Source organism: Aliarcobacter lanthieri (assembly GCF_013201625.1).
GTDB lineage: Bacteria > Campylobacterota > Campylobacteria > Campylobacterales > Arcobacteraceae > Aliarcobacter > Aliarcobacter lanthieri.
This window is the reverse complement of record NZ_CP053839.1, coordinates 57672-115342: the sequence shown is the minus strand read 5'-3', so window position 1 is coordinate 115342 and position 57671 is coordinate 57672. Positions and strand designations below refer to the sequence as shown.

General features: G+C 25.9%; 57 protein-coding genes, 1 tRNA gene and 1 pseudogene (1 of these 59 only partly in view). 25 read left to right on the top strand and 34 right to left on the bottom strand.

All coding sequences use genetic code 11. From position 1 onward, the window contains the following. Nucleotides 1–40 precede the first annotated feature (40 nt). From ALANTH_RS00520 to ALANTH_RS00505, 4 genes are all read right to left on the bottom strand, one after another. Nucleotides 41–2365, bottom strand: coding sequence for a TonB-dependent siderophore receptor (locus ALANTH_RS00520; RefSeq protein ID WP_026807154.1), 2325 nt, complete (start codon nt 2363–2365; stop codon nt 41–43). 94 nt (nt 2366–2459) lie between these two features. After that, nucleotides 2460–3422: a FecR family protein gene (locus tag ALANTH_RS00515; protein ID WP_026807153.1), complete on the bottom strand. Its 963-nt coding sequence runs from the start codon at nt 3420–3422 to the stop codon at nt 2460–2462. Between the two features lies 1 nt (nt 3423). After that, a complete protein-coding gene (locus ALANTH_RS00510; RefSeq protein ID WP_026802907.1) occupies nt 3424–3900 on the bottom strand; it encodes an RNA polymerase sigma factor in 477 nt (158 codons plus the stop codon). A 388-nt stretch (nt 3901–4288) separates the two neighbouring features. After that, complete coding sequence (locus ALANTH_RS00505; protein WP_026807152.1) at nt 4289–5182, bottom strand: replication initiation protein; 894 nt, start codon at nt 5180–5182, stop codon at nt 4289–4291. A gap of 503 nt (nt 5183–5685) precedes the next feature. On the opposite strand from ALANTH_RS00505, the gene ALANTH_RS00500 reads away from it, so the two are divergent. Genes ALANTH_RS00500 through ALANTH_RS00490 form a run of 3 tightly spaced genes read left to right on the top strand, consistent with a single transcriptional unit; the run spans nt 5686 to nt 8995 of the window. Continuing rightward, nucleotides 5686–6777 carry a DNA cytosine methyltransferase gene (locus tag ALANTH_RS00500; protein WP_029888265.1) on the top strand — a complete coding sequence of 364 codons (1092 nt, stop codon included), beginning with the start codon at nt 5686–5688 and terminating at the stop codon, nt 6775–6777. After that, on the top strand, nt 6764–7978 hold the full coding sequence (locus ALANTH_RS00495) for a DNA cytosine methyltransferase (RefSeq protein ID WP_026807151.1): 1215 nt from the start codon (nt 6764–6766) through the stop codon (nt 7976–7978). Before ALANTH_RS00500 ends, ALANTH_RS00495 begins: the two co-directional genes overlap by 14 nt. Nucleotides 7979–8017: 39 nt before the next feature. After that, nucleotides 8018–8995, top strand: coding sequence for a restriction endonuclease PLD domain-containing protein (locus ALANTH_RS00490; RefSeq protein WP_026807150.1), 978 nt, complete (start codon nt 8018–8020; stop codon nt 8993–8995). Between the two features lie 19 nt (nt 8996–9014). Here ALANTH_RS00490 and ALANTH_RS00485 read toward each other — a convergent pair whose 3' ends face one another. Next, nucleotides 9015–9629 carry a recombinase family protein gene (locus ALANTH_RS00485; protein ID WP_026807149.1) on the bottom strand — a complete coding sequence of 205 codons (615 nt, stop codon included), beginning with the start codon at nt 9627–9629 and terminating at the stop codon, nt 9015–9017. Nucleotides 9630–10279: 650 nt separating this feature from the next. Between ALANTH_RS00485 and ALANTH_RS00480 the strand changes: the two genes are divergently transcribed. The 3 genes from ALANTH_RS00480 (at nt 10280) to ALANTH_RS00470 (ending at nt 12840) form a co-directional block, all read left to right on the top strand. Next, nucleotides 10280–11173 (top strand): RNA-dependent RNA polymerase family protein, encoded by an 894-nt coding sequence (locus ALANTH_RS00480; RefSeq protein ID WP_026804107.1) that lies wholly within the window; start codon nt 10280–10282, stop codon nt 11171–11173. Between the two features lie 94 nt (nt 11174–11267). Next, a complete protein-coding gene (locus tag ALANTH_RS00475) occupies nt 11268–11855 on the top strand; it encodes a tyrosine-type recombinase/integrase (RefSeq protein WP_026804108.1) in 588 nt (195 codons plus the stop codon). Between the two features lie 439 nt (nt 11856–12294). Then, on the top strand, nt 12295–12840 hold the full coding sequence (locus tag ALANTH_RS00470) for a cytochrome b/b6 domain-containing protein (RefSeq protein ID WP_026804109.1): 546 nt from the start codon (nt 12295–12297) through the stop codon (nt 12838–12840). A gap of 75 nt (nt 12841–12915) precedes the next feature. On the opposite strand, the pseudogene ALANTH_RS00465 reads toward ALANTH_RS00470, so the two are convergent. From ALANTH_RS00465 to ALANTH_RS00435, 7 genes and pseudogenes are all read right to left on the bottom strand, one after another. Then, a pseudogene (locus tag ALANTH_RS00465) lies at nt 12916–13341 on the bottom strand (transposase); the annotation flags it as partial. Nucleotides 13342–13413: 72 nt separating this feature from the next. After that, nucleotides 13414–13698 carry a hypothetical protein gene (locus tag ALANTH_RS00460; RefSeq protein ID WP_026807148.1) on the bottom strand — a complete coding sequence of 95 codons (285 nt, stop codon included), beginning with the start codon at nt 13696–13698 and terminating at the stop codon, nt 13414–13416. Beyond that, nucleotides 13695–13898, bottom strand: a complete 204-nt coding sequence (locus ALANTH_RS00455) for a hypothetical protein (protein ID WP_026807147.1) — start codon at nt 13896–13898, stop codon at nt 13695–13697. Before ALANTH_RS00455 ends, ALANTH_RS00460 begins: the two co-directional genes overlap by 4 nt. Further along, nucleotides 13892–14428 carry a DMP19 family protein gene (locus tag ALANTH_RS00450; protein WP_026807146.1) on the bottom strand — a complete coding sequence of 179 codons (537 nt, stop codon included), beginning with the start codon at nt 14426–14428 and terminating at the stop codon, nt 13892–13894. The genes ALANTH_RS00455 and ALANTH_RS00450 overlap by 7 nt, the downstream gene beginning before the upstream one ends. Beyond that, entirely contained in the window at nt 14425–14730 is a 306-nt protein-coding gene (locus tag ALANTH_RS00445) for a DUF2958 domain-containing protein (protein WP_026807145.1), read from the bottom strand. The genes ALANTH_RS00450 and ALANTH_RS00445 overlap by 4 nt, the downstream gene beginning before the upstream one ends. Nucleotides 14731–14915: 185 nt before the next feature. Beyond that, a complete protein-coding gene (locus ALANTH_RS00440; RefSeq protein WP_026807144.1) occupies nt 14916–17726 on the bottom strand; it encodes a DUF5906 domain-containing protein in 2811 nt (936 codons plus the stop codon). Beyond that, nucleotides 17716–17910, bottom strand: coding sequence for a MerR family transcriptional regulator (locus ALANTH_RS00435; protein WP_026807143.1), 195 nt, complete (start codon nt 17908–17910; stop codon nt 17716–17718). The genes ALANTH_RS00440 and ALANTH_RS00435 overlap by 11 nt, the downstream gene beginning before the upstream one ends. A 187-nt stretch (nt 17911–18097) precedes the next feature. Here ALANTH_RS00435 and ALANTH_RS00430 point away from each other — a divergent pair, with 187 nt between their 5' ends. Continuing rightward, complete coding sequence (locus tag ALANTH_RS00430) at nt 18098–19429, top strand: hypothetical protein (protein WP_026807142.1); 1332 nt, start codon at nt 18098–18100, stop codon at nt 19427–19429. Between the two features lie 17 nt (nt 19430–19446). On the opposite strand, the gene ALANTH_RS00425 is transcribed toward ALANTH_RS00430, so the two are convergent. From ALANTH_RS00425 to mqnP, 3 genes are all read right to left on the bottom strand, one after another. Beyond that, nucleotides 19447–20685: a tyrosine-type recombinase/integrase gene (locus ALANTH_RS00425; RefSeq protein ID WP_026807141.1), complete on the bottom strand. Its 1239-nt coding sequence runs from the start codon at nt 20683–20685 to the stop codon at nt 19447–19449. 217 nt (nt 20686–20902) lie between these two features. Beyond that, nucleotides 20903–20979: transfer RNA gene (locus ALANTH_RS00420), tRNA-Arg, on the bottom strand. A 45-nt stretch (nt 20980–21024) separates the two neighbouring features. Next, a complete protein-coding gene (mqnP, locus tag ALANTH_RS00415; RefSeq protein WP_026802906.1) occupies nt 21025–21900 on the bottom strand; it encodes a menaquinone biosynthesis prenyltransferase MqnP in 876 nt (291 codons plus the stop codon). Between the two features lie 76 nt (nt 21901–21976). On the opposite strand from mqnP, the gene ALANTH_RS00410 reads away from it, so the two are divergent. From ALANTH_RS00410 to ALANTH_RS00375, 8 genes are all read left to right on the top strand, one after another. Then, nucleotides 21977–22174, top strand: coding sequence for a putative periplasmic lipoprotein (locus tag ALANTH_RS00410; protein WP_026807140.1), 198 nt, complete (start codon nt 21977–21979; stop codon nt 22172–22174). Continuing rightward, entirely contained in the window at nt 22171–23046 is an 876-nt protein-coding gene (gene miaA / locus ALANTH_RS00405) for a tRNA (adenosine(37)-N6)-dimethylallyltransferase MiaA (protein ID WP_026807139.1), read from the top strand. The genes ALANTH_RS00410 and miaA overlap by 4 nt, the downstream gene beginning before the upstream one ends. A 79-nt stretch (nt 23047–23125) precedes the next feature. After that, on the top strand, nt 23126–23329 hold the full coding sequence (gene rpmE, locus ALANTH_RS00400) for a 50S ribosomal protein L31 (RefSeq protein WP_026802903.1): 204 nt from the start codon (nt 23126–23128) through the stop codon (nt 23327–23329). A gap of 9 nt (nt 23330–23338) precedes the next feature. Further along, nucleotides 23339–24160: a 16S rRNA (cytidine(1402)-2'-O)-methyltransferase gene (gene rsmI, locus ALANTH_RS00395; RefSeq protein WP_026802902.1), complete on the top strand. Its 822-nt coding sequence runs from the start codon at nt 23339–23341 to the stop codon at nt 24158–24160. Further along, nucleotides 24157–24846, top strand: coding sequence for a 23S rRNA (guanosine(2251)-2'-O)-methyltransferase RlmB (rlmB, locus tag ALANTH_RS00390; RefSeq protein WP_026807138.1), 690 nt, complete (start codon nt 24157–24159; stop codon nt 24844–24846). The genes rsmI and rlmB overlap by 4 nt, the downstream gene beginning before the upstream one ends. A gap of 15 nt (nt 24847–24861) precedes the next feature. Then, on the top strand, nt 24862–25668 hold the full coding sequence (locus ALANTH_RS00385; RefSeq protein WP_167555479.1) for a hypothetical protein: 807 nt from the start codon (nt 24862–24864) through the stop codon (nt 25666–25668). Nucleotides 25669–25672: 4 nt separating this feature from the next. After that, nucleotides 25673–26881, top strand: coding sequence for an LL-diaminopimelate aminotransferase (locus tag ALANTH_RS00380; RefSeq protein ID WP_026802899.1), 1209 nt, complete (start codon nt 25673–25675; stop codon nt 26879–26881). 12 nt (nt 26882–26893) lie between these two features. Then, nucleotides 26894–28156: a homoserine dehydrogenase gene (locus ALANTH_RS00375; protein WP_026802898.1), complete on the top strand. Its 1263-nt coding sequence runs from the start codon at nt 26894–26896 to the stop codon at nt 28154–28156. Between the two features lie 4 nt (nt 28157–28160). Here the strand turns inward: ALANTH_RS00375 and ALANTH_RS00370 are convergent, their stop codons facing one another. Next, the gene (locus ALANTH_RS00370) at nt 28161–29231 is read right to left on the bottom strand and encodes an isochorismatase family protein (RefSeq protein WP_026807137.1); all 1071 of its coding nucleotides are present in this window, start codon (nt 29229–29231) and stop codon (nt 28161–28163) included. A 115-nt stretch (nt 29232–29346) separates the two neighbouring features. On the opposite strand from ALANTH_RS00370, the gene ALANTH_RS00365 reads away from it, so the two are divergent. Beyond that, nucleotides 29347–29655 carry a MerR family transcriptional regulator gene (locus tag ALANTH_RS00365; RefSeq protein WP_026802896.1) on the top strand — a complete coding sequence of 103 codons (309 nt, stop codon included), beginning with the start codon at nt 29347–29349 and terminating at the stop codon, nt 29653–29655. A 28-nt stretch (nt 29656–29683) separates the two neighbouring features. On the opposite strand, the gene ALANTH_RS00360 is transcribed toward ALANTH_RS00365, so the two are convergent. The 5 genes from ALANTH_RS00360 to ALANTH_RS00340 all read right to left on the bottom strand — a co-directional run bounded on the left by ALANTH_RS00360 (nt 29684) and on the right by ALANTH_RS00340 (nt 35982). After that, nucleotides 29684–30247: a YceI family protein gene (locus ALANTH_RS00360; protein WP_026807136.1), complete on the bottom strand. Its 564-nt coding sequence runs from the start codon at nt 30245–30247 to the stop codon at nt 29684–29686. Between the two features lie 61 nt (nt 30248–30308). Next, a complete protein-coding gene (locus tag ALANTH_RS00355) occupies nt 30309–33404 on the bottom strand; it encodes an efflux RND transporter permease subunit (RefSeq protein WP_026807135.1) in 3096 nt (1031 codons plus the stop codon). A 3-nt stretch (nt 33405–33407) separates the two neighbouring features. Next, on the bottom strand, nt 33408–34412 hold the full coding sequence (locus ALANTH_RS00350; RefSeq protein WP_026807134.1) for an efflux RND transporter periplasmic adaptor subunit: 1005 nt from the start codon (nt 34410–34412) through the stop codon (nt 33408–33410). Beyond that, complete coding sequence (locus tag ALANTH_RS00345; protein ID WP_026807133.1) at nt 34409–35599, bottom strand: TolC family protein; 1191 nt, start codon at nt 35597–35599, stop codon at nt 34409–34411. Before ALANTH_RS00345 ends, ALANTH_RS00350 begins: the two co-directional genes overlap by 4 nt. After that, nucleotides 35599–35982: a FixH family protein gene (locus ALANTH_RS00340; protein WP_026807132.1), complete on the bottom strand. Its 384-nt coding sequence runs from the start codon at nt 35980–35982 to the stop codon at nt 35599–35601. The genes ALANTH_RS00345 and ALANTH_RS00340 overlap by 1 nt, the downstream gene beginning before the upstream one ends. A gap of 166 nt (nt 35983–36148) precedes the next feature. On the opposite strand from ALANTH_RS00340, the gene ALANTH_RS00335 reads away from it, so the two are divergent. Continuing rightward, nucleotides 36149–37033 (top strand): DMT family transporter, encoded by an 885-nt coding sequence (locus ALANTH_RS00335; RefSeq protein ID WP_026802890.1) that lies wholly within the window; start codon nt 36149–36151, stop codon nt 37031–37033. 8 nt (nt 37034–37041) lie between these two features. Here ALANTH_RS00335 and ALANTH_RS00330 read toward each other — a convergent pair whose 3' ends face one another. From ALANTH_RS00330 to hisF, 9 genes are all read right to left on the bottom strand, one after another. Then, complete coding sequence (locus tag ALANTH_RS00330; RefSeq protein ID WP_026802889.1) at nt 37042–37815, bottom strand: AraC family transcriptional regulator; 774 nt, start codon at nt 37813–37815, stop codon at nt 37042–37044. 42 nt (nt 37816–37857) lie between these two features. Then, nucleotides 37858–38922: a sensor histidine kinase gene (locus ALANTH_RS00325; RefSeq protein WP_026807131.1), complete on the bottom strand. Its 1065-nt coding sequence runs from the start codon at nt 38920–38922 to the stop codon at nt 37858–37860. A gap of 58 nt (nt 38923–38980) precedes the next feature. Then, a complete protein-coding gene (locus tag ALANTH_RS00320; RefSeq protein WP_026807130.1) occupies nt 38981–39634 on the bottom strand; it encodes a response regulator transcription factor in 654 nt (217 codons plus the stop codon). A gap of 41 nt (nt 39635–39675) precedes the next feature. Then, nucleotides 39676–39942, bottom strand: coding sequence for an RNA recognition motif domain-containing protein (locus ALANTH_RS00315; protein WP_026802886.1), 267 nt, complete (start codon nt 39940–39942; stop codon nt 39676–39678). 52 nt (nt 39943–39994) lie between these two features. Next, nucleotides 39995–41404 carry a glutamate--tRNA ligase gene (gene gltX / locus ALANTH_RS00310; protein ID WP_026807129.1) on the bottom strand — a complete coding sequence of 470 codons (1410 nt, stop codon included), beginning with the start codon at nt 41402–41404 and terminating at the stop codon, nt 39995–39997. 88 nt (nt 41405–41492) lie between these two features. After that, entirely contained in the window at nt 41493–42575 is a 1083-nt protein-coding gene (gene rlmN, locus ALANTH_RS00305) for a dual-specificity RNA methyltransferase RlmN (protein ID WP_026807128.1), read from the bottom strand. After that, on the bottom strand, nt 42575–43126 hold the full coding sequence (locus ALANTH_RS00300; protein WP_026802883.1) for a phosphorylase family protein: 552 nt from the start codon (nt 43124–43126) through the stop codon (nt 42575–42577). Before ALANTH_RS00300 ends, rlmN begins: the two co-directional genes overlap by 1 nt. Further along, complete coding sequence (locus tag ALANTH_RS00295) at nt 43123–43821, bottom strand: SIMPL domain-containing protein (protein WP_026807127.1); 699 nt, start codon at nt 43819–43821, stop codon at nt 43123–43125. Before ALANTH_RS00295 ends, ALANTH_RS00300 begins: the two co-directional genes overlap by 4 nt. Before the next feature lie 2 nt (nt 43822–43823). Beyond that, nucleotides 43824–44585 (bottom strand): imidazole glycerol phosphate synthase subunit HisF, encoded by a 762-nt coding sequence (gene hisF / locus ALANTH_RS00290; protein WP_026807126.1) that lies wholly within the window; start codon nt 44583–44585, stop codon nt 43824–43826. A 73-nt stretch (nt 44586–44658) separates the two neighbouring features. On the opposite strand from hisF, the gene rsmA reads away from it, so the two are divergent. From rsmA to ALANTH_RS00250, 8 genes are read left to right on the top strand one after another with little or no spacing between them, the layout of a single operon-like run. Further along, the gene (gene rsmA / locus ALANTH_RS00285) at nt 44659–45462 is read left to right on the top strand and encodes a 16S rRNA (adenine(1518)-N(6)/adenine(1519)-N(6))-dimethyltransferase RsmA (RefSeq protein ID WP_026807125.1); all 804 of its coding nucleotides are present in this window, start codon (nt 44659–44661) and stop codon (nt 45460–45462) included. After that, nucleotides 45440–47359 (top strand): ribonuclease J, encoded by a 1920-nt coding sequence (locus tag ALANTH_RS00280; RefSeq protein ID WP_026802879.1) that lies wholly within the window; start codon nt 45440–45442, stop codon nt 47357–47359. Before rsmA ends, ALANTH_RS00280 begins: the two co-directional genes overlap by 23 nt. Nucleotides 47360–47367: 8 nt before the next feature. Beyond that, nucleotides 47368–48330 (top strand): KpsF/GutQ family sugar-phosphate isomerase, encoded by a 963-nt coding sequence (locus tag ALANTH_RS00275; protein ID WP_026807124.1) that lies wholly within the window; start codon nt 47368–47370, stop codon nt 48328–48330. A 38-nt stretch (nt 48331–48368) separates the two neighbouring features. Next, a complete protein-coding gene (locus tag ALANTH_RS00270) occupies nt 48369–49142 on the top strand; it encodes a pseudouridine synthase (protein ID WP_026802877.1) in 774 nt (257 codons plus the stop codon). Next, entirely contained in the window at nt 49123–50307 is a 1185-nt protein-coding gene (locus ALANTH_RS00265) for a replication-associated recombination protein A (protein WP_026807123.1), read from the top strand. Before ALANTH_RS00270 ends, ALANTH_RS00265 begins: the two co-directional genes overlap by 20 nt. Nucleotides 50308–50310: 3 nt before the next feature. Next, nucleotides 50311–50820 (top strand): protoporphyrinogen oxidase HemJ, encoded by a 510-nt coding sequence (gene hemJ, locus ALANTH_RS00260; protein WP_026802875.1) that lies wholly within the window; start codon nt 50311–50313, stop codon nt 50818–50820. Next, the gene (locus ALANTH_RS00255) at nt 50820–52223 is read left to right on the top strand and encodes a PhoH family protein (RefSeq protein ID WP_026807122.1); all 1404 of its coding nucleotides are present in this window, start codon (nt 50820–50822) and stop codon (nt 52221–52223) included. Before hemJ ends, ALANTH_RS00255 begins: the two co-directional genes overlap by 1 nt. A 46-nt stretch (nt 52224–52269) precedes the next feature. Further along, complete coding sequence (locus tag ALANTH_RS00250) at nt 52270–52677, top strand: hypothetical protein (RefSeq protein ID WP_026807121.1); 408 nt, start codon at nt 52270–52272, stop codon at nt 52675–52677. A 38-nt stretch (nt 52678–52715) separates the two neighbouring features. On the opposite strand, the gene asnB is transcribed toward ALANTH_RS00250, so the two are convergent. The 4 genes from asnB to ALANTH_RS00230 all read right to left on the bottom strand — a co-directional run. Next, the gene (gene asnB / locus ALANTH_RS00245) at nt 52716–54308 is read right to left on the bottom strand and encodes an asparagine synthase (glutamine-hydrolyzing) (protein ID WP_051583555.1); all 1593 of its coding nucleotides are present in this window, start codon (nt 54306–54308) and stop codon (nt 52716–52718) included. A 6-nt stretch (nt 54309–54314) separates the two neighbouring features. Then, complete coding sequence (locus ALANTH_RS00240; protein WP_228133177.1) at nt 54315–55220, bottom strand: AEC family transporter; 906 nt, start codon at nt 55218–55220, stop codon at nt 54315–54317. Nucleotides 55221–55268: 48 nt separating this feature from the next. Next, the gene (locus tag ALANTH_RS00235; protein WP_026807119.1) at nt 55269–56855 is read right to left on the bottom strand and encodes an inorganic phosphate transporter; all 1587 of its coding nucleotides are present in this window, start codon (nt 56853–56855) and stop codon (nt 55269–55271) included. Between the two features lie 210 nt (nt 56856–57065). Then, nucleotides 57066–57671: the 3' portion of a DEAD/DEAH box helicase gene (locus ALANTH_RS00230; protein WP_026807118.1), read on the bottom strand. Its footprint extends 903 nt past the window's final position; 606 of the gene's 1509 nt are visible here — the last part of the coding sequence; its start codon lies beyond the right edge, outside the window; it ends in the stop codon at nt 57066–57068.

The window sequence follows — 57671 nt, the reverse complement described above, 5'->3', positions numbered from 1 at the left end:
TAAATATACAAAGAGAAAAGATTCTCTTTATATATCTGTATTAAAACTCCATTTTCATAGAAAATGCAACACTTCTAGGATCTCCTAAATATCTACTACTTGCCCAATAATCTTTCCCAGTTAAGTTTGAAACATTTAATAAAAATGTAGTTGGGAATTTATCAAATTTTGTTTTATATCTTAAACCTGCATCATAAAGTGTATATGATGGAATTTTATCTTTATTATAAATATCTCCATATTTTTCACCAGTATAATATGCTCCACCAGTTACAGTTAAGCCTTGAATCATAGGAATATTATACTCTGCATACAATTTTGCCATTTTAGAAGCTGCATTTATTGGTTTTTTACCTTCTTGTAATTTATCATTTGATTTTTCTACCTCTATATCCATCAAAGTTCCACCACCAAACAATGTAAGATTATCAGTAACTTTTCCTGTAAATGTAAGTTCAATTCCTTGATGTATTTGTTCACCATCTTGAACATATTTTGGCATTGGAGTTGCATTATCAGAGTATTGATTTGCCTTTTCTATTCTAAATAGTGCTCCTGTTAATAATACACTATCATTTAAACTATATTTTGCTCCAACTTCATATTGTTTACTTACAAGTGGGTCTAATATTTCACCTCTATTCGAATAATTGTCTCCAACAATAGTTCCTTGTTCTAAGCTCTCTATATATGTTACATAAGTTGTTAAATCATCAAATGGTTTATACATTAAAGACAATGTAGGAGTTAATTCTGATTTATCATATTTTGAACTTTGAACTCCACTCCTATAAGATGTTTGAATTACAGTAGCATAATTTACTCCAACTAAAGCACTCCATTGTTCATTAAAGACTATATCATCACCTATTAATATATTTTTATATTGTGCTTTATTATCTGGTACTTTTAATCCATTTGGTGCAATTGCACTTGGAAGAGATGAATTTTTAATTTCATCTAATGTTTTTCCTTCTAAATATATATTAATTGCATAGCTACCCATCAAATATTTTTGATAATTTTCTGAGTAACCTATTGTTAAAAGATGATTTACATCAAAAGTCTCAAATTTACTATCTAAATATATATTAGCTGAATAATTTTTAGATTCTTGTCCTTGAGTTGGATATTTAAAGTTATAAGCATTATATAAACCATCTGGTCTAGTATATATTGATTGTGTAGCAATTAATTTTCTATCAGATTTCTCATAAAGAAATGAACTTCTAAGAGTAAAAATATCATTTATATCCCATTTTAAATTTGTCATCACTCTATCATTTTCTTCATCTGTTGATGTCCAATCTGAAGAATAACTTTTACTAACATCAAGATTTGGACGATATGTATTTACATAGAATATAGATTTCATATTTTCTTGTATTAATTTTCTATGAGCATAATTTAAATCCATAGTAAAGTTATCTGTTGGTTTATAGTCAAATGCTAAGCTTACATATTTTTGCTCTTTTCCTACATCTGCTACACTATCACCATCTTGGTAAAGAGCATTTATCCTATATCCAAAAATATTTTTATCATCTATTTGTCCACTTAAATCTATATGTCCATAGTATTGCTCACCTCCATAGTTTCCTATTTTTATGCTTCTTGTATCTTCCAAAGTTGGTTTTTTCATCACATAGTTAACTGCTCCTCCAACTCTTCCACCACCATATAAAAATCCAGTTGCACCACTAATTGTTTCAATTCTCTCTAAATCTTCCATAGTTGTAAAACTATGATAATAGGCTAAAGGCATACCATTTATAATTGGATTATTAGAAGAAAAACCTCTAATAACATTTTCTTGATTTCCAGCAAGTTGATATCCACCATCTTGAGTTAAAGGGTTCATTTTAAATATTTGTGCCATATCATTGGCTTGTACATTTTCAATAAGTTCTTGTGGTATTACTGTCATAGAGTAAGGTGTATCTTGTAAACTTCTTTTACCCCAAAGTCCAACACCTGTTATATTATCAGTTAAATATCCAGATTCAGCACTTCCACTTTTTCCACTTGTTACAGATACATCATCTAATATATATGTTTTATTTATAACTTTTACAGTGGGTACCTCTTTGATAATAATTGTATTATTATCAATAGTAGCTTCAAGTCCTGTACCTTCTAAAACTTTATCAAGAGCATTTTTTGTACCTTCAATATTTTCTAATTTTGGAGATGTTTTACCTTTTAAAAGTTTTCCATCTACTAAATATGGCATATTTGATTTACTTGCTATTTGTTTGATAGCTTCCTCAAGATTTTGTTTTTCTAAATTAAAACTCTCGTTTCCATAAAGGCTTAAAGATAGAGCAAAACTTAGAACAATCTTTTTACAATTTGAATATTTCATTCAATTTTCTCCTATTATTTATTATGAGAATTGGTTTCTCTAATTAGTAAGACGATTGAACTATCAAAAAGTGGACGTCTTTTTATAAGAAATTTTAAAATTTCTTATAAATATATGTAGAATCGTCCTTTTTATCAACTTTTAGAGGGTATATTTTTGTAAGAGCAAATATAAATTTATCCATATCATGTATAGAAAAAGAGCCACTTACTGTGTAATTCTTTATATCTTTTTGTATTAGTACATTTACATCTTGATATTTTTTGAACTCATCTATAGCTTTTTCTAAAGTATAATCTTGAAAAAATAAAACTCCATCTTTCCAAGAAGCAATACTTCTTACATCTATATCTTTTAATATCATTTTACCATTTAGCTTATCAAAGGATATATGCTTTCCATTTGTTAAAACTGCTAAGTCTCTAAATTCATCATTTTGATTTTGTCCAACTTTTACTTTTCCACTGATTACATCTACTGATATTTTCTCTGCATCATTTTTTACTTCAAAATTTGTACCTAAAACTTCCACTTTTATCATATTTGCATTTACAATAAATGGTTTAGTTGTATCTGGTGATACATCAAAGAGAGCTTTTCCATTTATAATATTTACTTCTCTTTTATCACTATAATATTTTATATCCAATACCGTTTTAGCATCAAGAATCACTTTTGAGCCATCAGGTAAATCTATCTCTTGTATTTGTGTGTTTGTAGCAAAATTATGTTTTATTCCAAAATTTATATATTCATTTACAGCAAAAAAACTAACTGCTACTATCAAAATAATAGAAGCTACTATTTTTAAAAAATTTGATTTCTTTAAACTATTTCTACTTTTTATATTTTGGTGAACTTCTTGTGATATTTTTGATTTTATATCTTTTGATAAAGAAGAATAAAGAGATTGCAATCTTTCAACTTTTTCAAAAGCCTTTTTATGTGCTACATTCTCTTCTGTCCAAGATTTGAACTCTAATTCTTGATTTTCTATAAAACCATCTTTTTTACAGGTAAAAAAATAAGCTGCTTTTTCTTCTATAGTTTCTTTCATCTTAATTCCAATCTTTATCTTCTATATATTTTGTAAGTTGTGTAGTCGCTCTTATAACATATTTTTGTACTGTGTTTACATTTATATTTAATATAACAGCAATCTTTTTTTTATCTAAACCATCAAAAAAGTGTAAAACAAAAACCTCTTTTAAATATGGAGGTAAAGATTCTAAAGCCTCTAAAAGTAACTCATCTTTTTTTGTCTCCATCAAAACCTCATCTGGTTCTTCTTCTTTAGAACAGAAATTTCTTTCATCATCATATTCAATAAATTGTTTATTTTTATTCTTTTTTGAGTAGTCAAAGGTTAGATTTCTAGCAACTTTATATAAAAAAGCTCTTTCATTTTCTATATTTATTTCTTTTTGTCGTTCTAAGGTTTTTGCATATGTTTCTTGTACTATTTCTAAAGATAGTTCTTTGTCTCCTGTCATTTTATGGACAAATAAAACTAATTCTTTGTAGTATTGCTGCATTTTATTTCTCTTGATTTTTTTTAATGAAGATTATCAAAACTAATTTTAACTCTAACTTATTTGGATATAAATTTCATAGAATTATTGAATATATATTATTTTCTGACACCAAATTGGAACTGAAAAAAATTTAATTGATTTGAAGATTATGAATAGCGAGTTCGATATTCGAATGGTACCCTGGTAGGAGTCGTAAAAATTTATATAAGTCCTGTATTATAATAGTTACAAGAATATAATATTTTTACAACGCCCTGATTTACGCCCTAATATCTTCACTTAAATGAATAATATTACAACAAAGTTTATTTATACTTTAATTTTATCACTTAATATCTAAATTTATCAAATAAAATAAATTTCTTTTTTTACTCATTCTACTTATATACTAAAAACTATTTAAAATTTCTCTCTTAAAATACCCATCACAATCCTCTAAACTATAAAACTTTAATTTACCTAGTAAATTTAACTCTTTTGATAAAACTGATGCAATTACATAACCATCTTGTATTTCGACAGTTTTAAGCGTGTATATGGCGTTATTTAACATGATATTTTTATTTTGATATTTTAAATTTAGAATTTCAATTGATAAAATCTCTTTTTTTGGTAGTTCAAACCTTTTAACAGTAAATTGAATATTTTTATCTTGTTTAGGGCTTTTTAATATTTTAAAACTTACATGTATATCAGTATATGAGTTAATTGAGATAATTGTATCTTTTAATTTTTTATGGAAGTTAAAAAAAGAATCAAATGATTTTTTATTAATTTCCATAACTGTTTTTAGATTATCAATAGATATAACAAATATTTCAAAGCTAATACTTTTTAGATATTCATATAGTTTAATTTCTTCTTTTCTTTTTAAATTTACTAGATTTTCTAATCTATACTTTGTAAATTTATCTTTTATATCAAGCAAGTAATCTTTTAAATCTTCTGATAATGGAACTTTATAAATACCATTTTTCTTATCATAGATTATTTTACCAACTAAAGAAACTTCAACTTCTTCTTTATCATCATTTTTAACTACTACAAAAACAGAGCTAAGTTTTCTAAGACTTCTTTTTATATAACTATGTATATTTCTCTCATTAAAATTAAAAGCTCTCACTTCATCTTTTGTAATATAGTAGTAATCTTCAAACTCTTTATTTGTAGCATTAACTTTAGAAACTAATAGTTTTAATATTTTTAAATCTCTTACTTCTAAAAAAGTAAACTCTCCTCTAATAAAACTATTCTTTTGAACAACAACTAACTCTTTTTTCATACTTTTTCCAAATTTGATAATAAATATGATTAAATATTAGAAATTTTTTTAATATTTTATACATCAAAATCCCAATTATTTAATCAAAAGTACGATGTAAAGCCACTTTCCATAATATATTGTCCCAATTTTGTAATAATTTATATAGAAATAATCATCTAAAGTACCCATTAAAAGTGTGCTTTAAAGCAAAAATTCAAATTCCAATAAAAATATATTAAAAAAAGATTTAGAAAAAAGGCAAATAGCCAATACATCGAACTTCTTGATAGGATTTTATGTTTGATTGACTGAAAGATATATTCAATTCAAGAAAGATTTTGTGATACTTAAATATAATCTTGATCTAAAAATATTACTAAATTTAATATTTTTATGATATTCAGTAAAAAATTTTAGAGATTGAAAGATATATAATTGAAAAAAATTAAAAATTATTTTAAAACATATAATTTAAATAAGTTTTTTAGTACAGGCACTATAAATAGAGGTATATTTATAAGATGAATATGAATGTAATAGATTTATTTTCTGGTTGCGGTGGATTTTCTTATGGTTTCCAAGATGCAGGGTTTCATATTATCGCAGGTGTTGATAATGAACAATCTGCATTAAATACTTTTAAATTAAATCATGAAAATTCAGAAATATTTAATTTAGATTTATTTAAAAATGAAAGTATTGAAGATCTTGCAAAATTTGGAATAGAAAGAGGTGGTGTTGATCTTATAATTGCAGGACCACCATGTCAAGGATTTTCTTTAACTGGTTCAAGAAATAAAGAAGATGAGAGAAATAAATTATTCTATTCTGTTTTTTCATTAGCCAAAAAACTTGGAGAACTAGGACATAAACCTAAAGCAATAATCATTGAAAATGTACCTGGATTAGCAACTCTATATGATGGTAAAGCAAAATTGGATATTGAAAAGCAATTTGAAATTCATGGTTATACACATAATTCTCAAATTTTATACGCTCCAGATTATGGGGTTCCACAAATAAGAAAAAGATTATTCTTTGTTGGATTATTAAAAGAATATGGAAAATATGAATTCCCAAAACCTATTTTAAAAGAAAGTGAATATATTGGTTGTGAAGATGCAATAGGAGATTTATCTCCTTTAGTAGATGAACTAGGAAGTGAAATTTCTGATTATATATCTAAACCAAAAAGTAATTATCAAAAATTAATGAGAAAAGGTTCACAAAAAGTTTATAATCATATAGGAACAAAACATACAGAGGATGTAATAAATGTTATTTCTCAAGTACCAGAAGGTGGCAATCATAAAGATCTTCCTCCAGGAGTTGGTACTAATAGAAAATTTAATGAGGCATGGACAAGATATCATAGTAAAAAACCTTCAAAAACTATAGATACTGGACATAGAAATCATTTCCATTACAAATGGCACAGGGTACCAAGCGTAAGAGAGAATGCAAGATTACAATCATTTCCAGATAGATTTAAAGTATTGGGAACAAAAACCCAACAATACAGACAAATTGGAAATGCCGTTCCTCCTTTATTGGGATATCATATTGCTCAAAAATTATATGCTACTTTGAAAGATTTTGATGAAAAAAAATAAATATACTGTTATTGATTTATTTTCAGGCTGTGGTGGATTATCAGAAGGATTTAAACAATCAAATAATTTTAATTTTTTAGCTTTTGTTGAATGGGAAAAGAAACCTTGTGAAACACTAATAAACAGATTAAAAACAAAATGGAACTATAAAAATGCTGAAGATATAGTTTTAAGATTTGATTTACAAAGAACAAATGAATTAATTAATGGTTGGGAAAATGATGAAAATTATGGTTCTAATCCTGGACTTAATAAACTTATAAATACTGATTTAGATATTGTAATAGGTGGTCCACCTTGTCAGGCTTATTCAATAGCGGGTAGAGTTCAAGATAAAAATGGAATGCAAGATGATTATAGAAATTATCTTTTTGAAAGTTATGTAAAAGTTGTTGATAAATATAAACCAAAAATATTCGTATTTGAAAATGTTCCTGGTATGCTAAGTGCTAAACCTGGTGATATACCAATTATAGAAAGAATTACAAATGCTTTCAATGAAATTGGTTATGAAATATCTAATGATTTAAAAAACAAAGCTCTTATAGATGCATCTGATTATGGTGTACCACAAGTAAGAAAAAGAGTAATTATTATTGGTATTCAAAAATCTTTATTTTCAGATAATTCACAAGAGATACTGAATGATTTTTATCAAAATATATTACCATCATTTAAAGTTAATAAAAAAATGACTGTAAAAGATGCATTATCAGATTTAACACCTATTTATCCTTTATTAGAACAAGATAATAGAAAGTCTCATGAAATAAATTGTAATAAATTTTGCAGTCATACTCCTAGATTTCATAGCTTAAGAGATCAAGGTATTTTTTATGAATTAGCATTAGATAAATTAAATGGAACTAATAAATATCCTGATACTAAATCTTTAATTGATTTGTATTACCAAAAAACAGGTAATCAATCAAATTTTCATAAATATAATGTTTTAGAATATGATAAACCTAGCAATACAATTCCTGCTCATTTATATAAAGATGGATTAAGGCATATTCATCCTGATCCAAAACAAGCAAGAAGTATAACTCCTAGAGAGGCAGCTAGATTACAAAGCTTCCCTGATGATTTCGAATTTATTGGAAGCATGGGAGATAAATATAAAATGATAGGAAATGCAGTTCCACCTAAGCTTTCAAAAGTTATTTCGGAAGCAATTTTAAAATTATTAAATAATTAATTATTGTGCTATACTAAACTAAAAATTTAAGGATTTTTAGTGTTTTATTCTAGCAATCTTGATAGCCTTATATTTAATATGCATCAACATTTATCTAATGTAGATGAACTAATTATTATTTCTGGATATGTAGGGCCTGTACCTGTTTCTAAATTATCTAGATTACCATTTAATACTAAAGTTTATTTTGGTATGTATGGAGAGGGTGGAATAGGTATAGCTTTACATAATAATTTACTTCATTCTCAAACAATTTATCAAAATATAGATATTGCTTATTCTTCTTCTGGGGTACATTCAAAATGTTATGTATGGAAATATCAAGGTAATATTATCCATGCATTAATTGGCTCTGCAAATTTTTCTACAAATGGTTTAACAACACCCAATAGAGAAGTTTTAACTGTTGCATCGAGAATGGCATACAATGATTTGAATTCATATATTAATTATGTTGATTCAATTTCAAATAATTGCACAAATATTACAGTAGGTCAACCACAAATTAGAACGAACTCATTAAGCACTAATATTCAAAATAATTTAAATATATGCAAAATGACTCTTTTAGATAGATCTGGAAATGTACCTCAAGCAAGTGGTATTAATTGGGGGCATGGAAATGGTCATGTTACGCCAAATGATGCTTATATTGCAATAAGAAAAGAATATATCAGAAATTATCAATTTTTATTTCCTCCAAAACAAATTGCTCCTAGAATAAATTTAAATCAAGGACGTCAACAAAGACATAATGATATTATAGAAATACTTTGGGATGATGGAATTGTAATGGAAGGATTATTAGAAGGTAACCAGATTGAGAATGGATTAATTTACCCAAAACAAATAAGCTCATTCCCTAATAAAAATATTATGGGTAATTATTTAAGACAAAGATTAAGATTACCACAAGGATCACTTGTATCATATCAAGATTTGCAAAATTATGGTAGATTTGATATAAGCGTATCCCTACAAGGTGCAGGTGTTTATAATTTTGATTTTTCTGTATAGAATTATAGTTATTTCAAATTTAAATAAATAAAGATAGTCGATTTATTATGTAATTCCTCAAAGATGGTTGAGTACCAACGCCAATATACTTAACTATCTTTTGAACTGATAATCCAAGTTTATATAATTCTTCAATTTTTTCTTTATGTTCATCATACATAGATTTTACAATTTGACCTTTTTGTCTTCCAAGAATTTTTCCTTTAGCTCTTGCAACAGCTAATCCTTGTTTTGTTCTCTCACTAATAATTTCTCTTTCAGTTTGTGCAAAATATCCATAAATTGAAATTAGTAAATTTGATAGAGCAGAGTTATCAGTTGATAGTTCAGGCTGATTTATAAAAATTAGTTTTATATTTTTAGAATTAAATTTTTCAATTAGATTTAAAATCTCTAACATATTTCTTCCAAGTCTTGAAAGCTCTGTTACAACTAAAGTATCATTTATTTCTAATTTTAAAAATAAATCATCTATTAATCTTTCTTTTTGATTTTTTCTACTTGATACTTCAACTTCAATAAAATCTTCAATTTGGATTTTTTTATTAAATGCAAATTCTAAGATTTTATGTTTTTGATTTTCTAAAGTTTGTTTGTCCGTAGATACTCTAATATAAGCATAATATTTACTCATTTTTACCTCTTATAAGTTTAATCCTAATGATTATATGTAGGCTTATCTTACTTATTCCTGTAGGTTGAGCATTTAGACAACTAAAATTTATTCATTTAGATGAACGGTTAGATGAATATAAAAATCTAAAAAATTTAAATACTTAGAATTAGAAATTTAATAAAAACATTACAAAATGCAATATTTTTATAAATAAATTTATTAGTATGCTATAATTTCAAAAGTTACACAAGAATAGGAGTTAAACTCCAGTATTTTACTAATTAAAGTAAAATCGGAATGTTAATAGCATTCAAGTTATTACAGGGCAGATGATAGATATATATTAAGATAATAAAGTATCAATAAAAAAAATCATCACTCTTAATGTGTCTACTTAGTTTACTAGTTCTAATATACTTACTTATACTAAAAGTGGCACTTAAAAACCGTTAATAGTACCAAAAAACTTACAAAAGAATGTGTGGCACGACTTGTTTTACAAGTGATTTTTTTGATAGGAGGTATTCGATATGAAATTTAAATATAAGTCAAAAAAGACTAAATTTAAATTACAATTAGGGATAATAGATTATATTTATATATCCTCAGGTGCTACAGCAGTAGCAACAGTTATTAACGGTTTATTTTATAAAAAAAGAAATTAAAATTTGAATCCTTATAGTTGTACCTTATATAATTGCAAATCATTAAACAAACTAAAATCTTATTTAAATATTGAAGATGATAAATATTTTAAATCTTTAAAAACTGATTTATCAGAAAATTCTTTTAAGTTCTTCAGAAAATTTGAAAAAAATGAAAGAGAATTATTTAGATGCAATACAAAAATAACTCAAATACATGAAAGACTTATAAAGCTTTTCAATATAGAAAAAAGTGAATATTTGAAATCTGGAGTAAAAAAAGAATCACATATTACAAATGCTTTAGCACATAAAGATAGTAATTTTTTTCTTTTAGTTGATATAAAAGGTTTTTATCCTTCAACAACAAAATCAAAAATTAAAAAACAGTTAATTATGACTTATCAACAATCTAGTAATGTTGCTGAATTTATATCAAATGCAGTTACCGTACCTCAAAAAAAAGCTAATGATAATAGAGCATTAGTAACAGGAAGTGTATTAAGTCAATATTTTGCATATGTAATAAATAAAAAGATGTTTGATGAATTATATGAATTATCAAAACTCAATGATGTGATTTTTACTGTTTATGTTGATGATATTTCATTTTCTTCAAAAAAAGTTTTAACATATAAATTTCATCAGCAAGTATATAATATTATAAAGAGATATGGCTATACAGTTCATAATGGAAAGGTATATAGAGGTAAGATTAATAATAAATCTAAAATAACTGGCGTTCATATTACTAAATATGGATTTAGACTTTTAAAAAAGCATAAAGAAAAAATTAAAGAATTGAAAAATAAAACAGATATAAAATCTAAAAAAAGTTTATTAGGAATGCTAAACTTTGCAATTCAAGTTAATCCAAAATATAGAAGATATAAAAAATTATTTAACCACATAATTTAGGGTAGTTCATCAGCTTTAAAGTCATAATGTCAGTCATTTGTGATTTTAAAGCACCTAAAATAACCTTATAAAAGACAAATTATGAGGTAACATTATGAAAAAGAAAAAATTCACTAAAATTAGAGAAAATATTACAGAAGTTGAGTACCAAAAACTATTAACTTATTTAAATGGGAAAGAAGATTTAACAACTAATACAAAAAACAATCTAAGAAGAACTTTTATTCTATTATATTTTACAGGTATGAGAGTTAATGAAGTAAAACAATTAAAAGTTAAAGATATAAATACTATCTTTGAAAAAGAAGAACTAATTATAGTTACTCATAAAACTAGAAAAGAAAGAAAACTATTCTTTTCAAAAGAAGCAATTAAACAAATTAAAAAACATTTTGTATTTAATGTTGATTCAAAAGATGATGATTTTATAATTACTACAAAAGGAAATACTTCAAAAACTCCAAATAGTTCAACATTTATTGCTAAAGTAAATAGTTTTATTCAAGAAGTTTTAGGACATAGATATTCATCTCACTCTTTTAGAGCAGGAATAATAACAGATATGTCAAAATCTATTAACCCAAAATTTATAAAAGAGTTCATAGGTCATAGTGACATAAAAACCACTATGAGGTATATTAGACCTACAGACGAAGATTTAAAGAAGTGTTTGATAAGGTAAAACCAACTTTTTATTTTAAAAGCTTATTTTTTATTCCATAACCCCTAAAGGTTTGTGGAATTTTGTAGTTTTTACTTTTTGAACACTTTATGGTACAGGAAATACTAATATAAGTATTTAGTGTTCTAAAAACTAGAAGTTAATGAACGGTCTGAGCGGAGTTTTATGTCCTATTTTTTGTTGACAGATTATCTGTATCTTCTATTATATCTACTCTATATAAATCCCCTACTTTTTTAACTTTTCTGAATATTCTTTTTTATTTAAATTTTTTCACTTCACATAGTTATATCAAAGTGATACAATTGATTATCAACAACCATTTTACTCCTTCTTTTTACTTTTGTTGGGATTATATCTAAAAACAACTATTGAAAAAAAATAATGTTTATTAAATTTTTATATTATTTGTGATACATTTACAAAAAAAAGGTTATATATGTACTCGGGATTATTTAAAGTCTGGCATTGGTTAAATGCAATTGTTATATCACTATTGGTATTTACTGTTCTTTTGAGGGAGACATTTTTTGATAAATATGACAATGCAAAAATAATTATCTCAAAGCTTAGTGAATTTTCTATAAATTTAACAAATGATCAAGCAATTTTAATTGCAAAAGCGATTAGACACCCATTATGGGAATGGCATATTATTTTAGGATATGTCTTATGTGCACTTCTGATTTATCGTTTTTTATTAATTTTTGATAAAAAAACTGTTGTAGATAAAGCTGAAGATTTACATATGAAATTAGTTAAAATATCTTATAAAATACTTTATCTTTTTATTTTTGCTGAAGCTGTCACAGGTTTACTTCTAGTATTTAGAAGAGATTTAGGTATAGAAAAAGATATTATTAATTTTGCAAAAGATATACATGAAATATCATATTATGCAATTTTGATTTTTATTCCTTTACATATAATAGGTGTAATAATTAAAAATAGAAAAGATAGGAATCTATTAAATAAAATGGTTTAAATTGAATAGATAACATAATAAGAAAATTGATGAGAGCGTTTAAAATTCCGTGTCAGTCACCTTTAGTTACATAAACTACATTTTTAAATGCTTATCTAATCTCCCTTCAAAAAATATTGCCAGTTGAGATAAGGTTAAGCTCCAATTCCAAACTGGCATAGTCCATTTTTTTGAGGCATTTTGAATTCCCATATACAATAATTTCATAAGTGAATTTTCATTAGGAAATGCACCTTTAGTTTTAGTAAGTTTTCTAAATTGTCTATGTACTGATTCAATAATATTAGTTGTATAGATAACTTTTCTAATCTCTTGTGGGTATTTAAAGTAATGAGATAAGTTTTCCCATTTATTATTCCAAGATTGTAGAACAATAGAATATTTTTTACCCCATTTATCATCAAGTTTAATAAGCTCCTCTTCTGCTATATCTTTAGTAGTAATTTTTGGAGCATATTCCAAAAGTAAGGTTTTTAAATTACATAACTCAACGTACTTTATTTTCTCTAAAGATGTTTAAACAATATAATTTAATATATTTTGTATGTTTAAAAAGATGGTAATACCATCTTCTTAATACATAAGTGAAATATGTTCCTCCATCATTTTGAAGAATCTTTTTGAATCTTCAATAAGTCTTGTTTTATCACTTACATATGATATTTGTTCAAATTCAATATCATTTTTTCCTGCTATTGTATTCCAAGTATCTTCTTTTAGTATATCGGCTTTAAATCTGTAATCAAAGCCTAGTGGTGTGCCATTTCTATTATCATAGGTTAGTTTGAACTTTTTATTATTATGTTCAATAAACCTTATAATGGCTGTATTATTAGTTACTTCTTTTATTGTTTTCATGGTAATTTTATTCCTTCTTCTTTAATTTGTATAATCAATAACTCTGGTACTTCAAACACTTTTGAAAGTGTTTGAATATCTCCTTTACTGTTAAATATATTTCTATATAAAGTTTTAGGGTTTAAGTTATATGGGTCATCTTCACAAATATCAATTATCTGTTTTTGTAAAGATATTTCTAATTCCTCAAAATCTAACATTTTGATTCTCCTATAATTTTATGTTTTATGTAATCATTTATTAACTCCATAAATTCATTACATAATTTGTAATATTCACTATCTAATGCTCTTAGATAATCATAATTTAGAATTTCATCATCTTCTTCTTCAATTTCAAACTTTTTAAGTATCTTCAAAACTTTTAATGATAATTCATCTTCTTTAAGTTCAGTTTTTTCAAAAAGTTTAATTAATTCATTGTGTAATGGTATTGATGAGGAGTGTTTGTAAAAACACCCTCCATCTCCATTTGCATATCCATTATCAAAATATTGGATATGTCCTCCGTTACAAACTTGTTGATTGTATTTTCCAATCAACACAGCAAATTTTGCAAATGAATCATAAGTATCTTCAAACCAATCTAGAATCTCTTTATATGTATAGCCAATATAATTAGTTTGCCACTCTTGGTACATTATATTTAATGTAGCTTGGTGGAAATCATTATCATCAACTTCCATATAAAGTAATTTATCTATTAATTTTTTACTTGGTACTATATTCATTGTAATTCCTTTATTTGCCCAAAAGGTTGTTCTTTGAAATGTATATCTCTTTCAATATGTAATCCAAAATGACCTTTTGTTTGTTCTAATTCTTCTAAGCTAAAATATCCCCATTCAGGATAATGTCCATTTACATAACCAAAGAATATTTTTTCATCTTTATCATACTCTACAGCATACCAAGACCAACTACTATCAGGGGTAAAGAACTTAATCTTTACTATCTTATCTTTTGTAGCAATATTCTCAGTTGCATAAAGTGGTGGTAAATTTTTTGCTTGCTCGTCAGTGAGTAATCTCATTCAATCTCCTTTAATTTAAATTCAATTAAATAATATCTATGGAAAAGAGGTTACTATAGTAAATTAATTTGATAGAAATATACTTATTATTTATCTTTATAACTATATAAGTAAAATGTCTAAAATTTAATTTTTAAAATATTTACAAATGTAATATATTTAATTTTTATGACTACCAATAAGGATTACCTTATTGGTATTCCTTGTGGTAAGTTTTGTTGTTTATTAATACTATTATTAATTAAAATATTTCCATTATAGATATCCTTTATATTATGTTGTATGTCTGTTTTATATATCCAATTAATTGATAACTTATCTACTTGAAATTCCAAATGATAATTTTTTGTAAAATAATCTCTTAATTTATCTAAAGTAGCATATACTTTCGCATTTTTACCATTATATTTAGTATTATCATTTATAATTAAGCTTTCATTAAATAAATTTTTATGTATCTCTTTGCCAAATTGCACATTTCCTTTAGGATATCTATGGTTATGTTGTTTGCAGTAATCTAAATAACTTTCGTGCAATGATGAATTACTAATTAATAAAGTCCCATCTGGTAAAATATGCTGATCTGCATTTGTTATATATCCTTCTGTTAAGCAATTAAACCACCAACTCTCAACAGGAGATAAACTCTCAAGTATTTGATCTTTTTTTGTTTTAGTCATAATGGCTTTTCTCAACATATATTCATATTCAGAATAATCAAACGTCATAAAAAAATACATCAAAGATTCTTTAAACTCTTTTGAAGAAGTAATCTTATACATGTCACTAAAGAATTTTAAATCTCCAACTCTTTTACTTGAAGCTTCTGTATATACATATCTACGATCCCAACGTTCAGTATGTTGTATATACAAATCGTTGGTATCCAACATAATTCTACTATAATTAAAACCATCAAATGCAGGAATTCCTTTTTGTTCAATTGGCATTTTTATTTCAGTAATAATACTTTTTAGTTTTGAAGAATCTGACCGATTACCTGAAAAAAATGATTCATTTGGATAAAGTAAAATTACAGGCAATAAATGTGAATTGAATTTTCCAAATATAAGATTAGGATCAGAAGTTGCAAAAAAATGAATTCCCATTAATGACCCAATAGTATTAACAAAAAATGATTTTCCAGCTCCTTGTGGACCATTTATAAAAAGTGCCGTACCCATTTTTTCAAATGGTTTTTGAAACATATGTGCTATAAAAGCTATAATGTAGTTATAAACATCTTGATTATCATTTGCAATTATTTCCCTTATAAAATTTAAGAAAAAATCTACATCTACAGATTTTTTGGCTTTATATTCCCAACCTTTAAAAATATTATATTCAAACTTTTTAACATCTTTAAAATCTTTAAATACTATTTGATCATAAGTTACTCTTTTATTACTTTTCAAATACAAATCTACTGGTTCATAATATTTACCTTCAAAAAAACTTTTTATATGCTTATTTAATAACTGATTTTTTAATGTTGCAACTTTTATTATATAAAGTTTATCTTTTGAAATATCAAGCATAAAAAAATTAGGTTCTATTACAATACAAGCGTAATTTTTCATTAATTTTAACATCTTATTATTTACGTACATTACATCAAAAATCTTTTGAAATTTATCTTGTAAATCTTTATCTTCGTTTAGTATATTTGAAATAGCTAATATATCATTTGAAGATAGATTTTTTCTAATAATATATCTTGATAATGAATTTAAAACTTTATCTATTGTAGCTGGATAATATTTATTTTGGTGTTTTAGAATTATTCCTATTTGTTCTATTGTAAAATCTATTTGATATGATATACCTCCTCTAACTCTTGAAGAAATTATACAATCAAAAATATAATTAGTATAAAAAACAGCTTTAGATTGACCCTTCTGTGCGTCGAGTGGATCAGCACAATTAATTTCGCAATTAGGCTTTACTATTAAATCCCAAATATATTTACTTCCACTTTTATCAGTATAAATAATATCGTTTACATTTAATTCACTAGTTTCAATTTGATTTTTTATTATTCTTTGAGCCTCTATTTCAGAGCATTTATAATTTACAATTGTAGGGCCTATTTTAGATTCTATATATTTATTTCTGATTTTTTCTATTTCATCTTTTTTTTCTAACTTTGCCTTTTCTATTTTTAAACTAGGGTCGGGTAATGAATTTATATCAAATTTTGATAGATCTAAAGCTCTTTTTGAACCTTGATTTTTATAAATATACTTTTTTTCTAATAATATTAAAGGAGAAGCTACAGTGGGAATTGTTTCAAATTTTAATCCACTTTGCGTTAATTTTAATGGCATCTCATCATAAATATAAACAGCTCTTGATGAACCATTTTTATCTATTTTAATAGCAAATTTATCAAGTTCTATGGCTTGTCTTTTCAAATATTCAATGAAGTTTTTTAAATTTCCAATAGTTACCATACAAGCTATAAAATATAAATGAAAACCATTATATTTTTTTAATGGTAATTGTGTTTCACTATCAAATACTAATGAGGAGCTAGATTGAGTTATTAAACATTCACAATGTTCTAGTTCTGGAACTAATTCAATCATTTTTTTATATAAGTCTTCTCCTGAATCAACTACTAATCCTAAATTTTCATCAGGATCATGGTCTATACAAATTAAATTTCCTTCTTCATTTAACTCAAGATATTCATTCGATCTAGATATAATCTTATTATCTAAATTTTCATTCCCTTTATATGTAATTTTTGCTTCAATAATTTCATTAATAGGTTTACCACATATCAAAGCTTCATTTATTTGAAGTTTTTTTATTTCTTCAGCTAATCCTTCTATAGAATCTTTTACATAAACTTTTAGGTCACCTGTTGCTGAATTAGCACTTGAAGTTTTAATTATTTGTCCATCACATTTTACATAATTCTTATTCGTTGGACAAGATAATGAAACTATACTAAATTTAAAATCTTTAAATATTGTTGTTCTATTTTCCATTAAAAAACTCCACTACTTCTTTTGTATCAAACATTGTGCAACCTTTTGAAATTTTTGTAGCCTTAAGCTTATTTTGTTTTGCGTATAACCACACAGTCGAAAGTCCAATATTAAAGTTTTTTGATACATCCTTGGCTTTTAATTTCATAGGCAAGTAATCATATATATTAATTTCTTTTTTCATAAAAGAATCCTTTATTTTAATGTTTTATAAAAGTTTAATTTCTGTAGATATCTATTAAAAAATAAACCTTCAAGATATGTGAAGAAGCTCTATTTGACTTCTCTGATGAAACTTTATATAATTTAATCAAGTAGGTGGGTGTAGTAAAGTTCCATGTTTTAAAAAAACATTTATAAAGAATAATAAAATGAACGAAATAGTAGAAATTAGCTATATTAATATATATAGATATAAATTTTTAAAAAGAAAACTTAGATATTTTTATGCTAAAGAAAATGTTTTTTTTGATTATTATAAAAATAATGTTATAAATGATTGTATAATGGATAATTCTTCTGACAATATTAAGCATTACCAATTAATCGAATTATTTTTCAAATTAATGATTTTTGATAAAAATCCTTCGAAGCCTAAATTGTCTGAACACAATATTATTGAAATTGAATACTTTCGAAATATAATTATTTTAGAATTTGTTTTAAATGAAATCAAATACAATAAATTTAATAAACAAGCTATTATTGATATTTCTTTACCTAAAGTATTATATGTGTTAAAGAATAAAAATTTATATTATGAAATGACTACAAGTATTTATTATGATATTTATAAATATCTATTACAATTTGTTAGCTCCGAACATTTATATTTAAAAGAAAAAAATGAAAAACATTTTTATATATATGATAAATACTTAAACAACTCATTTGAAAGAACGAAAGATATTTTTATAAGAAAAGATTTTAAATTAGAAAGTTTTGTAGATATTTTATATGAAAATTTTAATATTAAATTTGACGATATAATACAAAAATGTAATGATAAATTGGAAAAATTTGAATATGCTTTTATAAATTATTTTACAACTGTAAAAACAGCTAGTAATATTGATAAAAATACATATTTACAATTAAAAATAAATTTACTTAAAAAAAATCGACATTTTTTTTCTTTTTTTGAAGATTTTGATATTGATACTGTAATCATTAATCAAGAAAAAAAAGAAGTATTTCCTCTTTTTGTAATTTCATTAAGAAATGCATTACTTAGAAGTTCTTTGATAGAAGCTATAAGAGACAAAAATCATTTAAAAATACTTAAAAGACTTTTAGAAAAATTTATAAAAAATAAATATGAACCTTTAAATAATCGTGTAGAAGCATATATATATTTAATTATAATTTTAAATCGAGATATAAGGTTTAAAAATTTAGATACTGTTTTTCTTTGTCATTATTTATGTTTATCATGCAAGCAGACTGAAAGATTTATAAAAACAAAGATATATTTAGAAAACATTGATTCATATAATAAAATCAGTGATGTTTCAATGGATGTAAAAGCTGTAAGGAAATTTTATTATTTATTAGATAAAACCTATTTTGAAGACAATGATATAAAATTTTTTTTAGAGAAACATATAAAAGAAGACTATAAATATTTTAACTTTGTTTTACGTGAAGATCTTAAGGAATTACTAGAAAAAGAGAGAATTATAGAATCATATTATTATCTTTAGAATTTTAGATTTATTATTTAATCTTTATTTCTTAGACTTAAAATAAAATCACTCCAAAAATAAACTATTGGTTTTATATGTTCTAAATAATTACTTTTATTGGTATAAGCTCTTACTGTTTTTGAATTATTATGATGATCAAGAAGTTTTTCTTTTACTTCAAAACTAAATTTATTTTCAGTATCTAAAGTATCTAACAAACTTCTACATGTACCTCTAAATCCATGAAGCGTAATTTTTTTACCTATTGACTCATCATTAAAACCCATTATTTTCAATGCTTTATTAGGGCTTTCATTATTTATTGGACTTCTATTATTTGTTCCTAAGAATACCCATTTTTGGTGACCACTAAATTGAAATTGCTCTTTTAGAATTTCAATAACTTCTTTACTCATAGGTAACCTAAAATCTTCAAGATTTATATCTTTTATTTTCATCTCACTTCTTGGAATTGTTATAATCTCTTTTTCAAAATTTATATATTCCCATTTCATCTTACAAATATTTTCAGCTCTAAACGGAAGATGAAGAACTAACTTTAAAGCACCTCTTATTGAATACGAACCCCTATACATATATATGGCATTGACTAATTCTTTAAAATTGTCTATATCTGTAATTTTTGGGAAGTGTCTAGTTTTTCTAGAAGGAATAATATCTCCTTTTTTTATATCATTTAGAATATTTCTATCACAAAACCCTTTATATACTGCATATCTAAATAAACTATCTAAATATGAAAAGATTTTTGAACTCACATCATAGCTTTGTAGAAGTTTAGCTTCAAGTACTTTTACAACATCTTGGATTGCTATCTCTCTAATATGCTTATCTTTTAAAAAAGGATAAATATCATTCTCGAATGTTCTTACTTTATTTATATGAGTAGTTGATGCTGTTTTTTTTTCTTCTTTTTTTAACCATTCACTAACAATATTTAAAAAATTTCCTTCTTCTTCTAAAATATTTTCTTTTTTTAAATTTTTATAATATTCTATTGGGTCAAGATTAATATTTATTAGCTTTTGGAATTCTTCTCTTTTATTTCTTGCTTCTTTTAAACTAACTGTAGGATATGTTTTAAAAGTAGTTTTTCTAGTTTTACCATTTAATGTAAATCTAAATTCCCAAATTTTACTACCTGTAGTATCTACTTTTAATCGTAATCCACCACCATCATTTAAGTAATATACTTTATCTTTAGCTTTTGCATTTTTAACTTGTATATCTTTTATTATATCTAGCTGTGCCACATGATTCCTCTAAAACATATTTATTATCAGACTTCTAAGATTTTATTAGGGCGTAAATTTTAGCTATTTTTATCATTTTTAAATTACGCCCTATTCTACGCCCTAATTTTCAATAGATTTGATTATATTATTTTAGACTAATTTAGATTAACATTTGTTTTAAAATTCGATTTTAAAGGGTTAATTAGATTGATTTAGATTGATTAAGATTAGTTAGTGGCACGCCTGGTAGGAGTCGAACCCACAACCCCTCGGGTCGAAACCGAGTATTCTATCCAGTTGAACTACAGACGCACTAAAAATTAGGATTGAAGTCTATCCTAATTTTGCTTAAAAATTTTAGAAGAAAATATTGTCTAAAACTATTAAAAATAAAAAAACTATACCTAAATATCCATTTACTGTAAAAAATGCTTTATCTATTTTTCTAAAATCTTTTGAAACTAAATAGTGTTCATAAGATAACATTATAGCACTTACTAATACCGCTAAATATGCTAAATATGAACTTTGTGAATAAATCACAAATAAAAGCCAAAAAATCACTGTTAGAAAGTGAAATAATTTTGATAAAAGCATAGTTCTCTCTGCACCAAAAATAGATGGAATTGAGTGAAGTCCAAGTTTTTTATCTACATCAATATCTTGTAAAGAGTATAGTAAATCAAATCCAGCAACCCAAAATACAATTCCAACACTTAGTAGAATAACCCAAAAAGGTACAGTTTCACTCACAGCAACTACTCCTGCAATAGGTGCTAAGGCTAAAGATATCCCCAAAATAATATGTGCAAGATATGAAAATCTTTTAAAATAAGAGTATGAACCAATAATTATTAAAATTGGTAGTGATAAAATCAAAGCTAGTTCATTTACAAAATATGCAACTAAAATAAATGCAAAAGCATTTACTAAACAGAAGATAAACATAGCTCTTGGAGATATTCTACCATCTACATTTGGACGATTTTTTGTTCGTGGATTTAGTCCATCTATATCTCTATCCATAAAACGATTGAAGCCCATAGCAAAGTTTCTAGCTGTAACAGCTGCTAAAATACCTAATACAAAAAGTTTAAATCCAAACCAAGGAGTTCCATTTACTTGAGAAGAAGATACAACCATCGCAATAAAGATAAATGGCAATGCAAAAACAGAGTGTTGAAACACTACAAGTTCACTGAAGTCTTTTATTTTTTTTATTATTTTTTCCATAGGCGAAATTTTATCGAAGATTAATTAAATTAAAGCTTTTTGGGTTATAATCAATTAATCCAAAAAAAGAGTTATTATGAAAAACTATATATTTATTATTTTTTTAACTGTTTTTTTATCTGCTTGTTCTACAAAGATTGACAGATCTATCGAACAGTCAAATGTTCAAGATGTTTCAGAGCTTATTTTACAATTAGCAGAAAAAGAAAAAGAGATAAATGATATTATAAAAGAGCTTGAACAGTGCAATGCAACTAAAAAAAGAGAACAATGAAAGAAATAGCAATCATTGGAACAACAGCTTCTGGAAAAACATCTTTATCTCTTGAAATTGCTTCAAAAACAAACTCAATTATCTTATCTTTAGATTCTCTTTGTGTTTATAAAGAAATAGATATTGTGAGTGCGAAACCGACAAAAGAAGAAATAGGGGATATTGTACATTTTGGAATAGATGAAGTTTATCCAAGTCAGACTTTTGATGTAGTTGAATTTTTAAATTTATATAAAAAAGCAAAGAACTTTGCACTTGAGAATGAAAAAAATATCATCATTGTAGGTGGTACAGGATTTTATTTAAAAGCACTTATTGATGGGCTTAGTATCGGAGTTGATACAAAAATAAATCTTGATAAAAGTATAGATGAAGCTTATGATTTTCTTTATAATATAGATAAAGAGTATATGCAAAAAATAGAAAAAAATGATAAATATAGAGTTGAAAAAGCTTATGCAATATATAAACAAACAAACTTAACTCCAACAGAATTTTTTAAACAAAATCCAAAAACTCCTCTAGCAAAAGATTTAAAAATTTTTGAAATATTATGGGAAAAAGAAGAACTTAAAAATAGAATAGCTTTAAGAACTAATCAGATGCTAAGAGCAGGACTAATAGACGAAATAATATATTTAGAAAAAACATATAATAGAAGTCCAAATTGTATGTCTAGTATTGGTATAGTAGAAACATTAGATTATTTAGATGGAAAAATATCAAAAAAAGAACTAGAAGAAAAAATCGTTTTAAATACTACAAAATTGGCAAAAAGACAAAATACTTTTAATAAAGGTCAATTTGAAAATAAAATTTCAAATATAATTCCTAGCTTAAATTCAGAGATTATTAAGTATTTCTCGATATAATCGCAAGTTCAAAAGTTTGATAAAGGACTTGCAAAGACTTGCTCTTTTGTCATTCGTTAATTAAAAAAAGGAAATTGGAATGAAAAAAGATATTCATCCAGATTACAAAGTTTGCACAATTACTTGTTCTTGTGGAAATAGTTTTGAGACAAAATCAAATGTTGAAACAATGAAAATTGACATTTGTTCTTCTTGTCACCCATTCTTCACAGGAGAGCAAAAACTTGTTGATGCTGCTGGAAGAGTTGAGAAATTCAAAGCTAAATATAACATGGCAAAATAGTACAATCTTATGTTGTGCTTAGTTCCAACACCAATAGGTAATCTTGAAGATATTTCTCAAAGGTCTCTTAAAGTCCTATTGGAAGCGGAACTAATCTTTTGTGAAGATACAAGAGTTACAAAAAAACTTTTAAATCTTTTAGCTGAGAAATATAACTTAGATTTTTCAAATAAGGATTTTAAATCTTTTCACTCTCACAATGAAAATCAAATTTTACAAAGTTTAGATAAAAATACTTTTTCTAAAAATGTTGTTTATGTAAGTGATGCAGGAATGCCTTGTATTAGTGATCCTGGTGCGACTTTGGTAGATTTTTGTATAAAAAATGATATTCCTTATGATGTAATTCCTGGAGCAAATGCAGTTTTAACAGCCTTTGCTATGAGTGGATTTAAAAATACAGAATTTACTTTTTATGGTTTTTTAGATCATAAAGGTGCAAGTAGAAATGCAAAACTTGAAGAAATTTTAAGTAGTAATAAATTGGGTATTTTATATGAATCACCACATAGACTTTTAAAGCTTCTTGAAGAGCTTAAAAATAAAGATGAAAATAGAACAATATTTTTAGCAAAAGAGATATCAAAACTTCATCAAAAAACATATAAAGACAATGCAAAAAATCTTTATGAACTTTTTTTGAATATTGATATAAAAGGTGAGTGGGTTGTTGTGATTGAAGCAAAAAAACAAATTGGCTTCAATCTTGAATTAGATGATATTCTACCTTTAGATTTAGCTCCCAAAGTTAAAGCAAAGCTTATTGCAAAGCTTACAGGTGCTAGTGTAAAAGAGGTTTATCAAGAAATATTGGATAAAATCGCAAAATGATAATATACGGAAAACAGATAGTTTTATATGTCCTAGACAAACACCCAAATTTAGTAGAAGAGGTTTTTTTATCAAAAGAAGTAGATAGTAAACTTTTCTCAAGATTTGTAAAATTAGGTAAAAAAATTCATAGAGTTGATAATCAAAAAGCTCAAGCTTTAGCAAAAGGTGGAAATCATCAAGGACTTATTGTAAAGCTTAGTGAATATGAATATACTTCATTAAAAGAGATAAAAAATATGAATTTTATCTTAGTTTTAGATGGAGTTACAGATGTTGGTAATATTGGTGCTATTAGTAGAACTGCTTATTCTTTAGGTGTTCAAGGACTTATAGCTTCAAATATAAAAACTATAAATAATTCTGGATGTGTTAGAACAAGTGCAGGAGCATTACTTGATTTACCATTTTGTATTCATCCAAGAAGTGTAGATTTAGCAAGTGAATTAATAGACGCTGGATTTACTTTAATTGGTGCAACTATGGATGGAATTGATTTAAAGAAATATGGAAAAATTGAGAATACAGATAAAGTTGCTCTATTTTTAGGAAGTGAAGGAGAAGGAATATCTCCAAAAGTTGCTAAAAAACTAGATTTAAAAGTATCAATTAAAATGGAACATGAATTTGACTCATTAAATGTATCTGTTGCAGCAGGAATATTAATCTATAATCTAAAAAAATAAAAAGTGGAGAGTATTATGAAAAAAATATTATTAAGTATTGCTTTATGTTTAAGTTTAAATGCAGATATTAATCAAGCAGTACAAGGAATATTAGGTAATTCAGAATATAATACTCATAGAAATTTAGTAAATCGTCTTTTTCAAAATCAAAATGAATTTTATACTAATGGAAGATTAGACTATACAAAAGTATCTCAAACTTTACAAAATAATAACCTTCTGAAATTAAATTTAGGTAATACACAAGATATTGATGTAACTTTTATTTTTAATTCAAGTCCTAAAAAATCTTTTAGAAATATAAATGACATTTTAAAAGCTATTGGTCAACAAAATTTTATAACAACAAATCAAGTTTCGTTAGATAATCAACTAAAATGGAGTATAAAAGTACAAACTGCAGCCGCCATTAACCCTCTTCGATTATCTAGAGAGTTACAATCTGTTAATTGTCAAATCATAGATATAAAAAAAGAGGGAAATAATAAATGGAGTTACTATATAGACTCTAGTAAATCTTCAATATATAAAGCTGAAGATTTGGTTACAAAGGCTTCAACAACACTTAGAAAGCCAATAAAACCATATATTTTAGAAATATCAAATACGGATAGATTATCTATTAGTTCAAATAATGGAAGCAATTGGTATCCAAGTATTACTTTCTATGATAATGATTTTAGTGTAATTGAAGTTTTTGAAGATAGTACTTTGCATAAAAACTTACAAGTTGATGTGCCAAATGATACAAAATTTGTAAAAATTGATGATTTTTATGCCCTAACAAATATAAGAAATGGGCTTACAGTTACTAAGGAGTAATAAAATGTTTCCAGAAATTGAATTTGAAAGAATGAAAAGGCTTCCAAACTATGTATTTGCAGAAGTAAATGCTATAAAAATGGAAGCTAGAAGAGCAGGTGTTGATGTAATAGATTTTTCAATGGGTAATCCAGATGGTCCTACACCAAAACATATCGTTGATAAATTAAAAGATGCTTCAAGTAAACCAAAAAACTATGGTTATAGTGCAAGTATTGGTATTTATAAATTAAGATTAGCTATTTGTAATTGGTATAAAAGAAAATATGGAGTTGATTTCTTAGATCCTGATAAACATGCTTGTGCAACAATGGGTTCAAAAGAAGGTTATGTACATTTAGTTCAAGCAATAGTAAATGTTGGAGATGTAGCAGTAGTTCCAGATCCAACTTATCCAATTCACTCTTATGCTTTTATGCTAAATGGTGCTGCAATACATAAGTTTGAATTAGTTTTTGATAAAGAATTTAAAGTAGATGAAGATTTATTCTTTAAAAGTTTACAAAAAACAATAGATGAATCTATTCCTAAAGTAAAATATGTAGTTGTAAACTTCCCACACAATCCAAGTTGTGCAACTGTAACACCAGAGTTTTATACAAAACTTGTAGCTATGGCAAAAAAAGAGAGATTTTATATTATTTCTGATATTGCTTATGCTGATATTACTTTTGATGGATATAAAACTCCTTCTATTTTCCAAGCAGAAGGTGCTTTAGATGTTGCTGTTGAATGTTTTACTTTAAGTAAATCATACAATATGGCTGGATGGAGAGTAGGGTTTATAGTTGGAAATGAAAAACTTGTAGGTGCTTTAAAAAGAATTAAATCATGGCTTGATTATGGTATGTTTGCACCTATTCAAATAGCAGCAACTGTTGCTTTAGATGGTCCACAAGATTGTGTAGATGAAATAGTTTCTAAATATGAAAAAAGAAGAGATATTATGCTTAAAACATTTGCAGAAGCTGGTTGGATTATGGATAAACCAAATGCTTCTATGTTTATTTGGGCAAAAATACCTGAAAAAGCTCAACATTTAGGAAGTTTAGAATTTTCTAAACAACTTTTAAGAGAAGCTCAAGTTGCTGTAAGTCCTGGTATTGGATTTGGACATTATGGTGATCAATATGTAAGAATTGCTTTAATTGAAAATGAAAAAAGAATTAGACAAGCTGCAAAAAATATCAAGAGATATTTAAAAACATTATAATAGGATTTAAGAATGCTTAGAGTTGGAATTATTGGAGTAGGAACAGTTGGAACAAGTGTTGCAAATATTTTAAGAGATAATAAAAATATTATTACTGCACGAGCAGGTATTGAAATTGTTCCTACTATTGGAGTAGTTTCAAATTTAAACAAAAAAAGAGATGTAGAAATAGAACTTACAGATGATGTTTCAAGAGTTTTAGAAGATGATAATATTGATATTGTTGTTGAACTAATGGGCGGAATTGAAAAGCCTTATGAAATTGTAAAAAAAGCTTTAGAAAATGGTAAAGCAGTTGTTACAGCAAATAAGGCTTTATTAGCATACCATAGATATGAACTTCAAGAACTTGCAAGTGATACACCTTTTGAATTTGAAGCAGCAGTTGCAGGTGGAATACCTATAATAAATGCTTTGAGAGATGGACTTAGTGCAAATAATATAAAATCTATTCAAGGTATTATGAATGGAACTTGTAATTTTATGCTTACAAAAATGATAAATGAAGGTGTAGCCTATGATGTTATACTAAAAGAAGCTCAAGAATTAGGTTATGCAGAAGCTGATCCAACTTTTGATGTTGGTGGATTTGATACAGCTCATAAACTTTTAATTCTTGGTTCTATTGCTTATGGTATAGATGTAAAACCTGAAGATATATTAATAGAAGGTATTCAAAATATATCTAGAACAGATATAGAGTTTGCAAAAGAGTTTGAGTACAATATAAAACTTTTAGGAATTGCAAAAAAAGTAGAAAATCAAATAGAACTTAGAGTTCATCCAGTTTTAATTCCTCAAGATAAGATGATAGCAAAAGTTGATGGAGTTATGAATGGCGTATCTGTAATCGGAGATAAAGTTGGTGAAACTATGTATTATGGAGCTGGAGCTGGTGGAGATGCAACTGCTAGTGCAGTTATAGCAAATATCATAGATATTGCTAGAAAAGGTAAAGGTTCTCCAATGCTTGGTTTTGAGAAACAAGTTGGTGAGAAACCAACTCTAATGTCAAAAGATGAAATAAGAACAAAATACTATCTAAGACTTGAAGTTGCTGATAAATCAGGAACTTTAGCAAAAGTTGCAAAAGTTTTTGGTGATAATGATATATCTATTGAAAATATGATGCAAAAAGCTAAAAAAGATGCAAAAGCAAACTTACTTCTTACAACTCATACTTGTGTAGAAAAAGATATTATAAAAGCTATAAATGAATTAGAAAACTCTGGTGTAGTTCTTAAAAAACCTGTTATGATAAGAATAGAAGACTAATCTTCTACTCTTTTTTATATAAATACTCTAAAAGTGCAGTATCTTTAAAAAATTGATATTTTTTAATCAAATTATCTTCAATATATATCAAAGCCATAAAATCTGTTTCATAAATCTCTTTATTTTTTAATATCTCATATTTTAAATATCCTTTCACAAATATACTATTTTCATTTTCTCCAATACTTTCAATACTAAAATCTAAAGTTTTGTAGTATTCATTTAAATGGGTAAAAAACTCTAATAACTCTTTTTTGTTACTATATTTTCCATATAAATCAGGAAAAATAGGGCTAGTTTCTTTTACAGCTATGTACTCTATATTTTCATCAACTAAAGATAAAGCTTTATTTATATCTTTTTTACCTAAGGCTTTATAAAAACTACTTACAATATATTTTTTATCCATAGATATTTTTAAATTTATAAACTCTTTTGTAGAAATATTTGCTCCAAAATGATGAACAATATTTTTGATAAAAAACTCTTTCTCTTCTTTTGTAAAACTACTTGTTGCATCATCTATTACTATAGAGTTATATCCTTTATCATGTGCTTCTCTAAAAGTTGATTCAACACAAACATTTGTAGCATAACCTGTCATATACAAAGTTTTTATACCATTATTTCTTAAAATTACATCTAAATTTGAACCAGCAAATCCACTAGCACCCAATCTTCCACTTACTACAAATTCATTTTCTTTTGGGGCAAAATCTTTATGAAAATCTTTACTTTTTCCTTGCCAAGTCTTAACTTGTGGAATAACTACCCTTAATCCATATTGCCCATTTCCAAACTCTTTATAGTCATCACTTAAAATTAAAGGAATATGAATTACTTTCATACCAATTTTTCTTGCATATTCTAAAGCAATTTTTGAGTTTTTTATAGACTCTTCAAACTGCTTTTTATCTTTCATAAGTTTATATAATTTAGAATTTTTATCTAACCACTCATTTTGGTACTCTATTAGCACCAAGGCAGAACTTTTTAGATCTAAGTCTTGCATTTTACTATCCTTCGAATATAGATTTACTACAAAAAGTAGTGTTACTAAAATTATTCTTGTCATATATTTTCCTTTTTTGTAGATTAGTTACAATCATTGTTGAAAATTTAAGATAATTTCCCTTAATTGTAGATTAATTACAAAACAAGTACAATATATTACAATTTAAGGAGATAAAATGTTTGAAGATTTATTTGACCCAAATTTAGTATCAAAACTACTTGTAACTATTGGTGATGTATCAGAAGTTACAGGAATACCACAAAGAAAACTTAGATATTGGGAAGATAAAGGGATTATTCAATCTTCTTGTCAAAAAGATGGAACGACTAGAAAATTTGATTATTTAAATATAAAAAAGATACTTTTGATAAAAGAGCTACTTGATGAAGGTTTTACTTTAGAAGCTTCAGTTAAAAAAGTAGAAGATAGAGTTGAAAAACTTCAAAGTGCATTTGATAAATTAAAGCAAATAAATGAAAACTAAGGCAAAGCCTTAGTTTACTATTTTGAAACTATTTCTTTTCAGCTTCAACATCAACTTTAATTTTTACTTCTTCACCAACAGCAACTCCACCTAATTCAATAGCTTTGTTCCATTTTAAATCAAAATCTGTTCTATTGATTTTACCTTCGAGTGCAAAACCAACTTTATTTCCTAAAACAGAAATATCTTCAACTTCTAAAGTAACAGGTTTTGTAATTCCTCTAATTGTAAGATTTCCTTTCATTTTACCTTCATCACCATCTGCTTTATATGAAGTCATTTCAAAAGTCATTTTTGGGAATTTATCACTAGCAAAAAAGTCATCACTTCTTAAGTGGTCATCTCTTTTTTCAATCCCTGTATCAATAGATTTTGTTTCTACTGTTGCACTAAATTTTTTGAAAGTTTTTGTTGCTTCATCAAAATCAATATCTGCATCATAAGCTTTAAAACTACCATGAACATTTGTAATCATCATATGTTTTACAGTAAAACCAACATTTGAGTGAGCTTTATCAACTCCATATTGTGAAGCACTCAATAATCCAGCAGTTAATACTATCGAACTTGCAATTTTTGAAATCATATTCATATTTACCCCTTAAAATTAATTTGTATTCAATGATATAATTTTAGAATTAATCAAGAATTAATCATTTGATTTTCTCTTTTTTCTTAATAACTATGTAAAAGATTGCTGGAATTACAACAAGTGTTAAGATAGTTGAACTTATCATTCCCCCAATCATAGGAGCTGCAACTTTTTGCATAATTTCACTACCAATTGAACTAATATACATAATTGGAATTAAGCCTCCAAATATTGCAAAAAGAGTCATAAGTTTTGGTCGAAGTCTTAAAACTGCTCCATGATAAATAGCTTCTTTTAAATCGTTATCAGTATATTCTTTTATTTTTAGTTTCAACTCTTTTAGTGATTCATCAAGATATAAAATCATAACTATTGAAGTTTCAGCAGCAACTCCTAAAAGTGCTAAAAACCCAACAATAACTGCTATTGATATATTAAATCCTAAAAACTCAAGATAAAAAATACCTCCACTTATTGCAAAAGGAAGAGTAAAAAATATTATCAAAGTGTATGTCAAATTTTTTAATGCTAAATATATTAAAACAAAAATAAATAGTAAAACTATTGGAATAATTAATTCTAACTTCTTCATAGCAAGTTCTAAAAATTCACTCTGTCCTGACCACTCAAAATAGTAACCAGTTGGTAACCTTAAATTTTCTAAAAGTTGATTTGCTTTATCTTTGTACTCTTTTATAGAATAGTCTGTTTTAGGACTTATATAAACATAAGCAACTTTCAATGCTTTTTCAGATTGAATAATAGAAGCAGATTCTTCATAATTTAAAGTAGCAAATAGTTCTAAAGGCTTAAATCCTAGTTTTGTTTTAATTTGAAGATTTTGTAAAGCTTCAATATTTTCTCTTTGGCTTGCTTCATATCTTAAGCTTATTGGATATCTTTCTAATTTATCTAAAAATAATGATATTTGTTCTGCTCCAACTCCTAAAGATAAAGTTTGTAAAACATCATCTTTTGATATTTCATATCTTGATATTGCTTCTTCATCTAAAACTATGTTTAGATAGTATCCTTGATTTATCTTATCTGCACTTACGCTCATAGTTCCTTCATGATTTTTAAGAATACTCTCTATTTTAGAACTCTCTTCTTGTAAAACTTGTAAATCATTTCCATATAGTTTTATTCCTAATGGAGTACGAATTCCTGTAAGTAACATATCTATCCGACCTTTTATAGGATATGTCCAAGAGTTTACAAGTCCAGGGATTTGGAGTTTTTTATCCATTTCATCTATTAACTTTTTATATGTCATTCCTTCTCTCCACTCATTTTGTGGTTTAAAAGTTATTATTGTTTCAAGCATTGCAAGTGGTGCAGGATCTGTTGCTGTTACTGCTCGTCCAGCCTTTGCAAACGAATTTTCTACTTCTGGAAAAGATTTTATAACCATATTTGTTTTTTGTGCTAACTCACGTGCTAAATCAACACCTATTCCATAAGGAGTTACAGGCATATACATAAAAGTTGCTTCATTTAAAGTTGGCATAAACTCCCATTTTTGTTTTGAATATGTGTAGATAGAAGTTAGAAAAATAGCTAAAAAGATTGTCAAAATAAAATATCTGAATTTCAAAGCAAATCTTAATATTGGAGAGTACAGTTTAATAAAAAATCTATTTAAGATATTTTTATCTTCACTTATAATTTTACCTTTTATAAAATATATCATCAAAATAGGTACCACTGTAATAGATAATATTGCTCCACTAAACATAGCAAAAGTTTTTGTAAAAGCTAATGGTGAAAATAGTTTACCTTCTTGACCACTGAGTGCAAAAATAGGTAAAAAAGATACTACAACCAAAAGTAGGGCAAAGAAAATAGGGCGTCCAACTTGTTTTGCTGATTTTAATATTATCTCTATTTTTTCATCTTTTTTTAGATTTTCTTTATTTTGTAGATGTTTATGTGCATTTTCTACCATAACAATAGTAGCATCAACCATAGCTCCTATTGCAATAGCTATCCCACCTAAACTCATAATATTTGAACCAATACCAAATAGTTTCATAAGTAAAAAACTCAAAATAACAGTCAATGGTAGAGTTATGATAATAATCAATGCACTTCTAAAATGGAATAAAAATAGAGCAACTATAAGCATAACTATCAAAGATTCTTCAATCAAAGTTCTTTTTAATGTATCTATAGCATTAGAAATCAAAGAAGTTCTATCATAAACTTCTACTATTTCTACATCATCTATTTTTAAAGTTTCTAATTTAGCTTTAACTCTTTGTATTACATCGTAAACATCTGCACCATATCTTGTTACAACTATTCCACCAACTGTTTCACCTTCTCCATTTAATTCAGCAATTCCTCTTCTATCTGTAGAAGTAAGATTAACTTCAGCAATATCTTTAATTTTTAATGGAATATTATTTAGAGTTTTTATAGTTATATCTTCAATATCTTTTTTAGATTTTAAATATGCTCTAGCACTGATTATTCTCTCATAACCATTTTCTAGTAAAATTCTTGCTCCACTATCATTATTGTTTTTTTCAAGAGCTTCTTTTATTTCTAATATACTTAAATCATATTGCACAACTTTATCTTGATTTAAAGTTATCTCATAGTTTCGTACAAATCCACCAACTGATGCTACTTCACTAACACCATCAACACCTAAAAGACCATATTTAAAAAAGTAATCTTGCAAAGTTCTAAGTTCATCTAAACTTCTATTATTTGATTTTAAAGCATATTCATAAGCCCAACCAACTCCAGAAGCATCTGGTCCTAGTTTGACTTTTGCTAATGATGGAAATGTTCCTTGTAAAGTAGAAAGTTGTTCTAATATTCTACTTCTTGCATCATATAAATCATATCCATCTTTAAAAATCACATATATCATAGATGTTGAGAAAGAACTCATAGCTCTTATAGTTTCAATATTTGGTAAACTCATAAGATTTGAGATAAGAGGATATGATATTTGTTCTTCTATCGTTTTGGCACTTTGATTTGCCCACTCAACTTCTATTATCACTTGATTTGCAGATAAATCTGGAATTGCATCTAAACTTGTATTTTTTATAGCCCATATTGAAGAGAAAGCTAATAAAAATGTTATAAATAATACAATAAAACGATTTTTTACACTTAAATCTATAATTCTTTCAACCATATTTTACCACTCATCAGGAGATTTTATATCATACAATCTATTTGTCATAGCATCTGCATCATATAAGAATAAAGTATTGTTAATAACCTCATCACCTTGATTAAGACCAGAAAGAACCTTATATTTATCGCTAGATATTCTTTTTGCTTCTATAATCTTTGGTTCAAACTCTCCATTTTCTTTTGGAATAAAAACATAAAAATTATCTTCTTTTTTTATAACTGCAGTTTTAGGAAGTGTTAAAACTTCTAATTCATCTTTATAGATTTCAACTTTTCCAAACATAGATGGTAAAAGATTCAAATCTTTATTTGGTACGATAAATCGAATATCAACTGTTTTAGTATCTTCATTGAAAACTGGATATATAAAATCAATTCTTGATGATATAGAATTTTGTATTCCATCAAATCTAATATTTGCATTCATTCCTATTTTTAGGAAAGCCAAGTCTTCTTGATAAACAGATGCTATAAACCAAAGCTCATCTAAAGAAGCTATTTTAAATAGTACTTCACCTCTTTGTATATAACTATTGTTGTTTATATTTTTTTCAATAATTATTCCATTTATTGGTGAAGATACTAATATACCATTATTTGTTACCTTTCCATTTATAATTTTAGCTTGTTCATTTTTTGCTATTGCAAAATTATCTAATTTTGTAATAGCACTTTTATAAATATTATTATTCAATTCTTTAGCTATTTGTATCTCTTGCTGAATAGAATTTATTTCTGATGAATAAATACTATATAAAGTTTCACTCTTTTTTATATTTAGATAGTTTTTATTCGCATTTAAATACGTAATATATCCATCAAATCTACTTACAATATCTACTGTTTTACTTTCATCTATTTTTGTAATCCCGTAAAAAATTTTTGATTCTTTTACAAATTCTTTTTTTACTTTTACTCTTTCTATATTAAATAATTGCTTCGCATCTATTGGGTTTGCACTTAAACCAATAGCTATAAAAGAAATAAAAAATATCAATTTTTTCATAGTACACCTTTATTTGAATAGTATATAAGTTCGCTATAATTTTCAAAATATTTTGCTAACTCTTCATTTGCTTTTATTTCATAATCTAATAATTCATTCAAATTCTTTACACTCTCTTCTAAATTTGCCTTTTCAAAAATAGTACTATTTTCTAGAACCTTTTGAAGTTTCTGTTTTAAAGGGATAATTTGTTTTTGAATAATCTTATAATTTTGTTTACTTTTTTCTAAATTATTTAAATATATCTTTGTTTGTAATTTTAAATTATGTATTTGGCTTTTCTGTTTATCATTTGTTTCATTCGCATTTAAATTCGCTTTTAATTTATTAATATTCTCTGTTTTATATATGGGTAATGGCATACCAATACTAATATTTGCATAATCTTGATCTTTATTTTGCATATACTCTACACTCAAAGTAATTGATGAGAATTTTTTTGCTTCTTCTAACTTTGCATAATCTTTGTATCGTTGATTTGTAAGTTCTAAAATCTTTATTTGGGGGTGAGTATAAAAACTATCTTCAATAATGTTATTATCAATACTCTTAAACTCTAGATTTCCACTTAGATTGTCAATATTTACATAAGTTATTATCTCTAAATTTATGTATAAATTTTCTATTGTTGTTTTAAGTTCATTTATTTGTATATCTATATCATATTTAGATATTTGTGTATTTAAAATCTCATTAAAATTTGCTTTTTCATACTTATATAATTTTGAATATAAATTTTCTAATTTATCTTGATTTCTTTTGTATTGTTCTAAAAATTTTAATCTATTTTCTAAGATTAGAATATTGTATGAATATGAATATATCTTTGATTCTAGTTCAAGTTTTTTATCATCTAAGACTATCTCTTGTATATTTCTATCTTTTTTAGCAATACTTTCTTCAATATCAAGTTTATATCCTATAGGGATAGCTTGACTTATCTCCACTCCATACTCTTTTTGATCTCTTATGTAGTTTTTGTTTAGCATTATCATATTTGTTTTAAACTCTAGCATAGGGTTTTCCCAATTTTTTGCTAGTTTTATTTGATGATTTGCAACTTCAATAGATTTTTCAAGCCCTTTTAAGTCATAATTTTTGGAGAAACTACTATTTACTAACTCTTCTATTGTAGTTGCACTCAAAGAACTTATGATTATGCTTAAAACAAAAACTACCTTTTTCATTAGAAACTTACACTACTTTTTATAGAGTGAACTTTATCATCTGATGTTTTAAATCTCAGATTATATTGCCAAGTTCCATCCATACAAAAATTAATCATAAATTTATATTGATTTGATTCAAAAACACCTTCTCCATCATGATCCATATATGGCATTCCTGGCATTTCAGGCATAAAAAATTTCACTCTTAATTGTGCATCTTCTACTATCTTTCCATCTTTTGTTATTTTAGTAAAGAAGTCATTACTTCCAACACTTAAATCTCTTTTACTAACTAACTCTACACTATAACCATCTACTTCAAACTTCTCATTTAGAGAATTAGCATTTAAAAAAGTAGCTGCTAAAAATAGTGATATGAACACTTTAAATATATTTCTCATATTTATCCTTTATTTTTAATATTTGAAAATCTATCTAAAAAAGTGTGGAGTTTGTGTGGAGTTTATAAATATAAAGAAATTCATTATATTTATCTGCAATATTATTCTATGCAAAAGAATTTCTAAACAATATAATTTCACTTAATAAATTAAAAAAGGATAATATATGTCTAAATATATACCATTTATTCTATTTTGGACTCTTGGGATAATTTGGGGAACAAATTTTATATATATGAAATGGTCTAGTGAGCTTTTGAGTGAAATTCAAGTTGTTTTGATAAGAGTTTTATTTGGGTTTATTCCAGTGTTTTTATATGCTTTATATCTAAAAGTTATAAAACTAGAACATTTAAAATATAGTTTTCATTTTTTTGTAATGTCACTGTTAGGAACTTCAATATACTACTTCTTCTATATAAAAGGTGCTGCTCTTCTTTTATCTGGTGTTGCAGGAGCAGTAAGTGGAACAATACCTCTATTTACTTTTATCTTGGCTACTATTTTTATTAAAGAACAAAAAGTAACTCTTTCTTTAGTTTTAGGTATATTAATAGGATTTTCAGGAGTTGTACTTATATCAAAACCTTATGATAGTAATTTATTCGAATCAAATTTTGAAGGAATATTTTATATCCTTTTAGGTTCATTTATATTAGCTTGTTCTTTTGTATATGCAAAAAGATTTTTATCTCCTTTAAATATACATTTTGCAGCTCTTACAACTTATCAATTAGGTTTTGCAGTTGTAATACTTGCTTTATTTACAGATTATACAGGTATTGAAAATATTTTATCAGATAATCATAAATTTTATGGACTTATAATAGGACTAGGACTTTTAGGAACAGGAATAACAACTATTCTTTACTACTATTTAATACAAATAATTGGTCCAGTTAGAGCATCTTCATCAACTTATATACCTCCTGCTATAGCACTTTTTATAGCATATTTTTTAGTAGATGAAAATATAACTTTTATCGATTTAGTAGGAACTATTTTAATATTCTCAGGAGTATTCTTAATAAATAAAAAAAAGAAGCCTTAGGCTTTTTTTTATTTATTTATAGAATTGATATATTCAAAAGGTGTTGTTCCATAAACTCTTTTGAAAAGCCTATTAAAATGAGAAAGGTCAGAAAAACCAAATTCTACAACTGCACCATATAAATCTTTTGTTGAATCAAGGTAGCTTTTAGCATGATTTAACTTTGTATTTAAAAAATATTGATATGGAGTTATTCCAGTATTTTCTTTAAACCTTCTAATAAATTGAAACTTTGATAAATTAAACTCTTGAGATATTTGATCAAGATTTAAAATATCTTCAAGCTCATAATATATCATCTCTTTTGATTTTTTTATAAAATCTTTCTCTTTATTATAAGAAAAAACATAATCTTTCTTAGTAAAATTATCAACTACTTTTAAAAACTGTTCACTAAAAAATAGTTCATCTTGTTGAGTTAATACTGCATTTGAAAGTTTTAATAAATCTTCTTTTAATTTTTCATTATAAATTAATGATGAAGAGAACTTTATTATATCTTTTTGTTCCATTGCTTCTAAAAGAAGTTGAGGTTTAATAAGTAATAAAATATATTCATAATTTCCATATAAGCTTTCATGTATTTGCTCTGGATTAAAGATAGTTATACCATTTTCATAAGAATTTATAGGCTTTCCATCTAATATATACTTTTGCTCACCTTTTAAAGTGATTGCAAAGTGATATTCTTCATGAGAATGCTTTTTTAAAATCATATTATTTACATCTGCTTTTAATACAGTAATTCCTAATCTATTTTTATATATTAATTTATCTTTCAATAGCTATCTCTTTTAAATTTTTTGAATTATACATTTTGAAAGTTAAAAAATAAGTTTAAATATAGTTCCTTTATTCTCAACAGAATTAACTTCTATTTTTATATCATATTTTTTACATATCATATTTACGATATTTAAACCTAAACCAAAACCACCACTTTGATTTGTAGCACGATAATATCTATTAAAAATATCTTTAATCTTATCTTTTGGTATCCCAATACCACTATCTTTTATAATAAGTGAATTATTTTTTAAAATAAGTTCTATTTTCCCATCTTGTTTATTATATTTTATTGCATTTGAGAAAAGATTATTAAAAAGCCTTATAAAATCATCTTTGTTTATTTCATAAAAAAACTCATCTAAATCCAATGTAATAGTTAGCTTTTTTCTTGTAATCATTGGTTCAAAATTTGCTATTTCATCTTTTATAACTTTAGAAATTTTAAGATTCTCCATACTTTTTTTATCAATATTCTCTAAAAAAACATATGTTAAATCTTTGTATATTTCACTTATCCTTTTTGCACTAAATTTTATTCTCTCCAACTGCTTTTGTGTTATATTTTCACTATTACTAGACATTATTAAAGCAGTTATGGGAGTATTTAATTCGTGTGTTGTATCTTTTATAAAATTATTTAATCTTTCTCTTTCATCTTTTATTGGTTTTAAAAATAGTTTTGCAAGATACCAGCCAACAAGAGTAATGATTGAATAAAACATTAAAAATATAAACACAATATTTAATTTTAATTTAGATATTTTCCCCTTTAAACTTTTATCTTTTAAAACAATATACCAAACTCCTAAATGTCCTACCGCTGAACTATCCACAATAATTAACTTATTTTTATCTTGATAAAAATTTAAAGAGAAATCAAAATTATCTTTTAAATTTCCAAATAAGAGATTTTGATGCATATCATAAAATGATATTTCATATTCATTTAGATATTTGTTTTTATCAAAGTCTCCATTTGTCATATGTGAAATAATGATTTCATTAGAAGCTTTTGAAACTATATTTTGCATATTAGATTTTGCTAAATCTATATATAATATTTTTTCATTTTGATAATAAAAAAATGTTGCAAGTATCATTAGAATAAAGGATGATCCTAAATAAAGACCTAAAAAACTAAAAAAACTCTTTTTTTCACTAGATGTTAAATCTATATCCAACTCCTCTAATATTTAATATTCTTTCTTCACCTAAAACTTTTCGTAAATTTTTTATATAAGTTCTTATAGTTGAACTATCAATACTATCCTCATAGCTATAAATATTTGTTATAAGTTCATCTATACTTATTGTTTTAGTAGAGTTTGTAACTAAATATTGTAAAACTTCACTCTCTTTTTTAGAGATATTATATACCTTTTCATCTTTTATAATATTATAATTTTCTAAATCTATATATACATTTTCATCTATTTGTATTTTCAAATCTATATTAAAAAGCCTTTTTATATTATTGATTCGTAAATCAAGTTCCTTTAACTCAAAAGGTTTTCTAATATAATCATCGCATCCACTTTCAAAACCTTTTTGCATATCTTCTACCATACTAAGAGAGGTTATAAATATTGCTGGAGTTTTTATATTATGATTTCTAAGTTCTTTTAGTAAATCAAATCCATTTAAATCTGGAACATTAACATCAAGTATAAGTAAATCAAATTTTTGTGAATATAAATAATCCTGTGCTTCATTTGCACTAAAAGTCGTAAAAACTATATGATTTTGTGTGATTAGGTGTTCTTGTAAGATTTCATTTAAGATCAAATCATCTTCAAGTAGTAGGATTTTCATTTTAGAAAGTTTAGTGATGTAAAAACATCACTAAATCATTTTTAGAATCTTCTTCTTGGTTTTTCTTCTCTTGGTTGAGCTTCATTAACTCTTAGAGTTCTACCTTCAGTTTCTTTTCCATTTAAAGCTTCAATTGCCTCTTGTCCAGCAGATTGTTCAGCCATTTCAACAAATGCAAAACCTTTAGATCTTCCTGTTTCTCTATCCATTATAACTTTTGCACTTTTAACTGCACCAAACTTAGCAAAAATTGCTTCAACATCATTATCATTCATTCTGTATGATAAATTACCTACGTAAATATTCATAATTCTTATCCTTTGAAAAAGTTAGATATTATGCCTTAATATTTTTCAATAATCAAGAGTTTTGAAAATTTTTTTCCAAAGCTTTTGAAATTCTTGAAAATACTTCATCAAATCCTAAGATAAAAATTATGTCATAAACTGATGGTGCTTGCGTTCCACCCGTGATTGCTATTCTTATTGGCTGAAAAAGTTGTGGAAATTTCAAACTATATTCTTCAATAAAAGGTTTTGTGAAATTTTCTATTTTTTCAACACTATTTAAAAAATTTTTATTCTCTTTTAATAAATTTAGATATTTTTCTAATATATTTTTTGTATCTTCTTTAACAAATTTTTTAACTCCAGCTTCATCATAAGAGTTTGGAATATTTAAAATATCTTCAATTGATTTCTTTAAATCTAATAAAGTATTTGCTCTTTGTTTTGCTAAATTTAATAAATCATCTTTTTTATCTAACTTTGATAAATCTAGATCAAAAAACTTTAGTTCTTTTTCTAATCTATCATTTGAAGCTTTTTTAATATATTCACTATTTAACCATAATAGCTTTTCAGCATTATATGCTGATGCTGATTTATTGATATTTGAAGGATCAAAAAGTTTCAACATCTCTTCCATACTAAAAATCTCTTGATCTCCATTTGACCATCCAAGTCTTACTAAAAAATTTAAGAGTGCTTCTGGTAAATATCCTAATCTTTTATAATCCATAACATCCATTGCTCCATCTCTTTTTGATAGTTTTTTGCCTTCTGGATTATTTATCATAGGAACATGATAAAACTTTGGAATTTTAAAACCTAAAGCTTCATAAATAACTATCTGTTTTGGAGTATTTGATAAATGGTCATCTCCTCTTATAACATCTGTCATCTCCATCAAAGCATCATCTACTGTTACAACAAAGTTATATGTTGGCATTCCATTACTTCTTGCAATTACAAAATCATCTACAAAAGAAGAATCAAACTTCATATCACCTTTTACACCATCAACAAATCTAATCTCGCCATTTTTTGGTGCTTTAATTCTAATTACAGGATTAACTCCAGCTGGAATAGGTGGTAAAGTTTTACCATCTTCAGGTCTCCAAGTTCCATCATACCTTGGAGTCTGTTTTGCTGCTTCTTGTGCTGATCTTAAAATATCAAGTTCTTCTTTACTCATATAACACTTATAAGCTTTTCCGTTATCTAATAATTTATTTATATATTCTTTATATATATCTGTTCTTTTTGATTGATACTCAACTTCTCCATCATAACTTAATCCAACCCAATCAAAAGCTTCAATTATAGCTTTTAAAGCATCTTCACTATTTCTTTCTAAATCTGTATCCTCAATTCTAAGTCTAAAAATACCACCATTCTTTCTTGCCCATAAATAACTATATAATGAAGTTCTTAATCCACCAATATGTAAATATCCAGTTGGGCTTGGAGCAAATCTTGTAACTGTCATAATCTATTCCTCATCTTTTTTATTATAAATATAAAATCCTACACCTGCAATAATCACAAAAACCAATAAAAATATTAGTAGTCCTATTTCAATTATTCCCATTTGCATCCTTCTCTTTTAATTGTCCACATGCAGCACTAATATCTAAACCTTTTGATTCTCTAATTGTGCAGATTACTCCCTTAGAGTTTAAAAAATCTTTGAATTTTAGCATATCTTTTTCTTGTGGTCTTTTATATGAAGTCCCTGGATATGGATTAAAATATATTAAGTTCACTTTTGCTTGTATTCCATTTAGTAAACTAACCAGTTTTTTTGCAGCATCAATACTATCATTTTTATCTTTTATAACCAAATATTCAAACATAACTTTTTTTCTAGTATCAACAGGGAAAGCCTTTACCGCTTCTATAATAGAAGCAATATTATAAGCTTTATTCATAGGAATAAGTTCACTTCTTAGTTCATCATCAACAGCATGAAGAGAAATAGCAAGTTGAATTTGTAAATCTTTTTCACCTAACTTTTTTATCTTACTTGCTATTCCAGAAGTTGAAACAGTTTGTCTTCTTCTACTAATAGCTAAACCATCAAGTTCTGAAAAAATCTCAACCGCTTTTATAAAATTATCAAAATTATCAAGTGGTTCACCCATTCCCATATAAACGATATTTAAAGCTTTATTTTCAGCTATTTGATTATCTCTTTTTATGTGCACAATTTGAGCTATATACTCTCCAACTGTAAGGTTTCTTACAAAGCCACCTTTTGCAGTTAAACAGAAACTACAGCCAACTTTACAGCCAACTTGAGAAGATATACAAACAGTATATTTTTCACTTCTTACTATTTGTCCATCTTCATCTATTTTTTTATCTTTCATTAAAAGTAATACTGCTTCAATAGTATGATTATCTCTTAATTTAAAAAGATATTTAATACTTCCATCAATACTTTGTTCTTTTTTTACAACATGCATAATATCTATTGGATAATTTGTTTTTAAATCTTCTATCAACTCTTTTGGTAAATTTTTCATTTCATCATATGAATTTGCATATTTTTTATAAAGCCAATTATAAACTTGTTTTGCTCTAAATGATGGTTTTAATCTATTTTTTAATTCATCTAATGTGAAATCATAAATAGATATTAATTGCTCTTTTGCCATTACTTTTCCATTTTTATTTTAATTATATCTTTTTGTACTAGATAGTTTGTTAGTTTATCCATAGCATTTTTATGATTCTTTAAAAAATCTTCATGTGCATTTTCATTTGTATAATTTGTTACTACAAATATTCCTGCTACTGGTATTTGAAACTCTTTTGCTACACTTAGAACTGAAAAGAATTCCATATTTTCAACACCAATTCCATAATCTAAAAATTCTTTTGTAATATCTTCATTTGTTGAAATATAATTTGAACTATTTACTATTGTGTCATTTTTTACAAAGTTATTATCACTTTCTATCACATTATCTAGTGGAGTATAAGCACTTTGTGTTAAAAATCCCAATTCAATGTTTGAAGCTTTCTTAGATTCAATAATATCAAATATTTTGAAATCTCCATAACTTCCAGCACTTCCAATAAAAAGTAAATATTCTGGCTTATTAAAAAGACATATTCGTGTAAGATTTATAGAAGTTTCTATTAACCCTACACCAATTGAAGTAGAAAAAGGAAAAGTTTCATTTCTTCCAGCACTTATAATCACTTACAATCCAATACAAAATTTGTATTTATTTTAATATTTTGTTCATCATTTAATGGTGTAATATCATTTGATTCACTAATTTGTACACTATCTAACATTGAACTACTCATCATTTTTGCTCTTGGCATTATATATCCATATTCTTCATTTATGTTTACATTTTTTACTTCACACTTTTTTGTGATTTTAGATGATAGTTCTTTTGAATAATCTTCTATCCAAATTAAAGTTTCAAATCTAAGTTCATCTGTAACTTTAGTTTGTAATTTATTACTTAATTCCCAAGATAAATTTGAAACATTAACTTTTAAATCATTTGATTTTATACTATCTTTTAGTGCGAATAAATCATTGAGAAAAGCATTTACTAGACTTGCTTCTTGCGATTTTGCATTAAATCTCAAATCTCCACTATAACCTTTAAAAACTGATTTATTATTTATATATTCATATTTTGGGCTCAAATTATAATTTGTATTTTCTAACGTAATATTCTTTGTATTCTTTAAAAAATTATTAAACTTTTCTATTTCATTGTTTACAGATTTTTCATCTTTTTTTTCTACTGTAATATTTACATTTGTTACTAAAGTATCTGCGTTAACATTTTTTGAAAAACTTTTACTAAAATTTAATTCATAAGAAAATGCAGAAACTCCTAAAAGTAGGGTAGTTACTAATATATTCTTTTTCATTTTTATATCCTTACACTTATTCCATTTTGTTCTAAATATCTTTTTAAATCCATAATATCAATCTCTTTAAAGTGGAAAATAGAGGCAGCTAAAGCTGCACTTGCTCCAACTTGATAAGCTTCTTTAAAATGTTGCATGTTTCCTGCTCCTCCACTTGCAATTACAGGAATATCTACAAGTTTTGATATTTGTTCAGTAATTTTTAAATCAAAACCTTGTTTTACACCATCAGTATCCATAGAAGTTAAAAGTATTTCTCCTGCACCTCTACTATACACTTCTTTTGCCCATATTAAAGCATCAAGTCCAGTATCTTCTCTTCCACCTTTTACAAAAACATGATAAGAACCATCATTAACTCTTTTTACATCGATGGCAACAACTATACATTGACTACCAAATCTTTTTGCACCATCATCTATTAAATTTGGTGTTGAAACTGCACTTGAATTTATAGATATTTTGTCACAACCAACATTTAATAAAGTATAAATATCATCTAATTTTCTAATACCACCACCAACAGTTAAAGGAATAAAAACTTCTTTTGCTACATTTTTAACAATATCAACAATAGTTCCTCTGTTCTCATAACTTGCAGTAATATCTAAAAATGTTAATTCATCTGCACCTTCATCATTATATCTTTTTGCTATTTCAACTGGATCTCCAGCATCTTTTAATCCAATAAAATTAACACCTTTTACAACTCTACCATTATTCACATCTAAACAAGGTATAATTCTTTTTGCTAAACTATTCAATATTAAATTCCTTAAAAATAAGTAAAAAATATTATCTAATTGTAAGTTAAAAACAGATATACTCCTTGCTATAATGGAAAGAATAAAAGCAAAAAAACAATACGGACAAAACTTTTTAAAAGATAGTTCTATTTTAAATAAAATCATCGAGTCGATGCCCCATAACGATAATCACATTGTAGAAATTGGGCCTGGATTAGGTGATTTGACTAAAAACTTAGTCAAATACAAAGATGTAACAGCTTATGAGGTTGATACCGATTTAATTGGTATTTTAAAGTCAAAGTTTGCAATTAATTTGGATAAGGGAAATCTAGAAATCATTCACGCTGATGTTTTAGATGCTTGGGATAAGCAAAAAACCTTATATAATGGTAATTATGATTTAATAGCAAATCTACCATATTATATTGCAACAAATATTATATTAAAAGCTTTTGAAGATAGCTTTTGTGAACATATCATTGTTATGGTTCAAAAAGAGGTTGCTTTAAAATTTACAGCAAATGTAAATGATAAAGAATACTCATCTTTAGGTATTATTACTGAATTATTATCAAATGATTCTAAGATACTTTTTGATGTTCCTCCTGAAGCTTTTGATCCAATTCCAAAAGTTATATCTTCAATTCTTTATATAAAAAAGGATTTGTCAAAAGAAATAGATAAGGATTTTAATAGATTTTTAAAAGCATGTTTTATTCAACCACGCAAGAAACTATCAAAAAACCTATCTACTTTATTGGATAAAAATCAAATTCTTGAATTATTTAAAGAGCTTGAAATTGACGATAATTTACGACCTCACGAAGTTTGTTCATCTTTGTATAGCCAAATGTATACAAAGGTAAAAAATGGAAGAAATAAACGAAACTAAAGAACAAATAACACAAACTAATAATACACAAATACCAGTTGCTGAATCATCAGCAGAAAATCCACAAAAGCGTATTCCTTATAATAAAAAAAGAAAACCAAAACCAAAATATGCAGTAAAAGATGCACAAACTAGTGGAGAAGGTTGGACAAATGACTTAAAGAAAGCATATATTGTAAATGAAAAAATTCATAAAGATAGATTAAATCCACATTATAAATTAAATTTAAATACAAATGCCAAAATAAGAATAACTCCACTTGGTGGATTAAATGAAATTGGTGGAAATATGATGGTTGTTGAAACTGAAAATGAAGCAATTATCGTTGATGTTGGTATGAGCTTTCCAGATGGAGAAATGCATGGAGTTGATATTTTAATTCCTGATTTTTCATATCTTAGAGAGATAAAAGATAAAATTGTGGCTGTTGTTATTACTCATGGTCACGAAGATCATATAGGTGCAATGCCTTATTTATATAAAGAGATGCAATTCCCTATTTATGGAACATCATTACCTCTTGAAATGATTGGTTCAAAATTTGATGAACATAAAATGAGAGAACATAGAGGACTTTTTAGAGCAATTTCAAAAAGAACTCCAATTAAAATTGGTAATGATTTTGAAGTAGAATGGATGCATATAACGCACTCTATCATTGATTCATCTGCTGTAGCTATAAAAACTGCTGCTGGGACTATGATACATACAGGTGATTTTAAAATAGACCATACTCCAATAGATGGTTTTCCAACAGATTTACATAGACTTGCACACTATGGAGAAGAGGGGGTTTTAGTTTTAACTTCTGACTCAACTAACTCTCACTCTCCAGGTTTTACTAAAACAGAAAAGGCTGTTGCTCCTACATTTGAAAGAATATTCTCAACTTCTAAAGGTAGAGTTATAATGAGTACATTCTCATCAAATATACATAGAGTTGCTCAAGCAATTGAAAAAGCTTTAAAATATGGTAGAAAAATTTGTGTTATTGGTCGTTCAATGGAGAAAAACTTGGAAATTGCTATGAACTTGGGTTATATAAAATTTCCTAGAGATCAATTTATTGAAGCTCATGAAGTAAATAAATACAATGATAATGAAGTTTTAATAGTAACAACAGGAAGTCAAGGTGAGTCTATGAGCGCATTATATAGAATGGCAATACATGAACATAGACATATCAAAATAAAACCTGAAGATCAGATTATACTATCTTCAAAAGCAATTCCTGGGAATGAAGGGAGTGTTTCTGAAATTATAAATCATCTTTTAAAAGCTGGGGCAAAAGTTGCTTATCAAGATTATGCAGATATTCATGTATCAGGACATGCTGCGCAAGAAGAGCAAAAACTTATGCTAAGACTAATTAAACCTAAATTCTTTTTACCAGTTCATGGTGAATATAATCATGCTTTAAAACATGGAGAAACTGGTGTTGATTGTGGAGTATTAGAAAGAAATGTTTATGTAATGGCTGATGGAGAACAAATAGAAGTTAGCCCAAAATATCTTAAAAAAGTAAAAACTGTTAAGAGTGGAAAAGTTTATATAGATAATCAACTAAATAATAAAATATCTGATGATGTAGTTATTGATAGACAAACTATGGCTAAAGAAGGTGTTGTTATGATTGTTGCACAAATTAATGAAAGTGATAGAACACTTGTTGGGAAACCTAAAGTGGCATCATTTGGTTTAATATCAGATAAACAGGATAAATTCTTTACAAAGGATATAGAAGATATTTTAGGTGTATTCTTAGAAAATGCAAAGCCTGGAATTTTCAAAAATAGTAGAATTTTAGAAGATGAATTAAGAAAAGTTGTAAGAAAACACTGTATTAGAAAATATAAAAAATATCCAATGATTGTTCCTACAATATTTGTACAATAGGAATAAGTATGGACTACAAAAATATAATAAAAGAGGTTTTACTAACTGAAGCAAAAGAGTTAGAAAAGAGTGCAGACTCTATCTCTTTTGATATTGAAGAAATTATTAATCTAATTATAAATTCAAAAGGTAAACTTATTGTTACAGGCGTTGGAAAATCTGGGCTTGTTGGAGCAAAAATAGCTGCTACATTAGCAAGTACTGGAACAAGTTCTTTCTTTCTTCATCCTACAGAAGCAATGCATGGTGATCTAGGTATGATTGGTAAAGATGATATTGTTTTAGGTATATCTTATAGTGGAGAAAGTGAAGAACTTATTCAAATATTACCACATTTAAAACGATTAAATATACCTCTAATATCTATGGCAAAAAGTGAGAAATCAACTTTAGCTAAATATTCAAATTATTTTATAAATATTGCAGTTGATAAGGAGGCATGTCCATTAGATACTGCACCAACTTCTTCTACAACTTTAACTATGGCAATGGGAGATGCTCTTGCTATTTGTTTAATGAAAAAAAGAGATTTTAAAAAAGAAGATTTTGCCTCTTTTCACCCTGGTGGAAGTTTAGGTAAAAAACTATTTATAAAAATATCTGATTTACTTAGAAAAGAAAATTTACCTATTGTTTCACGTGAAACAAAACTAAAAGATGCAATTATTGTAATGAGCGAAGGAAGAGTTGGTTCTGTTATTATAGAAGATAAAAATCAAAAAGTTGTTGGAATATTAAGTGATGGAGATTTAAGAAGAGCTTTAATGAAGCAAAATTTTTCTATTGATTGTAATGTTGAAGATATAGCAACGATGAATCCAAAAACTTTTGATGATGAAAATTTACTAGCTAGTGATGCTCTTCAGATAATAGAAAACTATAAAATACAACTACTAATTGTAACAGATAAAAATAAAAAATTAGTCGGATTACTTCATATTCATGATTTAATTGAGGCAGGAATAAAATGAAAAAAGAGATAAAAAATAGTACTGAGCAATATGAAATAATGAGATTAAATAAGTTTTTATCTCATAATAGTAACTATTCAAGAAGAGAAGCAGATAAATTAATTTCTGATGGACTTGTAAGAGTAAATAATAAGGTTATTACAGATTTAGCTACAAAAGTAAAAACTATAGATAAAGTTGAAATAGGTAAAAAGATTATCAAAGAAGATAAGAATAGAATGTATACTGTAATAGTTTATAATAAACCAAAAGGTGAAATTGTATCTAAAAATGATCCTCAAGGTAGAAAGACTATTTATGATAGCTTAGGAGCTAAATACAAGCACTTTATGAGTGTAGGGCGATTAGACTACTCTAGTGAGGGTTTATTGCTCTTAAGTGATAGTGTGGACATTGTAAATAAGCTTATGCACTCTGATTTAGAAAGAGTTTATAAAATTAAAGTAAATGGCATTATAACTCCAAAAGTTGAAGAAGCTATGCAAAAAGGTATTACTATTGAAGATGCAACAAAAGGTGCATATAGTAAAACAAAAATAAAATCTATGAGTTTTGCTCCTTTTCTAGCTTATGATATTCAATCAAATGGAGAAAAATTTTCTAAAATAAAAGTTGTAATAAATGAGGGTAAAAATAGAGAGTTGAGAAGATTCTTCGCTCATTTTAATCTTGATGTACTAGATTTAAAAAGACTAGAATATGGTGGAGTATCATTAAATAATCTTCCAACAGGGAAATCACGATTTTTAGCAAAAGAAGAATATAAAAATCTTAGAATTTTTATGAATGAAGATGATAGATCTATCAAATAAATTACGTCCAACAAACTTAGAAAGTTTTGTTGGTCAATCACATATTATTGGTAAAAATAAAGCACTATATAAACTTATAAAACAAAAAGATATCCCTCATTTATTTTTTTATGGTAAACCTGGAACTGGTAAAACAACTTTAGCAAAGATTATTGCAAAAGAAATAAACACAGATTATTACTATTTTAATGCAACATCAATAAAAATTGAAGATTTAAGAAAAGTATTTGATAAATATAAAGGTACATTAATAAAACCTCTTATCTTTATAGATGAAGTTCATAGACTTTCAAAAAATCAACAAGAAGTTTTACTCCCAATAATGGAAAATTATGATGCAATTATCATAGGAGCTAGCACAGAAAATCCTTTCTTTACTTTAACAAGTGCTATTCGTTCTAGATCATTTTTATATGAATTCAAAGCTTTTGATTATCAAGATATGGTAAAAATAGTTGATATTGCTTTAAAAGATATTGATATAAATATATCAAGTGAAGCTAAAGAATATTTAATACAATCAAGCTCTGGAGATGCAAGAGCAATGCTTACTCTTTTAAACTTTTCATATAAAGTATCTAAAGATATTGATTTAGATTTATTAAAAGAATTAAGAGAAAGAGTAATTGGTGATGGAGTAAGTTCTAGTAATACACACTATGATTTAGCAAGTGCTATGATAAAATCTTTAAGAGGTTCAGATATTGATGCAGCTTTGTACTATATGGCAAGATTAATTGAAGGTGGTGAAAGTGTAGATTTTATTACAAGAAGATTAGTTATATTTGCAAGTGAAGATATAGGAAATGCAAATCCAAATGCTTTAAATCTTGCAGTTAGTACAATGTTAGCTTGTAATAAAATAGGATACCCAGAATCAAGAATTATACTCTCACAATGTGCAATTTATCTAGCATCAAGTCCAAAATCAAATAGTGCATATAAAGCAATAAATAAAGCTCTAGCAACAATAAAAGATGGTAAGATAATAGATATACCAAAGCATTTAGATTCTCAGCATATTGGATACTTATATCCTCATGATTTTGGTGGATATGTTGAACAAGAATATCTAAAAGAAGATTTAAAATTATATCAATCTATTAATATTGGGTATGAAAAGACTCTAAATGAATGGATAAAAAAGATAAAAAATAAGGATTAATTTATGGAATATTATAGTTGGATTTTGAGCTTACATGTAATCGCTGTTTTATCATGGATGGCTGTAATGTTTTATCTTCCAAGACTTTTTGTATACCATGTTGAAAACATAGATAAAAAAGAGTTTGTAGAAGTTGTAAAAATTCAAGAAAAGAAGATAGATGCTTTTATAGGACACCCAGCAATGACGATAACAATTTTAAGTGGTATTGCTATGATTTCTTTAAATCCAGCATTATTAAGCCAGCATTGGATGATAGCAAAAATTATATCTTTAATTTTACTAATAGCATATGCAATATCATTAACAAAATTTAGAAAATCTTTAGAAAATGATAGCTGTAAAAAAAGTGGTAGATTTTTTAGAATGTACAATGAACTACCAACTGCACTAGCTATTTTAATAGTTACGTATGTTATAACTAAAAACTTCTCATGGTTATTTACATTAACAATTATCTTACTCTTTGGATTTGTTTGCTATAAAATTTTAAACCATAAAAAGGCTAAATAATGAATTTTGAAAAGTACTATTTACTAGATACAAATATTTTACTTGAAGATGCTACAAATATAATAAAACTATCTGATGATAATAAAAATCTTATTATACTAGCTGAAACTGTTTTAGATGAAATTGATAGCAAAAAAAGTGGTTTTGAAGAGATAAACTTCCAAGCAAGAGAATTTGCAAGACTTTTAGAAAATTCAAAAATTATTAGTTCAAAAAGACTTGATGAATATAAAGTTATTAGATTAAAAATAGAAAATAAGAAAGATACAATTATTGATATTGTTTCAAAAGATGATTATGAAATAAATACAAAAAATGTTTCACTAAATATTATAAATGATAGAAAAATCTTAGAAATAGCTACATTCTCAAATAGATACTATGATAAAAATATAGAGTTTATCTCAATGGATATTATGGCAAGAACAAGAGCTATATCACTTGATATAAAAACTTCATCACTTATTGGTAAAGACAATGATACATATAATTTTAATTTTGTAAAAGATATAGAAATAGATTTTGAAGATTTAGAATATTTAGATAATAAAGATATTGAAGAATATGATAAAGAATATAAAGTAGAGAATTTTTCTTACTGTATGAAAGTAAAGAATTCAGATCAAGTAATTTTAGCATATATACAAAATGGCAAAATAAAAATATTAAATGAAGAAGAAGTAAGAAATCAAGTAATTACTCCTTTAAATAAAGAGCAACTATTTTTTTCAAATGCAATAATAAACCATTTCTATAATATTCTAATAATAGAAGCAAAAGCTGGTAGTGGAAAAACACTTTTAGCACTTAGTGGAGCATTAAAACTTGTTAAACAGAAATATTTTCAGAAAATTATATATATTAGAAACTCTATAGAGTCTTTAGATAAAGGAGAAGATGTTGGATATTTACCAGGACTTGAAGAAAAATTTAGAATATATAATCACCCTTTAATGGATAGCTTAGAGTATATCATTAGAAGCGAACATAAAAAAAGAAGAAATAAAAGAGCTGAATTATCTTATTCGCCTCTAGAGGATAGTGAAGTTCAATCAAGAGTGGAACAAATGATTTCAAACTATGCAATAGAAACTATGTGGGTAGGAGAAATGAGAGGTAGAACACTATCAAATTCTTTTATTATAATAGATGAAGCACAAAATATGTCTAATAAAACAATGCAAATGGTTTTATCAAGAGTAGATGCAAGTTGTAAAGTTGTAATTCTTGGTTCAAATAAACAAATAGACAACTTTTATGTAAACAAATATACAAATGCATTAACAACGCTTTTAAAATCAACAAAAAATGAAAATAATATTGTTAATATATTTGCTATAAAACTAGAAAAAGTATTAAGAGGACCAATAACAGAATGGGCAGAGAATCTATTTACAAAATAATTTAAATTTGTGATATAATACATAAATAAATTTGTAAAGGATTACAATGTCATTACTTCAATATAGTTCAAAAGAGATGTTTTCAGCAACTGATTTGGTAAGAAGAAATAAACCTATATTTGACAAATTAAATAGCAAAGAGATTGAAAAAGCAGTAATTTTAAAAGATGGTAAACCATCTATTATTCTTCTTGATTTCAGTGAGTATGAAAAATTAATAGAAGATTATTTAATTTTAAAGAATAAATCTTTATCTACAAATCATACACAAGAAACTACAAATATTGAAACAAAATCTCACTTAAAAGAAGAAAAAAAGTTTGATAAGATTTCAGAAGATGAATACAAAATAGCTTTAAATGAAATAGAAAAATTATCTGCAAATCTTAACTCAAATTCTACTACAGAAACAAATGAAAATAGTAAAGCATTAAAAGAATTTTGGGAAAAATAGGAAATGTTTCACGGGAAACATCTAACTTTTCATAATAACTATAAATAAGTTTTTTTATACCATAAAGAAAAAATAAATAAAGAGTATAAATGCTGTTTGAACTTATTTGAACTAGCTAAACTATATATATGCTTTATGTACTCATCATTAAAGAAATTTGTAGATTTATTTACTTCAATAATAGTATCTAATATACCAGTTTTAAACTCTTTTTGAAGCCATTCATTATAAGGAGAGTTAAATCCTTTTTTTGTACGATTTATAATCTCTTTTGGAAGATATTTTGAAGCTATTTTTTTAAGAAGATATTTATTTGTATCTCCAACTTTTATGTTTGACTCTATACTAAAAACATAATCGATCAAATTTTTATCTAAAAATGGAGTATTAATTTGTAAAGAATTTTCATTTGATAAAGTGTGAACTTTTGTCAAAACAGCATTTGCAACCCAAATTTTTAAATCAAGATAACTCATATTATCAACTGGATCTTGCTTTGAACTTTCTGTTTTAAATGTAGGGACTTTTTTAAATAATCTTCTTTTTTGTATATCTGTATAAATTTCTCCAAAAGAGTTATAAATATTTTGCTTTTTTACAACTCTTCGCAAGTATTCACTCTCTTTTGTATTGTTTTGTAAAGCAGAGATTATCTCATCTAAAAAATCATTTTGATCTTTAGACAAAGATTTCCCAAAATTATAATATTTTAAGAATTTTGTATAATTATCATAACCTAAAAATATTTCATCGCTTCCTTCACCTGACAATAAACACTTTATATTTTCTTTATTTACTTGATTTAAAAGCATATTTAAAGGCACACTTGCACTATCGCTATGAGGTTCATCAAAGATATCAAGTGTTTTAAAAAAATTGTCTACATAATCTTTTTGATTTATGATAACTTCATTGTGATTTGATTTTATATGATTTGCTGTAATTTTTGCAAAATCTAATTCACAGTAATTTTTATATTCACTATAGCCTATGCTAAAAGTGTTTATTCTTTTACCACTAAGCTTCGTATATATTGCACTTATAAATGAACTATCTATTCCACCACTTAAAAGTGTGCTAGGAGATGATACAAGCCTTTTTTCTATTGAGTTAAATAAAATCTCTTCTAAATCATTTAAAGCTGTTTTTTCGTCCTTTATGGCTTTGTATGTCTTTATTCTATAATATTTCTTTTTTATTAAACCTTTTTTATTTTCAAAAATCAAATATGTAGCTTCTTCAAGCCTAAAAATATCTTGATAAAAGGTATCTTCGCCAAATGTAGCAAAATATTGAATATATTTACTCAAAGCTACTTTATTCATATTTGGTAGATAATTCAAATTATTTAATATATTTTTTATAGAAGTTGAAAATAGAAAAGTTCCATTTTTAATATAGTAAAAAAATGGAATATTACCAAATCTATCTCTTGAACAAAAATATAAATCTTTCTTTTTATCATAAATACAAAAAGAAAAGATACCATCAAGTTTATCTAGAAAATCAAAAGCAAATTTTGTATAATAGTCTTTTAATAGGCTAAACTCGTCAGCAAAAAATAAATCTTGTTTATTATATATTTCACCTTCAAAATATATATCTAAATCATCAAATTCTTGTTTTTTCATAATATTTTACTTTATATAATATTCAATTAATTCAATATAAAAATATAAAAGACCAACAAAGATTATAGAAGACACTAAAATTGTAGATGCAACATCAGATGGTTTCATATTAAATAAAACTGAAAAATTTACATTATTAACCGCAAGTGGAACCATAAGTTCCATAATCAAAATAGAAGTAACAAAAGCATTTAAATTTGTAAAATTTAGTATTATGATTATACCTATAAGTGGTAATAATATATGTTTTGCAAAACTAATTTGAAAAGAGAGTTTCCAAGGCATTGAACTTACTTTTACACTATAAAGATATGTTCCAAATATAAAAAGTTGTGTTGTCAAAGAAGTATATGCACCCATCTCAAGTGCTAAATGTATATTATCACTTATTGGTACTTGATAATAATTTATAAGTAAAGCAAAAATAGCAAACCAAATAACTGGTATTCTAAATATAGACTTTAGTGAATCAAAAACTGAAAATTTATCTCTTGCAAAAAAATATATAGAAACTGTATACATAAAAAATATATTCGCTATATTTATAATACTTGTATATGGAACACTTTCTACTCCAAACAAAGCTATACCTAAGGGAATTCCTAAATTTCCTGTATTCCCTATCAATCCTGTAGCTAAAAAAATATTCTTATCTGTTTTTTCACTAAATACATATTTAGAATATAAAAGCATAATAAACAAAGTAAAAAACATACAAACTAAAAAGAAAATAGGAGACATTATAAACTCATAATCAATAGGAGCTTTTGTTAATCCCCAAACAATTAAAATAGGTTGAAAGAAATAAAGTGAAAGTAGAACCAAAGTTTTTTCATCTATTTGAGTTTTAAATCTTTTTTTCGCAAGAAAACCCAAAAAGATAAAAAAGTATATTGGAAGAACAGAAAGTATAGCTTCTATTTAATATCCTTAATATTCAAGACAGTATAAGCATAAAGCTTATACTGCAACAATTCCTTTAATCATATAAAAAATCCCTGCTGCTAAAAGAGCTGAAGCTGGTACAGTTATAACCCATGCTGCAACTATTTTCTTAACTGCATCTCTTTTTACATATTTAGTACCTTTAGCTTCTTTAAAATCTTTTTTTTCTTGTTTAACAATCTCTTCAATCTCATCAATTTTTTTGAAATTCTCTACAATTTTAATATAAGTTGCTTTTGACTTATCTTTAATAATTTCAAGCTTAGCTAACTCTGATTTTAATTTATCAAGTTCTTTTTTATGTTTTTTAAATTTTTCTCTAATATCTTGAACATAATTTTTCTCTGTCATATCAAGAGCTTCTCTTAAAAATCCAACACCAAATACCCCACCTATTGTAATATGAGTTGAAGATACAGGAAGTCCTAATTGACTAGCAACAATAACTGTAATAGCAGTAGCCATTGCAATAGAAAAACCTCTCATTTGATCAAGTTCAGTTATTTCATTTCCAACAGTTTTGATAAGTCTTGGTCCATATAAAATTAATCCAATTACAATCCCAATAGCACCAACAAGCATAATCCAAAAAGGAATATGTGCTGTACCACCAACTTGTCCAGCATTTACAATAGCATCATTAATAGCAGCTAATGGTCCAATAGCATTTGATACATCATTTGCACCATGAGCAAAAGATAAAAGTGCTGCTGCAAAGATTAAAGCTGGTGTAAATAGTTTATTTACACTTGCTCTATCATTTAAAAGAGTTGGTAAAGTATTCTCAATATGTTTTTTAGATAAATAATAAGCAAAAAATGCAAATCCTAAACTTACAATTGAAGCAACAAAAAAATTAATATTTATTAGTTGTTTTAAGCCTTTTAACATTAAATATGTAGAAAATGACCAAGTCATAATAGCTATTAAATATGGAACAAATTTTTTAGCTTGCCCAAGCATATCTTCTTTATAAACAATTTTCTTTTTAATAAAATATAAAAAAGCTGCTGCAATAATACCACCTAAAAGGGGTGATATAATCCAAGAACTTACAATAGCCCCTAAACTACTCCAGTTTAATATTGCAAATCCAGCAGCAGCAATACCAGCACCAGTAACTCCACCAACAATTGCGTGAGTAGTTGAGACAGGTGCTCCAATTGATGTAGCAAAGTTTAACCAAACTGCACCAGCTAATAATCCAGCTGTCATTGCCCAAATAAATGCATTAACATCTGTAATTGCAGCTGGGTCAATAATTCCACTTTTAATTGTATTAACAACATCACCTCCAGCAATAATTGCCCCAGCACTTTCAAAAATTGCTGCAATAATAATTGCTCCCGTAAGAGTTAAAGCTTTAGCACCAACAGCAGGTCCAACATTATTTGAAACATCATTTGCACCAATATTTAAAGCCATATAAGCCCCAAATATAGCTCCAATAATTAAGAAAGAGTTATCCGGAATAGCACCGTGAGAAGTATATGTCCATAAGAATACTGCTAAAATAAACAGTAAGGAAAGACTAAATTTTGCAAAACTAGGTAATGTCTTCTCGGTGGCTTTTTCAAGCGTATTTATCGTTTTAATATCCATATATTGTCCTTATGTAATCATAATGTAATTAAGATATTGTAGTTCAAATATGCTTATTTATTCATTATATAATTATCATCTTTTAATAGATATTTATAATTTTAAAATCTTTTATAAATGGAAGTTATAATTGTAATAGATATATTTGTTATAAAATAAGAGAGATTTTAAGTAAGTACTTAATCTCTCTATCTGTAGTAGTTAGTTATATTAATCTTTTTTTCTATCTCTATGAGTTCTAGCCGGTTTATCTGAATTAGTTTTTGGTCCTCTTGAAGATGAACTTCTATTTCTACTTCTTCCTCCACCATTATTTCCATAATCTCTATCTCTTCTTCCTCTTTCTCTACCACGAGAAGATGATCTTCTTCTATCATCTCTACCATCACCACCTTTAGCAATAGTTTCTATAAGTTTCTTAAGATCAATTTCACTTTTACCAATATTATTGTTTCCTTTTACATAAGTTTTTGAAGCAATAATTGAAGCTAATTTAAAAGCAATTGTAGAAATATCAAACTCATCTTTTAAACTTTCAACTAAATCAATAGCATAATCTTTGATTTCTTGATTTACTATATTTGTTTTTAGCTCATCAATTTTCTTTTCTTTAACTGTTGATATATTTGGAACAACTTTTGATTCTAATTTTGTACCAATTGTTTTTTCTATTCTTTGAAGTGTTTTAAACTCATGAGGAGTAACAATTGAAATAGCAACACCATCTTTACCTGCTCGTCCTGTTCTTCCTATTCTATGTACATAAGATTCACTATCAAATGGCAAATGATAATTAAATACGTGCGTTACATCATT

Bases quoted from the DNA above. Each gene is read 5' to 3' on its own strand.
- ALANTH_RS00485 (WP_026807149.1), bottom strand. From the start codon at position 9,629: ATGAGTAAATATTATGCTTATATTAGAGTATCTACGGACAAACAAACT.
- ALANTH_RS00235 (WP_026807119.1), bottom strand. From the start codon at position 56,855: ATGGATATTAAAACGATAAATACGCTTGAAAAAGCCACCGAGAAGACA.
- ALANTH_RS00510 (WP_026802907.1), bottom strand. From the start codon at position 3,900: ATGCAGCAATACTACAAAGAATTAGTTTTATTTGTCCATAAAATGACA.
- ALANTH_RS00275 (WP_026807124.1), top strand. From the start codon at position 47,368: ATGGACTACAAAAATATAATAAAAGAGGTTTTACTAACTGAAGCAAAA.
- ALANTH_RS00440 (WP_026807144.1), bottom strand. From the start codon at position 17,726: ATGGAAAATAGAACAACAATATTTAAAGATTTTAAATTTAGTATAGTT.
- ALANTH_RS00515 (WP_026807153.1), bottom strand. From the start codon at position 3,422: ATGAAAGAAACTATAGAAGAAAAAGCAGCTTATTTTTTTACCTGTAAA.
- ALANTH_RS00255 (WP_026807122.1), top strand. From the start codon at position 50,820: ATGAATTTTGAAAAGTACTATTTACTAGATACAAATATTTTACTTGAA.
- ALANTH_RS00475 (WP_026804108.1), top strand. From the start codon at position 11,268: ATGAAAAAGAAAAAATTCACTAAAATTAGAGAAAATATTACAGAAGTT.
- ALANTH_RS00385 (WP_167555479.1), top strand. From the start codon at position 24,862: ATGAAAAAAATATTATTAAGTATTGCTTTATGTTTAAGTTTAAATGCA.
- miaA (WP_026807139.1), top strand. From the start codon at position 22,171: ATGAAAGAAATAGCAATCATTGGAACAACAGCTTCTGGAAAAACATCT.
- ALANTH_RS00325 (WP_026807131.1), bottom strand. From the start codon at position 38,922: ATGATACTTGCAACATTTTTTTATTATCAAAATGAAAAAATATTATAT.
- ALANTH_RS00520 (WP_026807154.1), bottom strand. From the start codon at position 2,365: ATGAAATATTCAAATTGTAAAAAGATTGTTCTAAGTTTTGCTCTATCT.
- hemJ (WP_026802875.1), top strand. From the start codon at position 50,311: ATGGAATATTATAGTTGGATTTTGAGCTTACATGTAATCGCTGTTTTA.
- rlmB (WP_026807138.1), top strand. From the start codon at position 24,157: ATGATAATATACGGAAAACAGATAGTTTTATATGTCCTAGACAAACAC.
- ALANTH_RS00470 (WP_026804109.1), top strand. From the start codon at position 12,295: ATGTACTCGGGATTATTTAAAGTCTGGCATTGGTTAAATGCAATTGTT.
- ALANTH_RS00320 (WP_026807130.1), bottom strand. From the start codon at position 39,634: ATGAAAATCCTACTACTTGAAGATGATTTGATCTTAAATGAAATCTTA.
- ALANTH_RS00340 (WP_026807132.1), bottom strand. From the start codon at position 35,982: ATGAGAAATATATTTAAAGTGTTCATATCACTATTTTTAGCAGCTACT.
- ALANTH_RS00450 (WP_026807146.1), bottom strand. From the start codon at position 14,428: ATGAATATAGTACCAAGTAAAAAATTAATAGATAAATTACTTTATATG.
- asnB (WP_051583555.1), bottom strand. From the start codon at position 54,308: ATGAAAAAACAAGAATTTGATGATTTAGATATATATTTTGAAGGTGAA.
- ALANTH_RS00355 (WP_026807135.1), bottom strand. From the start codon at position 33,404: ATGGTTGAAAGAATTATAGATTTAAGTGTAAAAAATCGTTTTATTGTA.
- ALANTH_RS00270 (WP_026802877.1), top strand. From the start codon at position 48,369: ATGAGATTAAATAAGTTTTTATCTCATAATAGTAACTATTCAAGAAGA.
- ALANTH_RS00505 (WP_026807152.1), bottom strand. From the start codon at position 5,182: ATGAAAAAAGAGTTAGTTGTTGTTCAAAAGAATAGTTTTATTAGAGGA.
- ALANTH_RS00380 (WP_026802899.1), top strand. From the start codon at position 25,673: ATGTTTCCAGAAATTGAATTTGAAAGAATGAAAAGGCTTCCAAACTAT.
- ALANTH_RS00410 (WP_026807140.1), top strand. From the start codon at position 21,977: ATGAAAAACTATATATTTATTATTTTTTTAACTGTTTTTTTATCTGCT.
- ALANTH_RS00430 (WP_026807142.1), top strand. From the start codon at position 18,098: ATGAACGAAATAGTAGAAATTAGCTATATTAATATATATAGATATAAA.
- gltX (WP_026807129.1), bottom strand. From the start codon at position 41,404: ATGACAGTTACAAGATTTGCTCCAAGCCCAACTGGATATTTACATATT.
- ALANTH_RS00250 (WP_026807121.1), top strand. From the start codon at position 52,270: ATGTCATTACTTCAATATAGTTCAAAAGAGATGTTTTCAGCAACTGAT.
- mqnP (WP_026802906.1), bottom strand. From the start codon at position 21,900: ATGGAAAAAATAATAAAAAAAATAAAAGACTTCAGTGAACTTGTAGTG.
- ALANTH_RS00335 (WP_026802890.1), top strand. From the start codon at position 36,149: ATGTCTAAATATATACCATTTATTCTATTTTGGACTCTTGGGATAATT.
- ALANTH_RS00345 (WP_026807133.1), bottom strand. From the start codon at position 35,599: ATGAAAAAGGTAGTTTTTGTTTTAAGCATAATCATAAGTTCTTTGAGT.
- ALANTH_RS00375 (WP_026802898.1), top strand. From the start codon at position 26,894: ATGCTTAGAGTTGGAATTATTGGAGTAGGAACAGTTGGAACAAGTGTT.
- ALANTH_RS00350 (WP_026807134.1), bottom strand. From the start codon at position 34,412: ATGAAAAAATTGATATTTTTTATTTCTTTTATAGCTATTGGTTTAAGT.
- ALANTH_RS00445 (WP_026807145.1), bottom strand. From the start codon at position 14,730: ATGAGATTACTCACTGACGAGCAAGCAAAAAATTTACCACCACTTTAT.
- ALANTH_RS00315 (WP_026802886.1), bottom strand. From the start codon at position 39,942: ATGAATATTTACGTAGGTAATTTATCATACAGAATGAATGATAATGAT.
- ALANTH_RS00365 (WP_026802896.1), top strand. From the start codon at position 29,347: ATGTTTGAAGATTTATTTGACCCAAATTTAGTATCAAAACTACTTGTA.
- ALANTH_RS00435 (WP_026807143.1), bottom strand. From the start codon at position 17,910: ATGAAAAAAGAAATTAATATATATGATTACTTGCCTATGAAATTAAAA.
- ALANTH_RS00360 (WP_026807136.1), bottom strand. From the start codon at position 30,247: ATGAATATGATTTCAAAAATTGCAAGTTCGATAGTATTAACTGCTGGA.
- ALANTH_RS00295 (WP_026807127.1), bottom strand. From the start codon at position 43,821: ATGAAAAAGAATATATTAGTAACTACCCTACTTTTAGGAGTTTCTGCA.
- ALANTH_RS00265 (WP_026807123.1), top strand. From the start codon at position 49,123: ATGATAGATCTATCAAATAAATTACGTCCAACAAACTTAGAAAGTTTT.
- ALANTH_RS00280 (WP_026802879.1), top strand. From the start codon at position 45,440: ATGGAAGAAATAAACGAAACTAAAGAACAAATAACACAAACTAATAAT.
- rlmN (WP_026807128.1), bottom strand. From the start codon at position 42,575: ATGGCAAAAGAGCAATTAATATCTATTTATGATTTCACATTAGATGAA.
- rsmA (WP_026807125.1), top strand. From the start codon at position 44,659: ATGGAAAGAATAAAAGCAAAAAAACAATACGGACAAAACTTTTTAAAA.
- ALANTH_RS00370 (WP_026807137.1), bottom strand. From the start codon at position 29,231: ATGACAAGAATAATTTTAGTAACACTACTTTTTGTAGTAAATCTATAT.
- ALANTH_RS00460 (WP_026807148.1), bottom strand. From the start codon at position 13,698: ATGAAAACAATAAAAGAAGTAACTAATAATACAGCCATTATAAGGTTT.
- ALANTH_RS00500 (WP_029888265.1), top strand. From the start codon at position 5,686: ATGAATATGAATGTAATAGATTTATTTTCTGGTTGCGGTGGATTTTCT.
- ALANTH_RS00495 (WP_026807151.1), top strand. From the start codon at position 6,764: ATGAAAAAAAATAAATATACTGTTATTGATTTATTTTCAGGCTGTGGT.
- rsmI (WP_026802902.1), top strand. From the start codon at position 23,339: ATGTTGTGCTTAGTTCCAACACCAATAGGTAATCTTGAAGATATTTCT.
- ALANTH_RS00455 (WP_026807147.1), bottom strand. From the start codon at position 13,898: ATGTTAGATTTTGAGGAATTAGAAATATCTTTACAAAAACAGATAATT.
- rpmE (WP_026802903.1), top strand. From the start codon at position 23,126: ATGAAAAAAGATATTCATCCAGATTACAAAGTTTGCACAATTACTTGT.